The sequence below is a fragment of the Pseudomonas sp. TE3644 genome (assembly GCF_056278815.1).
In genome coordinates this window covers 5,343,642-5,397,967 of sequence record NZ_JBWBQF010000001.1, presented here as the reverse complement: position 1 = coordinate 5,397,967, position 54,326 = coordinate 5,343,642, and the positions used below count along the sequence as shown (strand labels likewise).

Genomic DNA, 54,326 nt, shown 5'->3' with positions numbered 1-54,326 from the left:
CTGGGCATGCCCAGCACCGCCAACGCCGGTGGCGTGCATAACCTGTTCGTCACCCATGGCGACCAGGACCAGGCCGCGCTGATCAAACAGATGGGCCGCGGCTTGCTTGTGACCGAGCTGATGGGCCATGGGTTGAACATGGTGACGGGCGATTATTCGCGCGGCGCGGCGGGTTTCTGGGTCGAGAATGGCGAGATCCAGTTCCCGGTGCAGGAAGTGACCATTGCCGGCAACATGAAGGACATGTTCCGCCAGATCGTGGCCGTTGGCAGCGATTTGGAGTTGCGCAGCAATGTGCGTACGGGGTCTGTGCTGATTGAGCGTATGACTGTAGCCGGCAGCTGATCTCCTGTAGCCGCTGCCGCCAGGCTGCGCTGGCCCTGTGCCTCACTGTAAATCCCCAGTGAACACGATGGCCAGCGCAGCCTGACGGCAGCGGCTACATCGGCATCCACAAAAAAGGCGTGTCGCCCCCCAGGCGACACGCCTTTTTTGTTATCCCTTGTTTTGATTCTCAATATCAATTAATAATAAATATCATTATCGCTATGAGGCCGCGTCGATGAAGTCCGCCGTTCAAGAGCAGTCCTACCTGGAAAACTGGCGCTGGTTAAGCCGGCAAATCCGCTGCGCATTGACGCCGAACGACCCGCGCATCATCGAAGACTACATGGCCGAAGGCCGTTTCCTGATCAGTTGTGGCGCTACCTCGGCCTGGACGGTGGCGCGTACCTGTTTCCGCCTGCTGCTGGACACCGCCACCGACCCGGCGCTGCCGTGGCACTGGCGCTGCCTGTGCCTGGACCAGGCCTACCGCCCCCTGCGCGACATGCGCCTGGCGGCGCGCAACGCCGAACACCTGCAACTGTGGCATCAGCACGGGCGGCAACTGGCCGTGTGCACGCTGCTGCCATCGATTTCCTTTTCCGATCTGCTGCAAGGACATTCCGATGAGTAATACCCGAATCGAGCGTGACAGCATGGGCGAACTGCAGGTGCCGGAGGCGGCCCTGTACGGTGCCCAGACCCAGCGCGCGGTGAACAACTTCCCGATCAGCCAGCAACGCATGCCGGCGCAATTCATCCGCGCCCTGGTGCTGGCCAAGGCCGCTGCGGCCAAGGCCAACGTCGAGCTTGAGCAGATCAGCGCAGCCCAGGGCGAGGCCATCGTCAAGGCCTGCCAGGAGCTGCTGGCTGGCGACTTCATGCAGCACTTCCCGGTGGATATCTTCCAGACCGGTTCGGGCACCAGCTCCAACATGAACGCCAACGAAGTGATCGCTACCTTGGCTACCCGTGGCCTGGGCGCAGCGGTCAACCCCAACGATCACGTGAACTGCGGGCAGAGCAGCAACGACATCATCCCCACCACCATCCACGTCAGCGCCGCCTTGGCCCTGCACGAGCAACTGCTGCCGGCGCTGGAGCACCTGGTGCAGGTGATCGAGCGCAAGGCCGAGCAGGTGCATGCCTACGTCAAGACCGGCCGTACCCACCTGATGGACGCCATGCCGGTGCGCATGAGCCAGGTGCTCAACGGCTGGTCGGCGCAGATCCGCGCCAACATTGCCCACCTGCGTGGCCTGCTGCCAAGCCTGCAATCCCTGGCCCAGGGCGGTACAGCGGTGGGCACTGGTATCAATGCTCACCCGCAATTCGCGGGGCGCTTCAGCCACCAACTCAGCCTGCTGACCGGCGTGGAGTTCACCCAGGGCCAGAACCTGTTTGCCCTGATCGGCTCCCAGGACACCGCCGTGGCCGTGTCCGGCCAGCTGAAAGGCGCCGCCGTGTCGCTGATGAAAATCGCCAACGACCTGCGCTGGATGAATTCCGGCCCACTGGCCGGCCTCGGCGAGATTGAGCTGGAAGGCCTGCAACCGGGCTCCTCGATCATGCCCGGCAAGGTCAACCCGGTCATCCCGGAAGCCACCGCCATGGTCGCCGCCCAGGTCATCGGCAACGACACCACCATCGCCATCGCTGGCCAGTCGGGCAACTTCGAGCTCAACGTGATGCTGCCCATCGTGGCGCAGAACCTGCTGTCGAGCATCGGGCTGATGGCCAACGCCAGCCGCCTGCTGGCGGACAAGGCCATTGCGACCTTCAAGGTCAACGAAGCCAAGCTCAAGGAAGCGCTGTCGCGCAACCCGATCCTGGTCACGGCGCTGAACCCGATCATCGGCTACCAGAAGGCCGCCGAAATCGCCAAGACCGCCTACAAGGAAGGCCGCCCGATCATCGACGTGGCGCTGGAGCACACGGACCTGTCGCGTAGCCAGCTGGAAACCCTGCTGGACCCGGAAAAGCTCACCGCTGGCGGCATCTGAGCCGCTTTCATCGTTTCGGAGACACACCATGCAGCACTGGAAACGCACCATTGAAATGGCCAACGCCTGCTTTGCCCGCGGTGAACTGGTGGATGCGCGGGAGCTGTACCTGCAAGCCCTCGCGCTGGCCCAGGTGCTGTTCGAACGCTGGTCGGATGTCGACGAAGCGGTGGCAGCGTGCGTGATTTCCCACCACAACCTGGCTGACCTGCACCTGCGCCTGTCGCAACCGGAGGAAAGCGCCGAGTACCTGTGCGCCATCCACCAGCGCCTGTTGCAGGCCGCCCAGGACGCGCGCCTTACGCCCGCGCTGCGCGAAGCCGCGCTGCGCCACAGCAGCAAGACCTACGCCGAGCTGCTGGCCTTCATCAGCGAGCACGGCGAATACCCGCGTACCAGCCGGCTGTTGTTTGGCCAGGAGCCACGGGGCCATGCGGCCCCCCATTACGGAGTTCACTGACAATGCCTTATACCTTGCCTGCACTGCCTTACGCCTACGATGCCCTGGAACCGCACCTGGATGCGCCCACCATGGAGATCCACCACACTAAGCACCACCAGACCTACATCAACAACCTCAACGCGGCCGTCGAGGGGACCGAGTACGCCGAATGGCCGATCGAGAAGCTGGTGGGCGCGGTCAAGCAACTGCCCGAGAAACTGCACGCGGCCGTGATCAACCAGGGTGGCGGCCACGCCAACCACTCACTGTTCTGGGAAGTCATGGCGCCCAATGCCGGCGGTCAGCCGCAGGGTAGCGTGGCCGAGGCCATCGACAAGCAGCTGGGCGGCTTCGACGCCTTCAAGGACGCCTTCACCAAGGCCGCACTGACGCGCTTCGGCAGCGGCTGGGCCTGGCTGAGCGTAACCCCGCAAAAGACCCTGGTAGTGGAAAGCAGCGGCAACCAGGACAGCCCGCTGATGCATGGCAACACGCCAATCCTGGGCCTGGACGTGTGGGAACACGCCTACTACCTCAAGTACCAGAACCGTCGTCCCGAATACATCAATGCCTTCTACAACGTGGTCAACTGGGCTGAAGTAGAGCGACGCTACCGGGCAGCCGTGGCCTGATGAATCGGCGGTTGTTCTTCACCCGGCTGCGCCTGATCCTGGGCACGGCCCTGCTGTTGGCGGGCGCGGCGATCATCGTCGCCGAAGCCATGGCCCGCTTCGCTCCCCTCTAGAGGCGCCCCGCCATCTGTAGCCGCTGCCGCCAAGCGGCGGCTACGGCTGTAACGAAATCTCACCTTTGAATCCTCGTCCCTGTATCGCTTGGAGTGCGATTATTCCCTTGTGGTTATATTCCATCGGAGGAATAATAAGATATGGATTGGGATGTCGAGTACACCGATACATTCGGTGACTGGTGGCGGGCGCTCAATAGCGGTGAACAGGAATCTGTACTCGCAAGCGTCAAGTTGCTTAAGTCGCTGGGACCGGCGCTTGGGTTTCCCCATAGCAGCAACATTCAGGGATCACGCCGTGGAAACCTTCGCGAACTTCGCGTTCAGCACAAGGGACAACCCCTTCGGGTGCTCTATGCGTTCGATCCACGACGCACCGCGCTATTGCTGTTAGGTGGGAACAAGAAGGGAAATGAGCGGTGGTATCGGACATCTGTCCCTCTGGCAGAACGCCTTTACGACGAGCACCTTGAAAATCTTCGAGAGGAGGGTTTGAACGATGGCTAAGCAATTTTCCGAGCTGGAAGCGGCAATGTCGACGCAATCGCGAGCGAATGCGGAAGCACTTTTCCAGCAGCATCTGCGAGAAATGCCGCTGCATGAGCTTCGCCAGGCAAAGGCAATGAGCCAGGCAGCACTAGCGCAGACCTTGCAGGTCAATCAGGCGGCCATTTCCAAGATGGAGCGTCGTACCGACATGTATATCAGCACCTTGCGCAACTACATTCGAGCAATGGGAGGCGAGTTGGACATCATCGCGACATTTCCCGAAGGCCAGGTAAAAATCGAGAACTTCGCCAACTGACAGCATGTAGCCGCTGCCGCCAGGCTGCGCTGGCCCTTGAATGCGCTGGAGATTGTCAGTGAGGCCCAGGGCCAGCGCAGCCTGCGGCAGCGGCTCCATGCATCCAACAAAAAGCCCGGCACTTTGGCCGGGCTTTTTGTTGGGTGGGGCAGGGCGGTCATTCGCCTTCGTCGAACTTGTTGTTGATCAGCTCGACGATCGCCGCCATGGCTTCGTCCTGTTGCGCGCCCTCGGTTTGCAGGTGCACTTGGGTGCCCTTGCCGGCCGCCAGCATCATGACGGCCATGATGCTCTTGCCGTCGATCAGGCTTTGCGAGTTGCGACCAATGCGCACCTGGCAGTCGGGGAATTTGCCGGCAACGCCGACGAACTTGGCCGCGGCACGGGCGTGCAGGCCAAGCTTGTTGATGATTTCGATTTCACGAGCAGGCATCGCGATGGGGATCCTTTCAACTGAGGTCGCGGTGGCGAACCTGGACATTCTTGAGCGTCTGCTGCAGCGCCTGGCCCAGCCGTTCGGTCAGGTAGACCGAACGATGGTGCCCGCCGGTGCAGCCGATGGCAATGGTGACGTAGGCACGGTTGCTGGCGGCGAAGCGCGGCAGCCATTTCTGCAGGTAGGTGGCGATGTCCTGGTACATCTCCTCGACGTCCGGCTGGGCAGCCAGGTAATCGATGACGGGCTGTTCGAGCCCCGAATGGTCGCGAAGTTCAGGCTTCCAGTAGGGGTTGGGCAGGCAGCGCACGTCGAACACCAGGTCGGCGTCCACCGGCATGCCACGCTTGAAGCCAAAGGACTCCACCAGGAACGCGGTGCCAGGCTCCGGCTTGTTCAGCAGCCGCAGCTTGAGCGAGTCGCGCAGCTGGTACAGATTCAGATGAGTGGTATTGATCTTCAGGTCAGCCAAGTCGGCGATCGGGCTGAGCAGGTTGGTCTCCACCCGAATGGCCTCGGCCAGCGAGCGGTTGGCCGTGCTCAGCGGGTGGCGGCGACGGGTCTCCGAGAAGCGCTTGAGCAGGGTTTCCTCGTCCGCGTCCAGGTACAGCACATCGCATTGGATGTGCTTGTCGCGGGCTTGCTGCAGCAACTGCGGGAACTGCGACAGGTCACTGGGCAGGTTGCGGGCGTCGATCGACACGGCCACCAGCGGCTGCGCCAGTTCGGTACGGATCAAGGCCCGTTCGGCCAGCTCCGGCAGCAGCCCGGCGGGCAGGTTGTCGATGCAATAGAAACCGTTGTCTTCCAGCACGTCCAGCGCAGTGCTTTTGCCTGAGCCGGAGCGGCCGCTGACGATGATCAGGCGCATGGTCAATGACCTTTCTGTTCGTCCAGAACCACTTGATAGAGGGCTTCGCTGCTGGACGCAGAACGCAGGCGCTCACGCACGTCGGCGCGGTCGAGCATGCCGGCGATCTGGCTCAGCAGGGCCAGGTGTTCGTTGGTGGCTTCCTGGGGTACCAGGAGCACGAAGACCAGGTCAACCGGAGCGCCATCGATGGCGTCGTAGTCGATCTTGTTCTCCAGGTGCAGCAGGGCGCTGATCGGCGTGGCGCAGCCGGCCAGGCGGCAATGGGGGATGGCAATACCGTTGCCAAAGCCCGTCGAGCCCAGTTTTTCGCGGGCGATCAGGCTGTCGAACACCACCTGCATCTCAAGGCCCGGAACCTCCCGGGCGATCAGGTTGGCGATGTGTTCGAGTACTTTTTTCTTGCTGCCGCCCGGCACGTTCACGAGGGAACGGCCGGGGGTCAGGATGTGTTCAAGTCGGATCATGGGTGGGGAGTGTCAGCGGGCAGTCGCGCCTTGCAGCAGACTCTGCTGTTTTTCCTTATGCTTTTTGAGTTGGCGATCAAGCTTGTCGGTCAGCAGGTCGATGGCCGCGTACATGTCGTCATGTTCCGCGTTGGCCACTACCTCACCGCCGGGTACGCGCAGGGTGGCCTCGATTTTCTGTTTCAGCTTCTCGACCTCCATGATGACCTGCACGTTGGTTATCTTGTCGAAATGGCGCTCCAATCGGTCGAGTTTCTCACCGATGTAAGTGCGCATGGCGTCGGTCACAACCAGTTGATGTCCACTGATGTTGACTTGCATACCGCTTTCTCCTTATTGCCAGTGCATAAAGAGACAGGTTGGATAACCTGCCACTGGAACGCTGTGGCACATCCGGTACGCCCACTGGCAGCGCCTTGACGCTGCCAGGAGGATCACATCAGCCGCTTGCGTTCGCTCGAAGGGGCGATCCCGAGGGATTCGCGGTACTTGGCGACAGTGCGGCGGGCGACCTGGATGCCTTGTGCCTCCAGTAAACCAGCGATCTTGCTGTCACTCAATGGCTTTTTCTGATTTTCGGCCGCAACCAGTTTCTTGATGATCGCGCGGATCGCCGTGGACGAGCATTCACCGCCCTCGGAGGTGCTGACGTGGCTGGAAAAAAAGTATTTCAGCTCGTAGATGCCGCGAGGGGTGTGCATGTATTTCTGGGTGGTTACCCGCGAAATGGTCGACTCGTGCATGCCCACCGCTTCGGCGATGTCGTGCAGCACCAGCGGCTTCATGGCTTCGTCGCCGTAGTCGAGGAAACCACGCTGGTGCTCGACGATCTGGCTGGCGACTTTCATCAGGGTTTCGTTGCGGCTTTGCAGGCTCTTGATGAACCAGCGGGCTTCCTGCAACTGGTTGCGCATGAAGGTGTTGTCGGCGCTGGTATCGGCACGGCGAACGAAGCCTGCGTACTGCGGGTTGACGCGCAGGCGCGGCACCGCTTCCTGGTTCAGCTCCACCAGCCAGCGGTCGCTGTCCTTGCGCACGATCACGTCGGGCACCACGTACTCGGCCTCGCTGGACTCGATCTGCGAGCCGGGGCGCGGGTTGAGGCTTTGCACCAGTTCGATGATCTGGCGCAGCTCGTCTTCCTTGAGCTTCATGCGGCGCATCAGCTGGCTGTAGTCACGGCTGCCCAGCAGGTCGATGTAGTCGGCCACCAGGCGCTGCGCTTCGGCCAGCCAAGGGGTCTTGGCGTGCATCTGGCGCAGTTGCAGCAGCAGGCACTCGCTGAGGTCGCGGGCACCGATGCCGGCTGGCTCGAATTGCTGGATGCGGTGCAGCACGGCTTCGACTTCGTCGAGCTCGATGTCCAGTTCCGGGTCGAACGAGTCGCAGATTTCCTGCAGGGTCTCGTCCAGGTATCCCTGGTTGTTGATGCAATCGATCAGGGTGACCGCGATCAGGCGATCGGTATCGGACATGGGCGCCAGGTTGAGTTGCCACAGCAGATGGCTTTGCAGGCTCTCGCCGGCCGACGTGCGGGTGGTGAAGTCCCATTCGTCGTCATCGTTGCTGGGCAGGCTGCTGGCGCTGGTCTGGTAGATGTCTTCCCACGCGGTGTCCACGGGAAGCTCGTTGGGAATGCGTTCGCTCCATTCACCGTCCTCGAGGTTGTCGACGGTGGGTGCCGAGGTTTCCTGGTAACTCGGTTCCTGGATTTCCGGCGTGACCTGCTGTTCGGCCTTGTCGGCCATGGGGTCACTGTTGTCGAAGTCGTCGCCTTCTTCCTGGCGCTCGAGCATCGGGTTGGATTCCAGGGCCTCTTGAATCTCCTGTTGGAGGTCCAGTGTGGAGAGCTGGAGGAGGCGGATGGCCTGTTGCAACTGCGGTGTCATCGTCAGTTGCTGGCCCATTCTTAGGACGAGCGATGGTTTCATGGCAGGGGCTTAACACCTTATTCGCCGGCGCAGAGCGCCATCCACTACAGGGCGCCGAGGCTTTCGGCTTTTGTCGTAAGCAAATTATATGCCTGAAACCGAAGTGTTTGCCTAGAGCGATGCCGCAATAAAACCCCCAATGGGGTTAAAAAAGTTGCGGCACGCCCAGGCAACCAGCCAACACCTCGCCTGTTACAGGCGGAACTCGTGACCGAGGTAAACCTCTTTCACCAGTTGGTTTGCCAGGATGGTTTCAGCGTCGCCTTCGGCGATCAGCTGGCCATCGTTGACGATGTAAGCGGTTTCGCAGATGTCCAGCGTCTCGCGAACGTTGTGGTCGGTGATCAATACGCCGATGCCCTTGTTCTTGAGGTGGTGGATGATCTGCTTGATGTCACCGACCGAGATCGGGTCGACACCGGCGAACGGTTCGTCCAGCAGGATGAACTTGGGCGCGGTGGCCAGCGCACGGGCGATTTCCACCCGGCGGCGTTCGCCACCGGACAGGCTCATGCCCAGGTTGTCGCGGATGTGGGTGATGTGGAATTCCTGCAGCAGGCTTTCCAGCTCCTTCACGCGGCCGGCCTTGTCCAGTTCCTTGCGGGTTTCCAGGATGGCCATGATGTTGTCCGACACCGACAGCTTGCGGAAGATCGAGGCTTCCTGCGGCAGGTAGCCGATGCCCGACAGCGCGCGGCCGTGCATGGGCTGGTGGCTGACGTCCAGGTCGTCGATCAGCACGCGGCCCTGATCGGCGCGCACCAGGCCCACGATCATGTAGAAACAGGTGGTCTTGCCGGCGCCGTTAGGCCCCAGCAAGCCGACGATCTGCCCACTTTCGATGGAGATGCTGACATCCCGCACAACCTGCCGGCCCTTGTAGGCCTTGGCCAGGTGCTGGGCTTTGAGAATAGCCATTACTTGCCCTGCTGCTGGTCGGTTTTGCTTTTGGGCTGGATGACCATGTCGATCCGTGGCCGTGGCGTGACCTTGGCGCCCGTGGCGCGGCCGGCGTTGACCACCTGCTTGACGGTGTCGTAGACGATCTTCTCGCCTTCGGACGTGTTGCCGTCATTCACCACCTTGGCCTGGTCGATCAGGATGATGCGGTTCTGCGCCGAGAAGTACTGGATGGTCTTGCCGTAACCCTGCACGATCGGCTTGTCGATGGCCGGTTTCTGCTCGTAGTACGCCAGGTTGCCCACCGACGTGAACACGTCGACGTCGCCTTGCGCGTTGCGGGTGATGGTCACGGTGTTGCCGGTGATCTTCATGGTGCCCTGGGTAATGATGACATTGCCCTTGTAGGTGGCCACGCCCTGCTTGTCATCCAGTTGAGCGTCGTCGGACTGGATGTGGATAGGCTGATCACGGTCGGTCGGCAGTGCCCAGGCGCTCGCGCTTCCCAGTGCCGTGCCCAGGGTGAGCAATAAAGGAAGGGTATTAACGAGCCTCATACAATCCTCTTACGTTGGACAGCAAGTTGATCTTGCTGTCTTTCAAATATGCTTTCATGCCCTTGCCCGTAGAGACGCCACCGGCGCCGTCGATTCTAACGTCTCGGTCTGTCTGCGCATATTGCTGTTGGGGGAATACCGTCATGCGCGTGCTGGTGATCAGCGTAGGCCGGTTTTTCTGGTCGGTGCGGGCAATGCGGACGTTGTCGATCAATTCGACCTGGGTGCCGTCCGGGTTGACCTCGCCGTGGTCGCTGGTGACGTGCCAGGGGTAGACCGTGCCGCGGTACAGGTTCATGTCCGGGTTGGTCACCTTGGTGATCTGGCTGGCCTGCATGTGCTCGACCTTGTCCGCCGTCATGCGGTATTGCACGCCGCCGTCAGGCAGGTACTGCACACTGTGGGCATTGATGGCGTAATAGTCGATGGCACTATCGTCGATAGCCGCAGCCGGCTTCTCGAGGAAGGTGTCAGGGTTGATGTTCCAGTAGCCGACCGAGACGAAGATCGCCACGACGACACAGAACAGCAAGAGATTGCGCAGTTTTTTGCTCGGCATGGGAAACTCTATAAATAGGCGGCCAGGGCCGCTTCCAGGTTGCCTTGGGCGCGCAGGATCAGTTCGCAGAACTCGCGGGCAGCGCCTTCGCCACCACGCGCCTGGGTCACGCCGTCGGCATGTTCGCGCACGAAAGGCACGGCGTTGGCCACGGCCATGCCCAGGCCGACGCGGCGGATGGGCGCCAGGTCCGGCAGGTCGTCGCCCAGGTAGGCTACCTGTTCATAGCTTAGGCCCAGTTGTGCCAGAAGGTCGTCCAAGGCCACCAATTTGTCTTCGCGGCCCTGGTAAAGGTGGGCAATGCCCAGGCTTTTGGCCCGGCGCTCGACGATCGGGTTTTTGCGCCCGGTAATGATTGCCGTGGCCACGCCCGAGTTGATCAGCATCTTGATGCCTTGACCATCCAGGGTGCTGAAGGTCTTGATCTCGCTGCCGTCTTCACAGAAGTACAGGCGGCCGTCAGTCAGCACACCGTCCACGTCGAAGACGGCCAGTTTCACGGCCTGGCCGCGTTGCAGCAGGTCCTGGGTCATTACATTACTCCCGCACGCAACAGGTCGTGCATGTTCAGGGCGCCCACGGGGCGATCCTGCTTGTCGACCACCACCAGCGCGCTGATCTTGTGGTCTTCCATGATTTTCAGGGCCTCGGCGGCCAGCATCTCGGCGCGGGCAGTCTTGCCGTGGGGCGTCATCACTTCTTCGATGCGTGCGCTGTGCACGTCGATGGTGCGGTCCAGCGTGCGGCGCAGGTCGCCGTCGGTGAAGATCCCGGCCAGTGTGCCGTCGTCTTCTTCCACCACGGTCATGCCCAGGCCCTTGCGGGTCATTTCCATCAGGGCTTCCTTGAGCAGCGTGCCACGCTTGACCCGCGGCAACTCGTCGCCCGAATGCATCACGTTTTCGACCTTGAGCAGCAGCCGGCGGCCCAGCGCGCCACCGGGGTGCGAGAAGGCGAAGTCTTCGGCGGTGAAACCGCGGGCCTCCAGCAGGGCGATGGCCAGGGCGTCGCCCATCACCAGCGCAGCCGTGGTGGAGGAGGTGGGCGCCAGGTTCAACGGGCAGGCTTCCTGGGCAACGCTGGCGTCGAGGTTGACCTCGGCGGCCTTGGCCAGGGGCGAATCCGGGTTGCCGGTGAGGCTGATCATCTGGATGCCCAGGCGCTTGATCAGCGGCAGCAGGGTGACGATCTCGGCGGTGGAACCGGAGTTCGACAAGGCCAGGATGATGTCGTCACGGGTGATCATGCCCATGTCGCCGTGGCTGGCCTCGGCCGGGTGCACGAAAAAGGCCGTGGTGCCGGTGCTGGCCAGGGTGGCGGCGATCTTGTTGCCGATGTGCCCTGACTTGCCCATGCCCACCACGACGACGCGGCCCTTGCTGGCCAGGATCATCTCGCAGGCGCGGACGAAATCGGCGTTGATATGGGCCAGCACGCCCTCAACCGCCTCGAGTTCCAGGCGGATGGTGCGGTGTGCAGATTGGATCAGGTCGCTGGATTGGCTCATGTCGAAAACGTATTGCCTGATGAAAAGGCGGCGATTATAGCTGTATTGGTGGAAACCCTCACCTTCGATCGTCATCCTTTAAATGTCTTGTTGCCGAACCGTCCATGCAACAGCCTTGGGGCGCGTGTGTCAGGGGTGATATAGTTCGCCGCCAGTTGGCCCGCCAGAAGCGCGCGTGTCTTCGTGACGGGGGGAAGCGTCCGAGGATGGGCTGCATCGCAAGGAGTTTAGATGAGTGCCGATAATGACTACGCGGTCGAGCTGAAGGGCGTCTCCTTCAAGCGCGGTTCGCGGAGTATTTTCAACAATGTCGATATCCGCATTCCACGCGGCAAGGTCACCGGTATCATGGGGCCTTCCGGGTGCGGCAAGACCACGCTGCTGCGCCTGATGGGTGCACAGTTGCGCCCCAGCGGCGGCGAAGTCTGGGTCAATGGCCAGAACCTGCCGACCCTGTCGCGTAGTGATCTGTTCGACGCCCGCAAGCACATGGGCGTGCTGTTCCAGAGCGGCGCCCTGTTCACCGACCTCGACGTGTTCGAGAACGTCGCGTTCCCGCTGCGCGTGCACACCGACCTGCCCGAAGAGATGATTCGCGACATCGTGCTGCTCAAACTGCAGGCCGTGGGCCTGCGCGGTGCGGTGGAGCTGATGCCCGACGAGCTGTCCGGTGGCATGAAACGTCGCGTGGCATTGGCGCGGGCCATCGCCATGGACCCGCAGATCCTGATGTACGACGAACCTTTCGTCGGCCAGGACCCCATCGCCATGGGCGTGCTGGTGCGGCTCATCCGCCTGCTCAATGACGCGCTGGGCATTACCAGCATCGTGGTGTCCCATGACCTCGCCGAAACCGCCAGCATCGCCGACTACATCTATGTGGTGGGTGATGGCCAGGTGCTGGGGCAGGGCACGCCACAGGAGCTGATGGCAGCCGATAACCCGCGCATCCGTCAATTCATGAAAGGCGACCCCGATGGGCCGGTACCTTTCCATTTTCCGGCGCCGGACTACCGCGCCGATCTTCTGGGGACGCGCTGATGCGCAAGAAATCACTACTGGAACGCATTCGCCTGTTTGGCCGCGCGGCCATCGACATGGTGGCGGTGCTGGGGCGCTCCGGGCTGTTCCTGATGCATGCACTGGTCGGCCGCCGCGGTGTGGGCGGCGGTTTTCAACTGCTGGTCAAGCAACTGTATTCGGTCGGCGTGATGTCGCTGCTGATCATCGTCGTGTCCGGCATGTTCATTGGCATGGTGCTGGCCCTGCAGGGTTTCAGCATCCTCACCAAGTACGGCTCGGAGCAGGCGGTGGGGCAGATGGTTGCCCTGACGTTGCTGCGCGAACTGGGGCCGGTGGTTACCGCGCTGCTGTTCGCCGGCCGTGCGGGTTCGGCGCTGACGGCCGAAATCGGCAACATGAAATCCACCGAGCAACTGTCCAGCCTGGAAATGATCGGCGTCGACCCGCTGAAGTACATCGCGGCGCCGCGCCTGTGGGCAGGTTTCATCTCCTTGCCTATCCTGGCCATCATCTTCAGTGTCGTGGGTATCTGGGGCGGCTCCTGGGTGGCCATCGACTGGCTGGGCGTGTATGACGGCTCGTTCTGGGCCAACATGCAGAACAGTGTCAACTTCACCGACGACGTCATCAACGGCGTGATCAAAAGCATCGTGTTCGCTTTTGTCGTGACGTGGATCGCCGTATTCCAGGGCTACGACTGCGAGCCCACTTCAGAGGGCATCAGCCGCGCCACCACCAAGACCGTGGTGTACGCCTCGCTGGCCATCCTGGGCCTGGACTTTATTCTGACCGCTTTGATGTTTGGAGATTTCTGATGCAAAACCGCACCCTGGAAGTCGGTGTCGGCATGTTTCTGCTGGCCGGGATACTGGCGTTGATTCTGCTGGCTCTTCGCGTCAGTGGTCTGTCGACCAGTTCCGCCAATGACACCTACAAGCTTTACGCCTACTTCGATAACATCGCCGGCCTGACCGTGCGCGCCAAGGTCACCATGGCCGGTGTCACCGTTGGCAAGGTCACCGCCATCGACCTGGATCGTGACAATTTCACCGGTCGCGTCACCATGCAGATCGACAAGAACGTGAATAACCTGCCGACCGACTCCACGGCTTCTATTCTCACTGCGGGCCTGCTGGGCGAGAAGTACATCGGCCTGAGCGTGGGGGGTGAAGACACCCTGCTCAAGGATGGCGGAACCATTCACGACACCCAGTCGTCCCTTGTACTGGAAGATCTGATCGGCAAATTCCTGCTCAATACCGTTAGCAAAGACGCCAAATGAGGAGTTACTCCATGATGTCCATCCTGCGACGTGGCCTGCTGGTACTGCTGGCCTGTGTGCCGCTGCTGGCCAATGCTGCCGACCAAAGCGCCCATGACCTGGTGGATCGCACCACCAAGGAACTGCTGGCCGACCTGGCTGCCCACAAGGATCAGTACAAGGCCGATCCCAGCAAGTTCTATGACGCGCTGAACAACATCATCGGCCCTGTGGTGGATGCCGACGGCATCTCCAAGAGCATCATGACCGTCAAGTACTCGCGTGGCGCCACCCCGGACCAGCTGAAACGTTTTGAAGAAAACTTCAAGCGCGGGCTGATGCAGTTCTATGGCAATGCCTTGCTGGAGTACAACAACCAGGGCATCACCGTGGGCCCGGCCAAGGGTGACGAAGGCGACCGCACCAGTGTCGACATGACCGTCAAGGGCAACAACGGCGCTGTCTACCCAGTGCAGTACACCCTGGTCAAGCTCAATGGCGAATGGAAAGTGCGTAACGTCATCGTCAACGGCATCAACATCGGCAAGCTGTTCCGTGACCAGTTCGCCGACGCCATGCAGCGCAATGGCAACAACCTGGACACCACCATCAACAACTGGGCCGGTGAAGTGGCCAAGGCCAAGGCCGAGAACGGCACGGGTGCCGCCAAGGAAGCTCAATGAGCCAGGCCGCCATCAGCCAGGGCGCTGGCGGCGAACTGCTGCTTAGCGGTGTGCTGGACTACAGCACCGGCAGCGCCCTGCGCAAGCAGGGCCAGGCACTGGTCAAGGCCAGTACCGGCGCGGCATTGGTGCTCGATTGCGCAGGCGTGGTCAAGTCCAGCAGCGTGGGCCTGTCCCTGCTGCTGTGCCTGCAGCGTGATGCCATCGCGGCGGGCAAGAGCCTGACCTTCCGGGCCTTGCCGCGTGACATGCAGCAAATTGCCGAAGTGTGCCAATTGACCGCTATTTTGTCCGCAGCGTGAACATTCAGGCACAATGAACCAGCCCCTCCGTCAGAGTCCTCGCATCCGGGGTTCGCAGGCGAGGGGCTTTTTTTGTATGATGGCCGACCCGCGCGCACAGGGCGCCGATCGAGGTTGAGCATGCAGGCCGTAGAAGTTAAAAGCTTCCTTGAAGCACAGCTGGCAAATGTCCAGGTCGAAGTTGAAGGCGAAGGCTGCAACTTCCAATTGAACGTGATCAGTGACGAACTGGCCGCATTGAGCCCAGTGAAACGTCAGCAGCAGATCTATGCTCATCTCAATCCCTGGATCGTCGATGGCAGCATCCATGCGGTCACAATGAAATTTTTCAGCAGCGCAGCCTGGGCTGAGCGCACCTGAGCCTAAAGGCGTCGAGATTCTAATGGACAAACTGATTATTACTGGCGGCGTTCGTCTTGATGGCGAAATCCGCATTTCCGGGGCAAAGAACTCTGCCCTGCCGATTCTCGCTGCAACGCTGCTGGCCGATGGCCCGGTTACCGTGGCCAACCTGCCGCACCTGCACGACATCACCACGATGATCGAGCTGTTCGGTCGCATGGGCATCGAGCCGGTGATCGACGAGAAGCTGTCGGTCGAGATCGACCCACGCACCATCAAGACCCTGGTCGCGCCGTACGAGCTGGTGAAAACCATGCGCGCCTCGATCCTGGTGCTGGGCCCGATGGTTGCCCGTTTCGGTGAGGCCGAAGTGGCCCTGCCTGGCGGTTGCGCCATTGGTTCGCGTCCGGTGGACCTGCACATCCGTGGCCTGGAAGCCATGGGCGCGGTCATCGACGTGGAAGGCGGCTACATCAAGGCCAAGGCGCCGGAAGGCGGTCTGCGTGGCGCCAACTTCTTCTTCGATACCGTCAGCGTGACCGGTACCGAGAACATCATGATGGCCGCAGCGCTGGCCAACGGCCGCAGCGTGCTGCAGAACGCCGCGCGCGAGCCTGAAGTGGTCGACCTGGCCAACTTCCTGATCGCCATGGGTGCCAAGATTCACGGCGCCGGTACCGACACCATCACCATCGATGGCGTCAAGCGCCTGGACTCGGCCACCTACAAGGTGATGCCGGACCGTATCGAGACCGGCACCTACCTGGTGGCCGCTGCTGCCACCGGTGGCCGCGTCAAGGTCAAGGACACCGACCCTACCATTCTCGAAGCGGTACTTGAGAAGCTGAAGGAGTCGGGCGCCGAAATCACCGTGGGCGAGGACTGGATCGAGCTGAACATGCACGGCAAGCGTCCGAAGGCCGTCAACGTGCGCACCGCGCCGTACCCGGCGTTCCCGACCGACATGCAGGCGCAGTTCATCTCCCTGAACGCCATTGCCGAAGGCACCGGCGCGGTCATCGAGACCATCTTCGAAAACCGCTTCATGCACGTGTACGAAATGCACCGCATGGGCGCGCACATTCAGGTGGAAGGCAACACCGCCATCGTCACCGGTACCGAAAAGCTCAAGGGCGCGCCAGTGATGGCCACCGACCTGCGTGCTTCGGCCAGCCTGGTGATTTCGGCGCTGGTCGCCGAAGGTGACACCCTGATCGACCGCATCTACCACATTGACCGTGGTTACGAGTGCATCGAGGAAAAACTGCAGATGCTGGGCGCGAAAATCCGTCGCGTGCCGGGCTAACCTGCTTCGGGCGCACGGATGCGCCCCATGAATCTGTCCAGCCGGGCCTTCGGGGCCTGGCAGTGGCCCGGCGCCGATTGCGACCGGGCACAATCCTGATTAAGGAAAGACGTTTTCCATGTTGACCATCGCGCTGTCCAAGGGCCGCATTCTCGATGACACCCTGCCACTGCTGGCAGAGGCGGGCATCGTGCCCACCGAGAATCCGGATAAAAGCCGCAAGCTGATCATCCCCACGACCCAGGACGATGTGCGCCTGCTGATCGTGCGTGCCACCGACGTGCCGACGTATGTCGAGCATGGCGCGGCCGACCTCGGCGTGGCCGGCAAGGACGTGCTGATGGAATACACAGGCCAAGGCCTGTACGAGCCGCTGGACCTGCAGATTGCCAAGTGCAAGCTGATGACCGCCGGTGCCATTGGTGCCGTCGAGCCCAAGGGCCGCCTGCGCGTGGCCACCAAGTTCGTCAACGTAGCCAAACGCTACTACGCCGAACAGGGCCGTCAGGTCGACATCATCAAGCTGTACGGCTCCATGGAGCTGGCCCCGCTGATCGGCCTGGCCGACAAGATCATCGACGTTGTCGACACCGGCAACACCCTGCGCGCCAACGGCCTGGAACCCCAGGAACTGATCGCCACCATCAGCTCCCGCCTGGTGGTGAACAAGGCGTCCATGAAGATGCAGCACGCCCGCATCCAGGCGCTGATCGACACCCTGCGCAAAGCGGTAGAGTCGCGACACCACGACTGACCCACACGCGCGGCCTTGAGCCGCGCCCATCTATCCGTGTCATAGCCAGAATTCTCAGGTGCCCACGCGGATGGCTTGGTAGTCTAGCGGCGCCTGAGATTTGCTATTTTCAGCATTCGCCAACTATTGAGGCCCGCTATGACCACGTCCACTGCAATCCGCCGACTCGACGCCACTGATCCGGACTTCGCGCGCCATCTGGATCATCTGCTGAGCTGGGAAAGCGTGTCCGACGACTCGGTCAACCAGCGCGTGCTCGATATCATCAAGGCCGTGCGCGAGCGCGGTGATGCTGCCCTGGTGGAATTCACCCAGCGTTTCGACGGCCTGGAAGTGGCTTCCATGGCTGACCTGATCCTGAACCGTGAACGCCTGGAATTGGCCCTGACGCGCATCACCGCCGAACAGCGCCAGGCCCTGGAAACCGCCGCTGCCCGTGTGCGCAGCTACCACGAGAAGCAGAAGCAGGACTCCTGGAGCTACACCGAAGCCGACGGCACGGTACTGGGCCAGAAGGTTACCCCGCTGGACCGCGCCGGCCTGTACGTGCCAGGCGGCAAGGCGTCGTACCCGTCTTCCGTGCTGATGAACGCCATCCCTGCCAAAGTGGCCGGCGTGACCGAAGTGGTCATGGTGGTGCCCACCCCGCGTGGCGAGGTCAATGAACTGGTACTGGCCGCGGCCTGCATCGCCGGTGTCGACCGCGTGTTCACCATCGGTGGCGCCCAGGCTGTTGCTGCGCTGGCCTATGGCACCGAAAGCGTCCCGCAGGTGGACAAGGTAGTCGGCCCGGGCAACATCTACGTGGCCACCGCCAAGCGCCACGTGTTTGGCCAGGTGGGTATCGACATGATCGCCGGCCCGTCGGAAATCCTCGTGGTGTGCGACGGCCAGACCGATCCGGACTGGATCGCCATGGACCTGTTCTCCCAGGCCGAGCACGACGAAGACGCCCAGTCGATCCTGGTCAGCCCGGACGCCGAGTTCCTCGATAAAGTCGCCGCCAGCATCGACAAGCTGCTGCCCACCATGGACCGCGCCGAAATCATCAAGACCTCGATCAACGGCCGTGGCGCGCTGATCAAGGTGGCCGACATGGACCAGGCCATCGAAGTGGCCAACCGCATCGCCCCCGAACACCTGGAGCTGTCGGTGGCCGACCCGCAAGCCTGGCTGCCGAAAATCCGCCATGCCGGTGCGATCTTCATGGGCCGCCACACCAGCGAAGCGCTGGGCGACTACTGCGCCGGCCCCAACCACGTGCTGCCTACCTCGGGCACCGCGCGGTTCTCTTCGCCGCTGGGCGTGTACGACTTCCAGAAGCGCTCTTCGATCATCTTCTGCTCGCAGCAAGGTGCCTCCGAGCTGGGCAAGACCGCTTCCATCCTGGCCCGCGGCGAGTCGCTGAGCGCCCACGCCCGCAGCGCCGAATACCGCATTCTCGCCGACGACAAGCAGGGGAACTGAAACATGAGCAAATTCTGGAGCCCCTTCGTCAAGCAACTGGTGCCTTACGTACCGGGCGAGCAACCCAAGGTGGCCAACCTTGTGAAGCTCAACACCAACGAAAATCCCTACGGCCCGTCGCCTAAGGCCATCGAAGCCATGCGCGCCGAGCTGGGTGACAGCCTGCGCCTGTACCCGGACCCCAACAGCGACCTGCTCAAGCAAGCGGTGTGCGAGTTCTACGGTGTGCAGGCCAACCAGGTGTTCCTGGGCAACGGCTCGGACGAAGTGCTGGCGCACATCTTCCACGGCCTGTTCCAGCACGACGCACCGCTGCTGTTCCCGGACATCAGCTACAGCTTCTACCCGGTGTATTGCGGCCTGTACGGCATCGACTTCGAACAGGTAGCGCTGGACGAGCAGTTCCAGATCCGCGTCGAAGACTACGCCCGTCCCAACGGCGGCATCATCTTCCCCAACCCCAACGCCCCTACCGGCTGCCTGCTGGCGCTGGACGCGGTCGAGCAACTGGTGAAGAACAGCCCGGATTCGGTGGTGGTGGTCGATGAGGCCTACATCGACTTCGGCGGCGAGACGGCCATTGGCCTGGTCAACCGCTACCCCAACCTGCTGGTGACCCAGACCCTGTCCAAGTCGCGCTCGCTGGCAGGCCTGCGGGTTGGCCTGGCCGTGGGCCACCCCGACCTGATCGAGGCGCTGGAGCGGGTCAAGAACAGCTTCAACTCCTACCCCCTGGATCGCCTGGCCATCGTCGGTGGCGCGGCGTCGTTCAAGGATCGCGAGTACTTCGAACACACCTGCAAACTGGTGATCGACAGCCGGGAGAAGCTGGTGGCCGAGTTGGAACAGCGCGGTTTTGAAGTGCTGCCGTCGGCGGCCAACTTCATCTTCGCCCGCCACCCGCAGCAGGATGCGGCCGCCATTGCTGCCAAAGTGCGTGAGAAGGGCGTCATCGTGCGTCACTTCAAACAACAGCGGATTGCCCAGTTCCTGCGCATCAGCATCGGTACGCCCGAGCAGAACCAGGCGCTGCTGGACGCGCTGTAAACCCTGTTACTGCACTTCTTCGGTGGCACTCGGCGCCGGCGGCGGCCGCAGTCCCACTTCAGCCGTCAGCTTCATTTCCTTGCCATTGCGCATGATCTGGATGCTGATCTTGTCGTTGGGCTTGGTGCGCGCCACCTGGTTCATCGACTTGCGCCCATCACCCGCAGGCTGACCGTCGATGCTGAGGATCACGTCACCCAGTTGCAGGCCGGCTTTCTGCGCAGGGCCGTCACGGAAGATGCCGGCGACGACGATGCCCGGACGATCCTTCAGGCCAAACGAGTCCGCCAGTTCCTGGGTCAGCGGCTGCACTTCAATACCCAGCCAGCCACGAATCACCTGGCCATGCTCGATGATCGACTTCATCACCTCCAGCGCCAGCTTGACCGGAATGGCGAAACCGATGCCTTGAGAGCCACCGGACTTGGAGAAGATCGCGGTGTTGATGCCGGTCAGGTTGCCGTTGGCGTCCACCAGAGCGCCACCGGAGTTGCCGGGGTTGATCGCGGCATCGGTCTGGATGAAGTCTTCATAGGTGTTCAGGCCCAGCTGGTTGCGGCCAGTGGCGCTGATGATGCCCATGGTCACGGTCTGGCCGACGCCGAAGGGGTTGCCGATGGCCAGGGCGACGTCGCCGATGCGGATGTTGTCGGAGCGGCCGATGGTGATCGACGGCAGGTTTTGCAGGTCGATCTTCAGCACTGCAAGGTCAGTCTCCGGGTCGCTGCCGATCACCCGCGCCAGGGTCTCGCGGCCATCCTTGAGGGCCACCACGATCTGGTCGGCACCGGATACCACGTGGTTGTTGGTCAGCAGGTAGCCTTCCGGGCTCATGATCACGCCCGAACCCAGGCTCGACTCCATGCGCTTCTGCTTGGGCAGGTTGTCGCCGAAGAAACGGCGGAACTGCGGGTCTTCGAACAATGGGTGGTTGTTTTTGTTCACCACTTTGGTGGTGTACAGGTTGGCCACCGCCGGTGCGGCGAGTACCACGGCGTCGGCATAGGTGACCGGGCCCTGCACCACGCTGGACGAGGTCTGGGCCACCTGTTGCAGGTTGACGTCCTGGCTGGGCAGGCCTACCAATTGCGGAAAACGCTGGATGATCAGCAATGCGATGAGTAAACCAGTCAGCAGCGGCCAGCCAAAATAACGCAGTGCCTTGAACATTGAACGGATCCTGGGAGTTTTCACGGAGCGTGAGCCAAACCCGGTCGGGTGGCTCATAATGGGCGCCATTATACGAGTGCTTTAGCCGCTCTGAACTGCTATTTAGGAGTCTTTTATGGCTGTTGCCCTGAGCACCCTGGTCGAAGAAGCCGACCGCTACCTCAACAGCGCGAAAATCCAGGATTATTGCCCCAATGGCCTGCAGGTTGAGGGGCGTCCGCAGGTGATGCGCATCGTCAGCGGCGTCACTGCCAGTCAGGCGTTGCTGGACGCGGCGGTGGAAGCTCAGGCTGATTTGATCCTGGTGCATCACGGCTATTTCTGGAAGGGCGAGAACCCGTGCGTGGTCGGCATGAAGCAGCGCCGGCTGAAAACGCTGCTCAAACATGACATCAGCCTGTTGGCCTACCATCTGCCGCTTGATCTGCACCCGGAAGTGGGCAACAACGTGCAGTTGGCGCGCCAGCTGGATATCACCGTGGAAGGCCCGCTGGACCCGGCAAACCCGCGGGTGGTGGGGCTGTTGGGTTCCCTGGCCGAGCCGATGACCGCCCGCGACTTCGCCCGTCGCGTGCAGGATGTGATGGGTCGCGAACCGCTGGTGATCGAAGGCAGCGAGATGATTCGCCGGGTGGGTTGGTGCACCGGAGGCGGGCAGGGCTACATCGACCAGGCCATCGCAGCCGGTGTTGACCTGTATATCAGTGGCGAAGCCAGCGAGCAGACGTTCCACAGCGCGCGGGAAAACGATGTGAGCTTCATCGCCGCCGGCCACCACGCCACTGAGCGCTATGGCGTGCAAGCCCTGGGCGACTACCTGGCCCGACGCTTCGCGCTGGAGCACATCTTCATCGACATCCCCAACCCGATCTGATGTAGCCGCTGCCGCCAGGCTGCGCTGGCCTTTTTGTTCGCCGAAGATTTTCAGTGAGGCGCAAGGCGAGCGCAGCCTGGCGGCAGCGGCTACACACCCAAACTCCCGGGCATATTCTTATACTGCTTCGTTCTAACCACCCAATTAGATAGAAGTGGTCGCTGTGCTAGAGTGGGCGGCTCGAACACGGCCCGCAGGCCGTCCATAACGAATGTAATCCCCGTGAGTAGCCATGGTCGACAAACTGACGCATTTGAAACAGTTGGAGGCGGAGAGCATCCACATCATCCGTGAGGTGGCCGCCGAGTTCGATAACCCGGTGATGCTCTATTCCATCGGCAAAGACTCCGCCGTGATGCTGCACTTGGCACGCAAGGCGTTCTTCCCCGGCAAACTGCCGTTCCCCGTGATGCACGTGGACACCCAGTGGAAGTTCCAGGAGATGTACAAGTTCCGCGACCGCATGGTTGAAGAACTGGGCCTGGACCTGCTGGTGCACGTGAACCCCGAAGGCGTGGCGCAGGGTATCAACCCCTTCACCCACGGCAGCTCCAAGCACACCGACATCATGAAAACCCAGGGCCTGAAACAGGCACTGGACAAGTACGGCTTCGACGCCGCCTTCGGTGGCGCGCGCCGCGACGAAGAGAAGTCGCGTGCCAAGGAACGTGTTTACTCGTTCCGTGACAGCAAGCACCGTTGGGACCCGAAAAACCAGCGCCCGGAGCTGTGGAACGTCTACAACGGCAAGGTCAACAAAGGCGAATCCATTCGCGTGTTCCCCCTGTCGAACTGGACCGAGCTGGACATCTGGCAGTACATCTACCTGGAAGGCATCCCGATCGTCCCGCTGTACTTCGCCGCCGAGCGTGAAGTCATCGAGAAGAACGGCACGCTGATCATGATCGACGACGATCGCATCCTCGAGCACCTCAGCGAGGAAGAAAAAGCGCAGATCGTCAAAAAGAAAGTGCGTTTCCGTACCCTTGGCTGCTACCCGTTGACGGGCGCGGTGGAGTCGGAGGCCGAAAGCCTGACCGACATCATTCAGGAAATGCTCCTGACGCGAACTTCCGAGCGCCAGGGCCGGGTCATCGACCACGATGGTGCCGGCTCGATGGAAGACAAAAAACGTCAAGGCTATTTCTAAGTTAGGGTCAGACCATGTCGCACCAATCCGATTTGATCAGCGAAGACATTCTCGCTTACCTGGGCCAGCACGAACGCAAAGAGCTGCTGCGCTTTTTGACCTGCGGTAACGTCGACGACGGCAAGAGCACCCTGATCGGGCGCCTGCTGCACGACTCCAAGATGATTTACGAAGATCACCTGGAAGCCATTACCCGCGACTCGAAGAAAGTCGGCACCACCGGTGAAGACATCGACCTGGCGCTGCTGGTGGACGGCCTGCAGGCCGAGCGCGAGCAAGGCATCACCATCGACGTGGCGTACCGCTACTTCTCGACCGCCAAGCGCAAGTTCATCATTGCCGACACCCCGGGCCACGAGCAGTACACCCGCAACATGGCCACCGGTGCGTCCACCTGTGACCTGGCGATCATCCTGGTGGACGCCCGCTACGGCGTGCAGACCCAGACCCGTCGCCACAGCTACATCGCCTCCCTGCTGGGTATCAAGCACATCGTGGTGGCCATCAACAAGATGGACCTCAAGGGCTTCGACGAAGGCGTGTTCGAGGAAATCAAGGCCGATTACCTGAAGTTCGCCGAAGGTATTGCCCTGAAACCGAGCAGCCTGCACTTCGTGCCGATGTCGGCCCTCAAGGGCGACAACGTGGTCAACCGCAGCGAGCGTTCGCCGTGGTACACCGGCCAGTCGCTGATGGAAATCCTCGAAACCGTGGAAGTGGCCGGCGACCGCAACCTGACCGACCTGCGCTTCCCGGTGCAGTACGTCAACCGTCCCAACCTGAACTTCCGTGGCTTCGCCGGTACCCTGGCCAGCGGCATCGTGCACAAGGGCGACGAAGTCGTGGTGCTGCCGTCGGGCAAGAGCAGCCGGGTCAAATCCATCGTCACCTTCGAAGGTGAGCTGGAGCAGGCGGGCCCAGGTCAGGCCGTGACCCTGACCATGGAAGACGAGATCGACATCTCCCGTGGCGACCTGCTGGTGCATGCCGACAACGTGCCGACGGTCACCGACAGCTTCGACGCGATGCTGGTGTGGATGGCTGAAGAGCCGATGCTGCCGGGCAAGAAGTACGACATCAAGCGCGCCACCAGCTACGTGCCGGGCTCCATTGCCAGCATCGTCCACAAGGTCGACGTCAACACCCTGGCCGAAGGCCCGGGCAGCGCGCTGGCCCTGAACGAGATCGGCCGGGTGAAAGTGGCGCTGGACACCTCCATCGCCCTGGACGGTTACGACAGCAACCGCACCACCGGCGCGTTCATCGTGATCGACCGCCTGACCAACGGCACCGTCGGCGCCGGCATGATCATCGCCCCGCCGGTAGTACCGCACGGTTCGGCTGGTCATCACGGCAAGCAGGCCCACGTTGCCACCGAGGAGCGTGCCCTGCGCTTCGGCCAGCAGCCGGCCACCGTGCTGTTCAGCGGCCTGTCGGGCGCTGGCAAGAGCACCCTGGCCTACGCCGTGGAGCGCAAGCTGTTCGACATGGGCCGCGCGGTGTACGTGCTGGATGGCCAGAACCTGCGTCATGACCTGAACAAGGGCTTGCCGCAGGACCGCGCCGGGCGTACCGAGAACTGGCGCCGTGCCGCTCACGTGGCGCGTCAGTTCAACGAAGCTGGCCTGCTGACCCTGGCCGCCTTCGTGGCGCCGGATGCCGAAGGCCGTGAACAGGCCAAGGCCTTGATCGGTGCCGACCGTCTGGTGACCGTCTACGTGCAGGCATCGCCGCAGGTATGCCGCGAGCGTGATCCACAGGGCCTGTATGCGGCCGACGGCGACAACATCCCGGGTGAATCCTTCCCGTACGATGTGCCGTTGAACGCTGACCTGGTGGTGGACACCCAAAGCGTTTCGGTGGAAGAGGGCGTCAAGCAAGTGCTGGACCTGCTGCGTTCGCGCGGCGCGATCTAAGCGCTTAGCCCTGAAAAAGCCCGCCCCTCGCAAGAGCGGCGGGCTTTTGCTTGCCTACCTCCTCCACAGGATGGGGGGCATTCAGGCGCCCTTGCCCACCATCAAATAGAAAATCGCGATAAACGCCAGAAACGCCGGCCACCCCAGGCCAAACCACCACGCCATGTAGCGCCGTGCGTTCAACGGCATCGCCGTGCCCTGGGCCAACGCCTGATCGGCCAGCCGATGCACGCGAATCTGCAGCCACACCACCGGCAACCAGCACACTCCCGCAAACACATACAGGCCCATGCTCCACAGCAGCCATGGGCTCATCAGCGGCCAACCGGCCAGGTGCATCAGGCCCAGCCCGCTCAGTGGCTGGAACACCGCCGCCGTGGCAGTAAACGCCCAGTCAGCGAACACCAAATGGCGAAAGGTGGCGGCAATCACCGCAACGTTGGCGCTGCGCCATGCCCGCAGGGCGTAATAGGCAGACCCAAGGCCTGTGCCGAACAGCACGGTCGAGGACAGAATGTGCAAGGTTTTGAGGATCAGGTACAGGCTCACGGGCGGGCCTCCTGGCCGTACAGCCACAGGGTGGCGATGATCAGCACCAGGTTCTTGGAGACCCCGCCGTACGGGTCGAGCCAGTAGTGGGGCAACACCAGGGTGATGAACAGCGTATACGCGACCATCAGCACCAGTTGCGCCATCAGCACCCTGCGGCGCCAGCGCTTGAACAGCAGGCCCAGTCCCAGCACCGCGTCGCAACCTGCGCCACCGATCACTGCCAGCGACGCCAGCCAGCCGCTGGCACCGGCTTCGGCCATTATTCGCACGCCCCAGTCATAGCCGGGGCCCACGCAGGTAAAGGCGGTCCACAGCCAGGTAAACAACAGGGCGGCCAGCAAGGCGGGTCGCAGCCAGGGGGTAGGGATGTCCATCTCGATACCGCGTTCCGTGAGGGGAGGGCGAACATTCTGCCATTCACTGCCGCCAAGGTGCGCCAGATTCATCGAACCCGTTTAGAATGTCGCGTCAGGCGCCACCTTTTCTGCCCTGCACAGCGAAAAACAGCCTGACAGCACTCCCGCCTATCTCTGGATACGAAATTACCTGCATGATGGAAAATCTGCTTCTGGTCGCGCTCTATTTAGCGGCGATGGCCATTTTTTGCGTGGGTTCAAGCCGCCTGCCACTCCTCACCGAAGAGGCACAACACCGCGTTTCGTCACTGGACGGGCTGCGCGGCGTGCTGGCCACCGCGGTGCTGGCGCACCACTTCACGGTCAGCTACTACTGGCATGTCACCTCGGTATGGCAGATGACGGACAGCCGGCTGATCAACAACATGGGCGCAGTGCCGGTATCGCTGTTCTTCATGATCACCGGCTATCTGTTCGGCGGTAAGGTGTATCGCGGGGCGCCGCAGTGGAAGGCCATCGCGGCTTCGCGTATCCGTCGGATCTTCCCCATGTACCTGACCAGTGTCGCGCTTGTCGTGGCCATCGCGTTCTACACGCAGGGCGGTCACCTGGGTTCGCTGGCCGACTTCGGCAAGTCGCTTGGCCAATGGCTGGTCTTCATCGGCGTGCCATTCAACGACATCGACGATACCCGCCGCATCAACGCCGGCGTGCAATGGACGTTGCTGTACGAAGCGGTGTTCTACCTGGCCCTGCCACTGCTGTATTGCCTGCTGCGTCGCCGTTTGGCCATTGCGGCGGTACTGGTCTCGGTGCTGGCACTGGCAGCATTGTGGCCCCTGTATGGGCACCATTTCAGCAACAGCTACATCAAACTGTTCGTGGCCGGTATCGTCGTGGCCGTGCTGGAAGACTGGCTCAAGGCCAAGGCCATCGACTATGGCGGCTGGAAGTGCACCCTGGTGGCCTTGGCCGTGCTGGTGCTGTGCATGACACTGAAGCCGTACTCCAAGGCGCAGATGATCATCCTGGCCATCCCGTTTGCCCTGTTCGTGCTGGGTAACAGCCTGAACGGCCTGCTGGAGCACCGCGGCCTGAAGATCCTCGGCGAGGCCAGTTTCAGCATCTACCTGTTGCACGGCATCGTGATCTACCTGCTGTTCAGCGTGTTCGGCATCTACGACTTCCAGGCAGCCGACTTCCGCCATTACGTGTGGTACCTGCCGTTGGTGCTGTGGCTGGTGGCGAGCGTGAGTGTGGCGACCTACTGGGGCATCGAGCGCCCGTTCATCCGCCAGCGCCCACGCCCCACGGCACAGGCGCCTGCCTGACCTGTAGCCGCTGCCGCCAGGCGGCGCTCGCCCCATTACCCAGTGCAGATCTTCGGTGAGGCACAGGGCCAGCGCAGCCTGGCGGTAGCGGCTACGAGATAAAAAAACGGAGCCCGAAGGCTCCGTTTTTTCATGCAACGCAGTTTACTTGCGCTTCAACCCATACTGCTCATCCAGCATACCCGGCGAGTTCGGCGCCTTGGGCGCGTAGTCGCGTGGCGGCTCGGAGTCGCGGGGTGGGGTGAGGCGTTCGCGCGGGCCGGCGCTTTCGGCGTGCAGGGCTGCCAGCAGGCGTTGGCGGGTCAGCTCGTCCAGGGCCAGCTGGTTGGCGCCCTCGGCGAGATGTTCCTGCACTTCCTGGTAGCTCTGGGTCATTTTCTTGACCAGCGAGGCCGTTGTGTTGAAGTGAGTGACCACGTCATTCTGGTAGCTGTCGAAGCGTTCCTGAATCTCGTCCAGCTGGCGCTGAGTGCTGCTGGGGGCGGCATTGGGCACGAGGCGGGCGACGACCAGGCCAATCACGACACCCACGACGAGGGCGATAGTCGGCAACAACCAAACTAAGAGCGAGTGTTCCACGAGTCCTTCCTCTATAAACGGCTTTGCTTTACGTTAACGGCTCTAACCTGCGCTGTATACCGCGAGCAATCGCAAATATTTCAGACAGAATCCTTCGACTAGACGAGTCGACCCCTTTCGAGGTCACGGAGTACCCCCTTGCTGATCCGCGAAACCCCCGTTTTCATTGATGGCCCGCAAGGCCAGCTCGAAGCGCTGTACCTGGATAGCGCCGACGCGCGCGGCATTGCGCTGATCTGCCACCCCAACCCGGTGCAGGGCGGCACCATGCTCAACAAGGTGATCTCGACCTTGCAGCGCACGGCCCGGGATGCCGGTTTTGTTACGTTGCGTTTCAATTATCGTGGCGTCGGCCAGAGCGCCGGCAGCCATGACATGGGCAGCGGCGAAATCGATGACGCCCAGGCTGCGGCCGCCTGGCTGCGTGCCCAGCACCCGGAACTGCCATTGACGCTGCTGGGCTTCTCGTTCGGCGGCTTCGTCGCCGCTGCCCTGGGCGGCCGGCTGGAAGCGGCAGGCCAAAGCGTGCAGCGCCTGTTCATGGTGGCCCCTGCGGTAATGCGCCTGACGCCGGAGCATAGCCTGCCTTTGGGCGGTACGCTGACCGTGATCCAGCCCGAAACCGACGAAGTGGTGGACCCGGCCCTGGTGTACGCCTGGTCCGAGCAGCTGCAACGCCCCCATGAGCTGCTGAAAGTGGCAGAATGCGGACACTTTTTTCATGGCAAGCTGACCGACCTGAAAGATCTGGTCCTGCCACGCCTTTCGAACTGATTGCAGACTGACAAGAATCCGACCATGACCACTCGTATCCTGACCGGTATCACCACCACTGGCACCCCGCACCTGGGCAACTATGCCGGCGCCATTCGCCCGGCCATCGTCGCCAGCCGCCAGAGCGACGCCGACTCGTTCTATTTCCTGGCCGACTACCACGCGCTGATCAAGTGCGATGACCCGCTGCGCATCCAGCGCTCGCGCCTGGAAATCGCCGCGACCTGGCTGGCTGCCGGCCTGGACGTGGACCGTGTGACCTTCTACCGTCAGTCCGATATCCCCGAAATCCCCGAGCTGACCTGGCTGCTGACCTGCGTGGCCGGCAAGGGCCTGCTCAACCGTGCGCACGCCTACAAGGCCTCGGTGGACAAGAACGTCGAAAATGGCGAAGACCCGGACGCCGGCATCACCATGGGCCTGTTCAGCTACCCGGTGCTGATGGCCGCCGACATTCTGATGTTCAACGCCCACCAGGTGCCGGTGGGGCGTGACCAGATCCAGCACGTGGAAATGGCCCGCGACATCGGCCAGCGCTTCAACCACCTGTTCGGCCAGGGCCGCGAGTTCTTCGTGATGCCCGAGGCGCTGATCGAGGAAAGCGTGGCCACCTTGCCGGGCCTGGACGGGCGCAAGATGTCCAAGAGCTACGACAACACCATCCCGCTGTTCACTAGCGCCAAGGAGATGAAGGACGCGATATCGCGCATCGTCACCGACTCCCGTGCCCCGGGTGAGGCGAAGGACCCGGACAACTCGCACCTGTTCACCTTGTTCCAGGCCTTCGCTACCCCGGCGCAACAGGCCGAGTTCCGCGAAGAGCTGCTGCAGGGCCTGGGCTGGGGCGAAGCCAAGAACCGCCTGTTCAACCTGCTGGACGCCGAACTGGGCGAAGCCCGCGAGAAGTACCACCAGTTCATCGCCCGCCCGGCCGACCTGGAAGACATCCTGCTGGCTGGCGCTGCCAAGGCCCGCAAGGTGGCCACGCCGTTCCTCGGCGAGCTACGCGAAGCCGTGGGCCTGCGTTCATTCCGCGAGCAGGCGCACGTCGCCACCGCCACCGCCACCAAGAAGAAGGCCGCCAAGACCGCCCGTTTCGTCAGCTTCCGCGACGAAGACGGCAGCTTCCGCTTCCGCCTGCTGGCCGCCGATGGCGAGCAACTGCTGCTGTCGCGCAGCTTTGCCGATGGCAAGGCCGCCGGCCAGGTCAGCAAGCAACTGCAGAGTGGCGCGGCGCTGGACGTTCGCAGCGATGGCAACGGCTTTACCCTGTGGCTGGACGACGCTTGCGTCGGCGACAGCCCCGAGTTCGCCGATACCGCCAGCCGTGACGTCGCCGTAGAGGCTCTGCGCCTGGCCTTGCAGCCTCAACAGGACTAATGCGACCAACTGTCGCAAGTCTAATTGCCATAACCCAGGGTCGTCGTTACAGTGACGGCCCGTTTTTGTTGCCCTGCTAACGAATATGACGCCTCTAGAACGATATCAAGCTGACCTCAAACGCCCCGAGTTCTTCCATGATGCTGCGCAGGAAACTGCGGTTCGCCACCTGCAGCGTCTGTACGACGATCTGATTGCGGCGCATGACAGCAAGCCAGGCCTGTTCGGCAAGCTGTTCGGCAAGAAGGAGCAGCCGCTGGTCAAGGGCCTGTACTTCTGGGGCGGCGTAGGGCGGGGCAAGACCTACCTGGTGGACACCTTCTTCGAAGCGCTGCCCTTCAAGGAAAAGGTGCGTACTCACTTCCACCGCTTCATGAAGCGCGTGCACGAAGAGATGCGCACCCTCAAGGGCGAGAAAAACCCGCTGACGGTGATCGCCAAACGCTTTTCCGATGAAGCACGGGTTATCTGCTTCGATGAATTCTTCGTTTCCGACATCACCGACGCCATGATCCTGGGCACGCTGATGGAAGAGCTGTTCAAGAACGGCGTGACGCTGGTGGCCACCTCCAACATCGTCCCCGACGGCTTGTACAAGGATGGTCTGCAACGCGCGCGCTTCCTGCCAGCCATTGCGCTGATCAAGCAGAACACCGAGATCGTCAACGTCGACAGTGGCGTGGACTACCGCCTGCGTCACCTGGAGCAGGCCGAGCTGTTTCACTACCCGCTGGACGAAGCCGCTCACGAAAGCCTGCGCAAGAGCTTCAAGGCCCTGACGCCCGAGTGCACGGCGGCGGTGGAAAACGACAAGCTGATCATCGAGAACCGCGAAATCCTCGCCCTCAAGACCTGTGACGACGTGGCCTGGTTCGACTTCCGCGAACTGTGCGACGGCCCGCGTAGCCAGAACGACTACATCGAACTGGGCAAGATCTTCCATGCCGTATTGCTCAGCGGCGTGGAGCAGATGGGCGTGGCGACCGATGACATCGCGCGACGCTTCATCAACATGGTCGACGAGTTCTACGACCGCAACGTCAAGCTGATCATCTCGGCCGAGGTTGAACTCAAGGACCTGTACACCGGTGGGCGCCTGAACTTTGAGTTCCAGCGTACCTTGAGCCGTCTGCTGGAAATGCAGTCGCACGAATTCCTGTCGCGCGCGCACAAGCCCTGACCCTGTAGCCGCTGCCGCCAGGCTGCGCTGGCCCTGCTGTTCACTGGAGATTTTCAGTGGGGTAGAGGGCCAGCGCAGCCTGGCGGCAGCGGCTACATGCCTTACGCCTCCTGCAGGAACTGCTGGCGATACTGGTTTGGCGACAGCGCCGTATGCTGGCGGAACAAGCGCGCAAAGAAGCTCGCGTCGTCGTACCCCACCTCATAGCTGATGGTCTTGATGCTCTTGCGCGAGCCCGACAGCAATCCCTTCGCGGTTTCGATGCGCAGCCTCTGCAGGTAATGCAGCGGCTTGTCGCCAGTTGCGTTCTGGAACCTGCGCATGAAGTTGCGAATGCTCATGCCATGCTCGCGGGCCACGTCCTCAAAGCGAAACTTGTCGGCGAAGTGCTCTTCCAGCCACTGCTGAATCTGCAGGATGTTCAGGTCCTGGTGCAGTTTCTGCCCGCCGAAGCCCATGCGCCCCGGGGTGTAGTTACGCTGTACCTCATAGAGGATGTCCCGGGACACGGCTTGCGCCACGCTGGCGCCGCAGAAGCGTTCGATCAGGTAAATGTACAGGTCGCAGGCCGAGGTGGTGCCGGCGGCGCAGTACAGGTTGTCGGCGTCAGTGAGGTGCTTGTCCTGGTTGAGCACTACTTGCGGGAAGCGCTCGGCGAACTGGCCGAAGAAGCGCCAGTACGTGGTAGCCTCCTTGCCGTCCAGCAGGCCCGCTTCGGCCAGCCAGAACACACCGCTGGCCTCGCCGCACAACACCGCGCCACGGGCGTGCTGGGCGCGTAGCCAGGGCATCACCTGCGGGTAACGCAGGCACAGGGCGTCAAAGTCGTCCCAGAAGGCCGGCAGCACGATAATGTCGGCGTCTTCCAGGGTGCCGTCCACCGGCACCTGCACGCCACTGAAGGTCAGCACGGGCTGGCCGTCGGGGCTGATCAGGCGGGTTTCGAAAAGCGACGTCAGGCCCTGGCCCAGTTGCTTGCCGTAGCGCAGGCTGGCCAGGTGGAAGAAATCCTTGGCGTGCATCAGCGTCGAGGCAAAGACCTTGTCGATGGCCAGAATGCTCACGCGCCGTAATGACGGGGTATTCGGGGTAAACATCATGTTCATTATTCTTATAAGGGATAGTGGTCAATAAGCGGCTGGATCGTCTTATTTTTTGGCGTTTGTGTCCAGTGCCGCTACACAGCATGCGGCCTAGGCTGTGCTATCTAACATGGATCGCACAGGCAGAGGTGTAGGATGATTCCTAGGACAGTGTTCAGCTCAGACCATGAACTTTTCCGCGACAGCGTCAGAAAATTCCTAGAAAAAGAGGCCGCGCCCTTCCATGCCCAATGGGAAAAGCAGGGTCACGTCGACCGGCGTCTATGGAACAAGGCGGGGGAGGCGGGCCTGCTGTGCTCGCACATGCCCGAGGAGTACGGCGGCTACGGTGCAGATTTTCTGTACAGCGCCGTGGTGATCGAAGAGATCAGCCGCCTGGGCCTCAGCGGCCTGGGTTTCTCCCTGCATTCGGACATCGTCGCGCCCTACCTGCTGCACTACGGCAGCGAAACCCTCAAGCGCAATTACCTGCCACGCCTGGCCACCGGCGAGCTGGTATCGGCCATCGCCATGACCGAGCCGGGCGCAGGCTCCGACCTGCAAGGCATCAAGACCACGGCGGTGCTGGACGGTGACGAGTACGTGCTCAATGGCTCGAAAACCTTCATCACCAACGGCTTCCTCGCGGACCTGGTGATCGTGGTCGCCAAGACCGACCCCAAGGCCGGCGCGAAAGGCACCAGCCTGTTCGTGGTGGAGGCGGGAACCCCGGGCTTCGACAAGGGCAAGCGCTTGGAGAAGGTAGGCATGAAGGCTCAGGACACTTCTGAGCTGTTCTTCCAGAACGTGCGCATCCCCAAGGACAACCTGCTGGGGCAGGCGGGGCAGGGCTTCGCCTACCTGATGCAGGAGCTGCCTCAGGAGCGCCTGACGGTGGCCATTGGTGCGGTGGCCTCGGCCGAGGCGGCGCTGCAATGGACGCTGGACTACACCCGCGACCGCAAGGCGTTTGGCAAGGCCATCAGCGACTTCCAGAACACCCGGTTCAAACTGGCGGAAATCGCCACTGAAGTGCAGATCGGGCGGGTGTTCATCGATCGCTGCCTTGAATTGCACCTCAAGGGCGAGCTGGACGTGCCTACGGCGGCGATGACCAAGTACTGGGGCTCGGACCTGCAGTGCAAGGTGCTCGACGAGTGCGTGCAGTTGCACGGCGGCTACGGCTTCATGTGGGAATACCCGATTGCCCGGGCGTGGGCGGATGCGCGGGTACAGCGCATTTATGCCGGGACCAATGAAATCATGAAAGAGATCATTGCCCGCTCGGTGATTTGATGTGATCGGGCTGCACAAGAGCTCTGTGGGAGCGGGCTCTGCCCGCGAACAAACCGACGCGGTGCTGGCTGGATTGCGCGGTGTACGCTTCGCGGGCAGAGCCCGCTCCCACAGGGTGATGGATTACGGCGCCGGGTTGGGCTGATCCTTGTGGATCGCCTCGATGCCTTCCAGCACCTCATCGCTCAGCTTCAGATCGAAACTGGCAATGTTGGCGTCCAGTTGCTCCAGCGACGTGGCACCGATGATGTTGCTGGTCACGAACGGCTGCTGGGTGACGAACGCCAGCGCCATCTGCGCCGGGTCCAGGCCGTGCTCGCGGGCCAGGGCCACGTAGCGGCTGCAGGCCGCCACGCTTTGCGGGTTGGAGTAGCGGCTGAAGCGGCTGAACAGGGTCAGGCGGGCACCGGCCGGCTTGGCGCCGTTCTCGAACTTGCCCGACAGCATGCCGAAGGCCATCGGCGAATAGGCCAGCAGGCCGCATTGCTCGCGAATGGCGATTTCCGCGAGGCCCACTTCAAAGCTGCGGTTGAGCAGGTTGTAGGGGTTCTGGATCGACACCGCGCGCGGCCAGCCACGGCTTTCGGCCAGCTGCAGGAATTTCATGGTGCCCCACGGCGTTTCGTTGGACAGGCCGACGTGGCGGATCTTGCCGGCCTTTACCTGCTCGTCCAGCGCTTCCAGGGTGTCTTCCAGCGGGGTGATCAGCTCGTCCTGGGTGTGCTGGTAGCCCAGCTTGCCGAAGAAGTTGGTGCTGCGCTCGGGCCAGTGCAACTGGTACACGTCGATCCAGTCGGTCTTCAGTCGCGAAAGGCTGGCGTCCAGGGCCTGCACGATATGCTCGCGATTGTGGCGCAGCTGGCCGTCGCGAATGTGGGCGATGCCGTTGCCGGGGCCGGCAATCTTGCTGGCCAGTACCCAGTCGGCGCGATCACCGCGGCTGGCGAAGTAATTGCCGATGACGCGTTCGGTGCTGGCGTAGGTTTCCGGACGAGGGGGTACGGGGTACATTTCCGCCGTGTCGATGAAGTTGATGCCGGCCGCCTTGGCCCGTTCGATCTGCGCGAAGCCCTCTGCCTCGGTGTTCTGCTCGCCCCAGGTCATGGTGCCCAGGCACAGGGCGCTGACGTTGATGTCGGTGCGGCCCAATCGGCGAAAATCCATCTGCTGCTCCTCAAGGCAAAGGAATCATAAAAGCAGGTTGATATTTTTTTCGCAATCTGGATAATTCGGCCCCTCTCTCAGCAGTGGAAGTGATGCGCCGCTCGCCGAAGAATCTTGCCGTATATTGGACGCGCTGACCCGAGCCCCCGATAGCGTCTGTATCCGGCTGCCTTTGACTTGTCAAAGTACGCACTATTCAGTAAGATCTGCCGTCTCTTTTTGCTGGACGGCCTTCGAGGCTATAAAGAATGAAAACTTTTACTGCTAAACCGGAAACAGTAAAACGCGACTGGTTCGTCGTTGATGCTGCTGGTCAGACCCTGGGTCGTCTGGCTACTGAGATCGCGAGCCGCCTGCGTGGCAAGCACAAACCAGAATACACCCCTCACGTTGACACCGGCGACTACATCGTCGTCATCAACGCCGAGCAGGTTCGTGTCACTGGCGCAAAAACCTCTGACAAAATGTACTACTCCCACTCCGGTTTCCCGGGCGGCATCAAGTCGATCAGCTTCGAAAAACTGATCGCCAAGGCCCCTGAGCGCGTGATCGAGACCGCGGTTAAAGGCATGCTGCCTAAGAACCCGCTGGGTCGCGACATGTACCGTAAGCTGAAAGTCTATGCGGGCGCTGCTCACCCTCATACTGCTCAGCAGCCCCAAGAACTGAAGATTTAACGGAATAGTTCATTATGTCGGCGACTCAAAATTACGGCACTGGCCGTCGCAAGACCGCTACCGCACGCGTTTTCCTGCGTCCGGGCACCGGTAACATCTCCATCAACAACCGTTCTCTGGACGTGTTCTTCGGCCGTGAAACTGCCCGCATGGTAGTTCGTCAGCCGCTGGAACTGACCGAGACCACCGAGAAGTTCGACATCTACGTCACCGTTATCGGTGGTGGTGTCAGCGGTCAAGCCGGTGCAATCCGTCACGGTATCACCCGTGCTCTGATGCAGTACGACGAGACCCTGCGTAGCGCCCTGCGTAAAGCTGGCTACGTTACTCGTGACGCTCGTGAAGTTGAACGTAAGAAAGTCGGTCTGCGTAAAGCGCGTAAGCGTCCGCAGTACTCGAAGCGTTAATTCAAGCTTCGCGACTCCGTTCAAAAAAAAGCCCGGTTCCTTTGGAACCGGGCTTTTTTTATGTCGACTAGACTACGGTGGGCGCGTAGCCGCTGCCGCCAGGCGGCGCAGGCCCGAATGTTCGCTGCCATTTGTGTTGTTGCAAATGGCCAGCGCAGCCTGCGGCAGCGGCTACGATGAATGACGTGGGGTGCGAAGTTTTCATGCAGCGCTTTGCTGCATCTGCGTACCCCGCGCAAGACAAGGCGTGCAGCCGTTTGCCGCGGGTATTTCCCTTGTCTAGGTATGGGCTTTTCACTACCATTCGTCACATTTTCAGGTACTGACCCTACCTGTGCGGATGGAACCAACAATGTAGATGCCCGTTGCAACAGGGCACAAAAAGCCGATGGGAGAGGACTCAATGAGCAATGACGGCGTGAATGCAGGCCGGCGTCGCTTCCTCGTAGCGGCCACATCCGTGGTCGGCGCGGCAGGAGCGGTAGGGGCTGCGGTCCCGTTCGTGGGGTCGTGGTTCCCCAGCGCCAAGGCCAAGGCGGCGGGCGCTCCAGTCAAGTTCAACATCAGCAAGGTCGAACCGGGTCAGCAAGTGATCGCCGAATGGCGCGGTCAGCCGGTATTCGTGGTGCGCCGCACCGACGAGATCCTGGCCAACCTGGGCAAGATCGAAGACCGCCTCTCCGACCCCGAGTCCAAGAACTCCACCCAGCCTGCCTACGTCGACCCCAAGCTGCGCTCCATCAAGCCACAGGTGCTGATCCTGATCGGTATCTGCACGCACCTGGGCTGTTCTCCCACGTTTCGCCCCGAGGTGGCCCCGGCCGACCTGGGCAAGGACTGGGTGGGTGGCTACTTCTGCCCCTGCCACGGTTCCCACTACGACCTCGCCGGCCGTGTGTACAAATCCCAGCCTGCGCCGCTCAACCTGGCGGTGCCGCCGCACTCGTACGAGTCGGACGATGTGATTGTCATCGGCGTTGATCAGGAGAAAGCGTGATGAGCAAGTTCATGGCCTGGGTGGATGCCCGTTTCCCCGCGACAAAAATGTGGGAAGAACACCTCACCAAGTACTACGCCCCGAAGAACTTCAACTTCTTCTACTTCTTCGGCTCGCTGGCGCTGCTGGTGCTGGTCAATCAGATCGTCACCGGCGTGTGGCTGACCATGAGTTTCACGCCGTCGGCCGAAGAGGCGTTTGCTTCGGTCGAGTACATCATGCGCGACGTGTCATTTGGCTGGATTCTGCGTTACCTGCACTCCACCGGCGCCTCGGCGTTCTTCATCGTCGTCTACCTGCACATGTTCCGCGGCCTGCTGTACGGCTCCTACAAGAAGCCGCGGGAGCTGGTGTGGATCTTCGGCATGCTGATCTACCTGGCGCTGATGGCCGAGGCGTTCATGGGCTACCTGCTGCCCTGGGGGCAAATGTCGTACTGGGGGGCGCAGGTGATCATTTCCCTGTTCGGCGCCATTCCGGTGATCGGCAATGACCTGACCCAGTGGATTCGCGGCGACTACCTGATTTCCGGCATTACCCTGAACCGCTTCTTTGCCTTGCATGTGATTGCCTTGCCGATCGTCATTCTCGGCCTGGTGGTGCTGCATATCCTGGCGCTGCACGAAGTGGGCTCGAACAACCCCGACGGCATCGAGATCAAGAAGCTCAAGGACGAAAACGGCATCCCCCTGGACGGCATTGCCTTCCACCCGTACTACACGGTCAAGGATATCGTCGGCGTGGTGGTGTTCCTGTTCGTGTTCTGCTCCATCGTGTTCTTCTTCCCGGAGATGGGCGGTTACTTCCTGGAAAAGCCCAACTTCGAGCAGGCCAACGCCTTCAAGACCCCGGAGCACATCGCCCCGGTGTGGTACTTCACGCCGTTCTACGCGATTTTGCGGGCGGTGCCCGACAAGCTGCTGGGGGTGATGGCCATGGGCGCGGCCATCGCCGTGCTGTTCGTGCTGCCGTGGCTGGACCGCAGCCCGGTCAAGTCCATGCGCTACAAGGGTTGGATCAGTCGCATCGCGCTGACGCTGTTCTGCCTGTCCTTCGTTACCCTGGGCTACCTGGGCGTGCTGCCGCCCACGCCTGAGCGAACGCTGGTGTCGCAGGTGTGCACGGTGCTGTATTTCGCCTACTTCATCCTGATGCCGTTCTACACGCGGCTCGAGAAGACCAAGCCAGTACCGGAAAGGGTGACAGGCTGATGAAAAGAATAATTGCGGTTTTCATGCTTGCGCTACTGCCCATGATGACCTGGGCCGCCGAGGGTGGCCCGGAACTGGAAAAGGTGGACATCGACCTGGCCGACAAGCCCGCGCTGCAGGATGGCGCGCGTACCTTCGTCAACTACTGCATGGGTTGCCACAGCGCCAAGTTCCAGCGCTACGAGCGCGTGGCCGATGACCTGGGCATCCCCCATGACCTGATGCTGGAAAAGCTGGTGTTCACCGGCGCCAAGATCGGCGACCACATGACCATCGGCATGCAGCCAGCCGACGCCAAGGCGTGGTTCGGCGCCGCGCCGCCCGACCTGACTCTGGTGGCGCGGGTGCGTGGCACCGACTGGCTGTACGGCTATCTGCGCTCCTTCTACGAGGACCCTGCGCGGCCTTGGGGCGTGAATAACGTGGTCTTCCCCAACGTGGGCATGCCCAACGTGCTGGGCGGCCTGCAGGGGCGTCAGGTGATTGGTTGCAAGCAGGTGCAGGTGGTCACCGAGGGCAAGAAGCAGTACGACCCGCTGACCGGCTCGCCGCTGACCCACGAGGCTTGCGATCAGCTGACGCTGGTGCCCAAGACCGGTACCCTGACGCCCGAGCAGTTCGATGAAAAAATCCACAACCTGGTGACCTTCCTGGCCTATTCGGCCAACCCCAACAAGCTCGCCAGCGAGCGCATTGGCACCTATGTGTTGCTGTATCTGGCGGTTCTGTTCATCTTTGCCTACCTGCTCAAACGTGAATACTGGAAAGACGTTCATTGAATATGCGGTAAGATTTGCTGTTAAATGCGCGCGCCCCTCGGCAACCCTGCGTAGTGAGCCTGGAAGCTTTTCCGCTCACATTCGCTAACGGAGTGCTTCAGGGGCGCGCTCGTTTTTGTGTTATTCATGTTTTTTATACGCGAGGAGGACCGCCATGGGCGTGACCAACCGGTTGGCCTGCTACTCCGACCCCGCTGACCACTATTCTCATCGGGTGCGCATCGTGCTCGCCGAGAAGGGTGTTAGCGCTGAGATCATCAGCGTGCCGGCAGGTTCGCAGCCAGCCAAACTGATCGAAGTGAACCCGTACGGCAGCCTGCCGACGCTGGTCGATCGGGATCTGGCGCTGTACGAATCCACTGTCGTGATGGAATATCTGGATGAGCGTTACCCGCATCCGCCACTGCTGCCGGTGTACCCGGTGGCCCGGGCCAACAGCCGCCTGCTGATCCATCGGATTCAGCGCGACTGGTGCGGGCTGGTGGACCTGATTCTTGACGCGCGGACCAAGGAACCGGCTCGTGTGCAGGCCCGCAAGGAGTTGCGCGAGAGCCTGACCGGCGTTTCGCCGTTGTTTGCCGACAAGCCTTTCTTCCTCAGTGATGAGCAAAGTCTTGTCGATTGCTGTCTACTGCCCATACTCTGGCGTTTGCCAGTTCTGGGTATCGAATTGCCGCGGCCTGCAAAGCCGCTGCTGGACTATATGGACCGTCAGTTTGCCCGCGAAGCCTTCCAGGCCAGCCTTTCGGCAGCTGAACGTGAAATGCGCCAGGTTTGAAGGAGCCTTTGATGAACTCCAGTCGTCCGTATCTCGTGCGTGCACTCTACGAGTGGATCGTGGACAACGATTGCACACCCCACATGCTGGTCAATTCCGAATTCCGTTCGGTGCAAGTGCCCAAGGGCTTTGCCAGTGATGGCCAGATCGTCCTCAACGTGTCGCCCAGCGCCGTGCGCCATCTGCACATGGACAACGACGCTGTCAGCTTCGAAGGTCGCTTCGGCGGCGTCGCGCACACCCTGTACGTGCCTATCGGTGCCATCCTGGGCGTTTACGCCCGCGAGAATGGCCAGGGCATGGTCTTCGACCTGGAGCCGCCTGTGCTCGAGGAAGACGAGGTTGTGCTTGATGGGCATGACGACGACCTGCCGCCCGATGGTGGCCGGCCGCAGCGCCCTGCAGGGCGGCCAAGCCTGAAAGTGGTCAAGTAATAAAAAAGGCGATCCATCCGGATCGCCTTTTTTATTGCCTCTTGTAATTGGATGGACTCGCCCAAGCCGAGGCGTCAATGCGCCACGGTGGCAGTCTAAACAGCCAACGACAGCGAGGGCGAGTCCATGAAAAAGCATACTTCGATTGATCAATCCTTGTCTTCCGCCAATTTGTCGGCTTGCACGACCGTGGCAGTCGACCTAGCCAAACATGTCTTTCAGGTTGCCGGAGAGGATGCCCTCGGCCACGTGCACTATGAGCAACGCCTCAAGTCGCGCGAAGCGTTCTACGAATTCCTTCAACAACTGGCACCTCACGTCATAGTCTTGATGGAGACGGGGCCAGGTGCGCAAGCCTGGGCGCGTCAGCTGCAGGAACAGGGCGTCGAGGCTCGGATTTTGCCGGCCAAGCTGGTGACAGCACACCGCACAGGACCTAAAAACGATCGTAACGATGCGTTGGCGATTTTGCGGGCCGGTCGTGACGAGAAAATCTGCGCAGTACCAATCAAGAGCGTTGCGGCGCTTGCTATGCAGGCATTGCATCGTGCCCGCCAGGGCTATGTGCGCCGCCGCACCGCATTGAGTAATCAGATGCGCGGCCTGCTGCTTGAGCACGGCGTGGTCCTGGCTCAAGGTGATGTCGCCATCAGCCAGAGAATTCCACGAGTATTGGAGGATGCCACTCAACCAGTGCCAGCCATGTTGCGCGAGTTGATCGATGAACTGCTGGCGGAATGGCGCTTTTTGGGCGAGCGCATTGCGGTGTTGACGGGCCGTCTGGAAGCAGCGGCAAATGCCGACAGCACGGCCAAGCGGCTGATGAGCGTGCGCGGTATCGGTCCGGTGACCGCCACGGCGTTGGTAGCCAAGGAAACCCAGCCCGAACGGTTCCCCAATGCACGCAAGTTCGCGGCCTACTTTGGCCTGGTTCCCGACCAACACAGCAGCGGGAATAAAGTTCGCCTGGGCGGTATGAGCAAGCGAGGCGATTCATATCTGCGCAGCCTGATGATCCAGGGCGCACACGCGGTGCTGCAACAACTGCGATCCGATTCGGAGCAACCCGACGACCGCCGATTACTGCGCTGGATGAGCCGCCTGGGCCGCAAACAGGCTGCGGTCCGGCTGGCCAATCGCAACCTGCGTATCGTCTGGAGGCTTCTACAGAATGACCAGACTTATCGTCGACAGCATGGCAGCGGCCAGCCAGCGATGATGAGCCACTGATCCACCGAGTTCTGCCACCGAGGTAACTACTGTCCAACCCTGTGCTGAAAAACATTGACCCCAGATAGGATCGGCGTGGATTGATGCCTAAGCGGCTAGCGGCCTTCGAGGCCTGACTGTAATCGGCATACCACGAGCTCTTCCAATGTCGGCCAGAAGCCCAAAGCGGCTTCCTTGAATAGGCCTAATACATAGATGCAACGGGCGGCAGTTTTTCAAAAGCGGGTAGACAGGAGGGGCGAGTCCATACATAGCCGCTGCCGCCAGGCTGCGCTGGCCCGTGTGAACCCTGAAGATCCTCAGTGAGGCACAGGGCCAGCGCAGCTTGGCGGCAGCGGCTACAAGCGGTCAGCCAGGCTACAGGTCAGTCGATGTATTCGAACAGCTTCACGATCTTCTGCACGCCACCCACGCCCTGCACCAGCGATGCGGCCTGGGCTGCTTCCTTCTGGGTCACCAGGCCCAGCATGTAGACGATGCCGTTCTCGGTGATCACCTTGATGCGCGAGCCAGGAATCGTGGCGTCGGCCAGCATCTGGGTCTTGATCTTGGTGGTCAGCCAGGCGTCGTTGTTGCGCGCCAGGATCGAGGAGGGCGCCATCACCTGCAGTTCGTTATGCACGCGCTTGACGCGCTGCACGCTGCTGGCAGCCTGTTCGGCCATGGCCTTGAGGTCTGCGCGCGGGGTCTGGCCGGCCAGCAGGACGATGCCGTTGAAGCTGCTGACGATGATGTGCGAGTTCTGGTCCAGGTCCGGGCTGGCCTTGGCCACGTTCACCGACACCTTTGTTTCGATCAGCGAGTCATCGATCTTGCTGCCGAAAGTGCGGGTGCCGCGATCGTCTTCAATCGGCTTGTCGCGGGTAGCGGTCAGGAACGAGCTGCAGCCGGTCAGGCTCAGGCACAGGGTCAGGGCCATCAGGCCAAGGCGATTAGGGGTCATTCTTCACTCCCGAACAATTGGCTGTCGATCAAGTCGCAAAGGCAGTGGATCGCCAGCAGGTGAACTTCCTGAATGCGTGCGGTGACAGTAGCCGGTACGCGAATCTCGACGTCTTCAGGCAGCAGCAGCGACGCCATGCCGCCACCATCGCGACCGGTCAGAGCTACGACAACCATTTCGCGATCATGTGCGGCCTGGATCGCCTGAATGATGTTGGCCGAGTTGCCGCTGGTGGAAATCGCCAGCAGTACATCGCCAGGCTGACCCAGTGCGCGGATCTGCTTGGAGAAGACTTCGTTGTAGCTGTAGTCGTTGGCGATCGAGGTAATGGTTGAGCTGTCGGTGGTCAGGGCGATGGCGGGCAGGCTCGGGCGCTCGCGCTCGAAGCGGTTGAGCAGTTCCGAGGAAAAATGCTGCGCATCGCCCGCCGAGCCGCCGTTGCCGCACGACAGCATCTTGCCCTCGTTGAGCAGGGCGTTGACCATGACCTGGCTGGCTTGCTCGATGTGCGGTGCAAGGACTTCCATCGCCTGTTGCTTGGTATCGATACTGGCCTGGAAAAGCTGGCGAATTCGGGATTGCATGTCCATCAGTGTGACCTTAATTAGGGCGGCTGGTCGGGCGCTGTTCAGCGTCCCGGCACATGAATGTGCAGCCCGCAAAGCAAAGAGCGAAAATCGTTGAAATAAGGGGTTGTCCGGCAGCGCCAACGACCGCTTGTTCAGCTGTCAAAGGCATTGCGTAGCCAGTTCAGGCGCATGTCCTTGCTGGCGCTGCCTTCCAGGGCAATGACATCGAAGCGGCAGGGATGACTGGCCCAGCGCGCTTGCTGATGCAGAAACTGTTGGGCGGCGTTGACCACCCTGGCCTGCTTGCGCGCATCGATGCTTTCGAGCGCGCCGCCCCATTGTGCGTGCAGACGGTAACGAACTTCGACGAATACTACTGTATCGCCATCAAGCATGACCAGATCAAGCTCGCCGCCTTTACACAGCCAGTTCTGCGCAAGCACCTGCAAGCCTTGCTGTTGCAAGTGTGCAAGTGCCTGCGCTTCGGCCTGCAGGCCGGCCTGGCGCGACGAGCCCGCAGGCATTACTGGGCAGTGTCCGGCAGGCGCTGTACCTGGCCACCAGTGAACTGCGCCCATGGCAACTGGCGCTCGATGCGCTGGCTGGCGTTGACGCTCAGGTTGCCCGACAGGCCCTGCATGCGGTTGTCCGGCAGCGCCTTCAACTGACCAAGGCGCGGCGCCAGGCCAAACGCATCCACGCCCATGGCGTACAGACGGCCCAGGCTGCCACCGGCTTGCGGCCACTGGCGAACCACTTGCTGGCGCAGCGGGTTGCTGTTGTCGAGCAGCCATGGGGTTTCGCAGAAGCGCACTCCGTTCATGTCGTTGTACTGCGCCTGATCACCGCTGGCACTGTAGACGTTGGACGTCGCATACACCGGCACGTCACCGGCGTATTGGAAATTCAGCGTCGGCTTGATTTGCTGGGCCAGTTGCGGGGTGGAGGCCAGGAAGATGAAATCCACGTCCTGGCGGCGCGAACCGTTGCTGCCGTTGGCGCCTTGGCGGGCCTGCATCAGGTCGCCGATCTGCTGGGCCAGGGCCACGGGCTGGTCGACGCGCTGGGAGCCCAGCAGTTGCCCGCCGTTGGCTTCGAAGTCCTGGCGGAAGGCCGCCAGTACACGGTCGCCCCACTCACCACGTGGCACCAGGGCCACGGCGCGGTGCAGGCCGTCGGCACGGGCGCGGCGCGACACTTCGCGGGCTTCGTCTTCGGCGGCCAGGCCGAACTGGAACAGTTGTGGCGGGTTGGCCTGGGTACCGTCGCTGTAGTTCAGCGCCAGGGTAGTGATGGGCAGTTGCGGGCGACCGGCCAGTTGCTTGACCAGGGGTTTCTCCAGCGGGCCGACCACCAGTTGCGCGCCGGCGGCCTGGGCCTGGCGGTAGAAGTCGTCCATGGAGGTGACGCGCGAGCTGTCGAACACTTCGACCACTGGCGGCTTCTGACCGGACTGCTGGGCCTGATAGTAGGCGGCCATGAAACCGTCACGCAGGGCCTTGCCTACCGAGGCCAGCTGGCCTTGTTGCGGCAGCAGCAACGCGATCTTGGTCAGCGGCTGGCTGGTCAGCTCCTTGAGCTTCACCAGGGCTGCCGGCAACTGCTTGGCGGCGGGGTGGTCGGGGTGGGTGCTGCGCCAGTTGTCGATCGCGGCTTTCTGCTGGTCCAGGGTGCCGGCGCTTTTAACCGCCAGCGCCAGGCTCTGCCAGCCGGCCAGGTCATCCGTGCCAGCGGGTTGCAGCTGGTCGATGGGCAGGCTGTTGACCAGGGTCCAGATGGCCTCGCTGTTGGCTGCGGCGGCATCGCCGGTCAGCAATGGCGCGATGAACACGCGTTCCTGAGCGGCAGGCAGGATCTGGCCGTCGGCTTCCAGGGCACGGGCGCGCACGGTGTGGGCGCGTACCTGGGTGTCCACCGATGCTTCATTCAGGCGCTGCAGGCTGGGGTGGTTGAGGGCGCTCAGCGCTTGCTTGGGCTGGTTGCGCGTCATGGCCAGTTCGGCTGCCAGGGTGCTGGCGATGATCTGCTGGCCAACATTGAGCTGCTCGACCTGCACCTGCGCCAGGATCTGCCCGGCACGGTCGTTGGCGTGCTGGCGGTAGGCGAGGTCGGCGGCGCTCAGGCGCAGTGCCGAGGCATCGGCCGGCGTCCTGGCGGACGCGGCCTGGCCCAGCAGTTGCTCGATGCTGGCGTCAGGGGTGCGCGGCAGTTCGCCCAGGCTGCTGGAGGGCGAGCTGGCGCAGGCGGCCAACAGTGCGGCAAGGCATAGGGCTGAGAGCAGCCTCAGGCAAGCTGTCATGTATATCTTCCTGATACTCGATCGGTTAGGCCGGCAATTGTACCCAAGCATGGGCCCCGGTGCGATGTCACAGGTGTGAAAGGCGTACCAAAGGTCATTCAGGGTTTTACCGAGGGCTTTTTGGCCGTTGGGCGGAAGCACGCGTTACAATGCCGCTTTTGCCAACGACAGGTGTGTGCTGTGACTGCTGCAGGTGCTTCGAATTCCGCGATGGGAACACTTTATGTGGTGGCCACGCCCATCGGTAACCTGGACGACATGAGCGCGCGCGCCTTGAAGATCCTGGGCGACGTGGCGCTGATCGCGGCCGAGGACACCCGTCACTCCATCCGTCTGCTGCAACACTTCGGTATCAATACGCCGCTGGCGGCGTGCCACGAGCACAACGAGCGCGATGAAGGCGGTCGTTTTCTCGACAAGTTGCTGGCGGGCGAGAGTGTGGCGTTGATCTCCGATGCCGGTACACCGTTGATCTCCGACCCGGGCTATCACCTGGTGCGTCAGGTGCGTGCTGCGGGTATTCCGGTGGTGCCAGTACCGGGCGCTTGTGCGCTGATTGCGGCGTTGTCGGCGGCGGGCCTGCCGTCTGACCGTTTCATTTTCGAAGGTTTCCTGCCGGCCAAGACCGTGGGCCGCCGCTCGCGGCTGGAGCAAGTGCGTGAAGAGCCGCGTACGTTGATTTTCTACGAGGCGCCGCATCGGATTCTGGAATGCCTGCAGGACATGGAGTTTGTGTTTGGCCCCGATCGCCCGGCATTGCTGGCGCGTGAGCTCACCAAGACCTTCGAGACCCTGAAGGGCTTGCCGCTGTCTGAATTGCGGGCTTTTGTGGAGAACGACAGCAACCAGCAGCGCGGCGAGTGCGTGGTGCTGGTGGCAGGCTGGACGCCGCCGGAGAGTGATGAGGTGGTGAGCGCCGAGGTGATGCGCGTGCTGGACCTGCTGCTCAAGGAGATGCCGTTGAAACGTGCGGCGGCGTTGGCGGCGGAGATTACCGGGGCGCGGAAGAATGTGTTGTATCAGGTGGCGTTGGAGCGGCAGAAGGGGGGGTGAGGGGTGGCATGGCGGGGGTGTAGGGTGAAGGCCGCCATGTGCATGGCGAGGTTTTGAGGTATGGCCATCAGGTGCCAGCCTGGGGACCTTCAAGCCTCATGACATCGAGCGCCGCCCGCGCGGCGCTTCCCGGGCAGAGCCCGGTCCTACATTTGTTTCGGGCCAGTTATGCCAGTGGCATCGCCTGGTCCGCTTTGCTTTTTCCCTGCAGATTTGTGCTGGTGCCACCAAGGCGGGCTAGGTGACCTCCCAGACGTAACTGGCCCGAAACAAACTGTAGGACCGGGCTCTGCCCGGGAAGCGCCGTGCGGACGGCGCTCGATCTCAAGAGCGCCGAAACTCTAAAGCCAGCCACGATAAAGCTTGTCCTAACCCCCTCAGACCATTAACCTTGTCGCCGGAGAGTCGATTGGACAGTCGCTGCCTGCTTTTGTTCCGCAAAAGCGGGGGGAGGAAAGTCCGGGCTCCATAGGGCAGAGTGCCAGGTAACACCTGGGAGGCGCGAGCCTACGGAAAGTGCCACAGAAAATAACCGCCTAAGCACTTCGGTGCCGGTAAGGGTGAAAAGGTGCGGTAAGAGCGCACCGCACGTCTGGTAACAGTGCGTGGCTAGGCAAACCCCACTCGGAGCAAGACCAAATAGGGTTCCATATGGCGCGGCCCGCGTTGGAACCGGGTAGGTTGCTAAAGGTGTCCAGTGATGGCCATCGTAGAGGAATGACTGTCCTCGACAGAACCCGGCTTACAGATCGACTCTCCACCTCTTTTCCCTTCTGCATCAATTCAATAGCAGAAGCGGCCCTGGTAATACCGAAAAAATCTTACTCTTGATAAATCACTTTAAGTTTGAGCCGTAGACCCTTGAGTTAACTTGGCTTTATACCCCTTCGCTTCCCTCGAATTCGCCTATCTCCTTCCGTTTATCTCCTAAATCGCCGATCTGTAAGGGTTTTCCTTACGGGCGTGCCTTGACGGTGGTACAGGGGCATTCCTATAGTGTGCGCAAGTGGCGGAAAGTGGCACAAAGTGGGTTTTTAGGCACGAAAAACTAAAATTCTTGGGGAAGCGCCTCTGTGTTTCGCGGAGCTAATGCCGTCAGTCTCGATACAAAGGGCCGTCTCGCCATGCCGAGCCGGTACCGTGACGAGCTGGTTTCGCGCTCCAATGGCCAGTTGATCGTGACCATCGACGCTGTCGACCGCTGCCTTTGTGTCTATCCGCTGGACGAATGGGAATTAATTGAAACAACGCTGCGCGCACTGCCGTCGCTCCGGGAAGAGAACCGCCGTCTGCAAAGGTTGCTGATTGGCAATGCGGTTGACCAGGAGCTCGACGGCAGTGGGCGTTTTCTGGTTCCGCCGCGCCTGCGCGAGTACGCCAGGCTGGACAAGAAAGTGATGCTGGTAGGCCAGCTCAACAAGTTTCAACTGTGGGACGAGGATGCCTGGAACGCGCTTGCTGATGCGGACCTGGCAGCTATTCAACAACCGGGCGCCATGCCTGAAGAACTGCGTGATTTGATTCTGTGACTATAGATAGCGGCTTTAACCACATCACCGTATTGCTTGACGAAGCCGTCGAGGCTCTCGCCATACAGGGCGATGGCTGCTACGTGGACGGTACCTTCGGGCGGGGTGGTCACAGCCGGTTGATCCTCAAGCACCTGGGGGCCGACGGACGATTGTTGGGGTTCGACAAGGACCCACAAGCGATTGCCACGGGGCAAGCGCTGGCGGCCGAAGACGGCCGCTTTGTCATTGTGCAGCGCAGTTTTGCGGAAATGGGTAGCGAAATTGCTAGCCAAGGCCTGGCCGGCAAGGTCAACGGCGTATTGCTGGACCTGGGCGTGTCTTCGCCACAGCTGGACGACCCCGAGCGCGGCTTCAGCTTCATGAACGACGGCCCGCTGGACATGCGCATGGACCCGAGCCGTGGCGTCAGCGCTGCCGAGTTCATCGCCAACGCACCGGCCGAAGAAATTGCTCGCGTGTTCAAGGAATACGGTGAAGAACGTTTCGCCAAGCGCATGGCCAATGCCGTGGTCGCCCGTCGCGAAATCACCCCGTTCCTGCGTACCGCCGACCTGGCCGAAGTGCTGAAAGTGGCCAACCCTGCGTGGGAAAAGGGCAAGAACCCGGCTACCCGTGCTTTCCAGGGCCTGCGTATCCACGTCAACAACGAACTGGCCGACCTTGAAGCGGGCCTTGAGGCTGCGCTGGAGTCGCTGGAAGTGGGCGGCCGCCTGGTGGTGATCAGCTTCCACTCGCTGGAAGACCGCATCGTCAAACTGTTCATGCGCAAGCTGGCCAAGGGCGAAGCCGACAACCTGCCGCGCAACCTGCCGGTGCGCTTCCAGGCGTTCGAACCGAAAATCAAGGTGCACGGCAAGGCTCAGTTCGCCTCCGAGGCTGAGCTCAAGGCCAACCCGCGCTCGCGCAGCGCGGTCATGCGCGTGGCGGAGAAGCTGCGGTGAGCAAGCTCTACGCCAAGCCTTTGCCAGGCGGCAGCTTCCTGATGCTGCTGCTGTTCATCGGCGTGCTGGTTTCGGCCATCGCCGTGTCCTATAGCGCGCACCTGAACCGTCAGTTGCTCAACAGCCTGTACAACGAGCTGAGCGAGCGCGACAAGGCGCAGGCCGAGTGGGGCCGCCTGATTCTGGAACAAAGCACCTGGACGGCCCACAGCCGCATCGAGGCGCTGGCCAGTGGCCAATTGAAAATGCGTATTCCCGACGCCGCTGAAATCAAGATGGTGGCGCCATGATGAAGCTCGATGGGGCCCTGTACCCGTGGCGGTTCCGGGTGGTCGTGGCGTTGCTGGGCATCATGGTCGGCGCGATCGTGTGGCGTATTGTCGACCTGCAGGTCATCGACCATGACTTCCTCAAGGGCCAGGGCGATGCGCGCAGCGTGCGTCATATCCCTATCCCTGCGCACCGCGGCCTGATCACCGACCGCAACGGCGAGCCGCTGGCGGTGAGTACCCCGGTCACCACCTTGTGGGCCAACCCCAAGGAAATGCAGGCCGACAAGAACAAGTGGCCGGCACTGGCCGCCGCCTTGGGCCAAGACCCCAAGGAACTGTCTGCACGCCTGGACGCCCAGGCCACCAAGGAATTCATCTACCTGGTGCGCGGCCTCACGCCGGAGCAGGGCCAGACCGTGCTCGATCTCAAGGTTCCTGGTGTCTACGGCATCGAGGAATTTCGTCGTTTCTACCCGGCCGGTGACGTGACCGCCCACATGGTCGGCTTCACCGACCTGGACGACCACGGCCGCGAAGGCGTGGAGCTGGCCTATGAAGACTGGCTGGCCGGCGTACCTGGCAAGCGCCAAGTGATCAAGGACCGCCGCGGTCGTCTGATCAAGGACGTGCAGGTCACCAAGAACGCCAAGGCGGGCAAGACCCTGACCCTTTCGATCGACCTGCGCCTGCAATACCTGGCCAGCCGCGAACTGCGCAACGCCATCGTCGAGAACGAGGCGAAGGCGGGCAGCATGGTGATCATGGACGTGAAGACCGGCGAAGTGCTGGCCATGGTCAACCAGCCCACCTACAACCCCAACAACCGCAAGACCATGTTCCCGGCGTCCATGCGTAACCGGGCGATCACCGACGTGTTCGAGCCGGGCTCGACCATGAAGCCGATCTCCATGAGTGCGGCCCTGGAAACAGGGCGCTGGAAGCCGACCGACAAGGTCGAGGTATACCCAGGCAGCCTGCAGATCGGTCGCTACACCATTAAAGACGTGACCAAGACCGAGGGCCCGATCCTCGACCTGACCGGCATCCTGATCAACTCCAGTAACGTGGGCATGAGCAAGGTGGCCTTCGACGTCGGCGGCGAGAACATCTTCCGCGCCATGTCGGCCGTGGGCCTTGGCCAGTACACCGGCCTGGGCTTCCCGGGCGAGCGCGTGGGCAACCTGCCCAACCACCGCGACTGGAAAAAGGCCGAGACCGCCACCCTGTCCTACGGCTACGGCCTGTCGGTAACCGCGCTGCAACTGGTGCACGCCTATTCGGCCATCGCCAACGACGGCGAGATTGTGCCGCTGAGCATCCTCAAGGTCGACGGCAAGCCCCAGGCCACCCGGGTGATGCCCGAGCAGGTCGCCAAGACCCTGCAAGGCATGATGAAGGAAGTGATCGAGGACTCGCGCGGCGTGTACCGTGCGCGGGTGCCGGGCTACCACGTGGCCGGCAAGTCGGGTACGGCGCGTAAGGCCACCATCGGTTCGCGCGGCTACACCGAAAACGCCTACCGCTCGCTGTTCGCCGGTTTCGGCCCGCTCAGCGATCCGCGCTATGCCATCGTGGTGGTCATCGACGAACCGAGCAAGGCCGGCTACTTCGGTGGTCTGGTATCGGCACCGGTATTCAGCAAGGTCATGTCCGGCACGCTGCGGCTGATGAACGTGACCCCGGACAACCTGCCAAGTACTCCGCAGGAACAAGCCCAGGCCCAGCCTGCGGCCAGCAAGGGAGGGCGTGGCTGATGACGATGCCACTGAGCAAGATTTTCGCCCAGGCCAACCGCGATCCGTTGATCCGCGAACTGGCGCTGGATAGCCGTGCCGTGCGCCCGGGTGACCTGTTCCTGGCCGTGCCGGGGGCCAAGGTCGATGGTCGTGCGCACATCGCCGACGCCCTGGGCCGTGGCGCTGCCGCCGTGGCCTACGAAGTGGAAGGCGCCACCGTGCTGCCGATCACCGACGTGCCGCTGATTCCGGTCAAGGGCCTGATCCGTCAGCTGTCGGACATTGCCGGGCGCTTCTACGGCGACCCTAGCCGCCTGCTCAACCTGGTGGGCGTGACGGGCACCAACGGCAAGACCAGCGTCACCCAATTGGTGGCGCAAGCCCTGGACCTGCTGGGTCAGCGCTGCGGCCTGATCGGCACCCTGGGCACCGGCTTTTATGAAGCGCTGCAAAGCGGCCGCCTGACCACGCCAGACCCGATTGCCGTGCAATCGACCCTGCTGGACCTGAAAAAGGCCGGCGCCAAGGCCGTGGCCATGGAAGTCTCGTCCCACGCCCTGGACCAGGGTCGCGTGGCTGCCCTGGCGTTCGACGTGGCGGTGCTGACCAACCTCAGCCGCGACCACCTGGACTACCACGGCAGCATGCAGGCCTACGCCGCCGCCAAGGCCAAACTGTTCAACTGGACCGGCCTGCGCTGCCGCGTGCTGAACCTGGATGACGCCTTCGGCAGCACCCTGGCCGAAGAAATTCACGAGTCACGGCTGATCACCTACAGCCTGCTCGACCCGTCGGCCACCCTGTTCTGCCGCGAAGCCCAGTTCGACGACCACGGCGTGCGCGCCACGCTGGTCACCGCGCAGGGCGAGCACGTGCTGCGCAGCCGCCTGCTGGGCCGCTTCAACCTCAGCAACGTACTGGCTGCCGTCGGCACCTTGTTGGCCCTGGAATATCCGCTGGACGACATCCTCAAGGTGATGCCGCAGCTGGAAGGCCCGTTGGGCCGCATGCAGCGCCTGGGTGGTGGCAAGCAGCCGCTGGTGGTGGTCGATTACGCCCACACCCCGGACGCCCTGGACAAAGTACTGCAGGCCCTGCGCCCGCATGCCAAGGGCGAACTGCTGTGCCTGTTCGGCTGCGGCGGCGACCGTGACCGCGGCAAGCGCCCGCTGATGGCCGAAGTGGCCGAGCGTCTGGCCGACCGCGTGCTGGTGACCGACGACAACCCTCGCAGCGAAGACCCCATGCAGATTTTTGCCGACATCCGCCCCGGTTTCAGCGCTGCGGCGCGGGTGGAATTTGTCTCGGGCCGTGGCCCGGCCATTGCCCAGCTGATCGCCCAGGCGAGCGCCGATGACGTGATCGTGCTGGCCGGCAAAGGGCATGAGGATTATCAGGAAATCAACGGCCAGCGCCTGGCCTTCTCCGACCTGGAAGAGGCTGCCACGGCTCTGGCCACCTGGGAGGTGGACCATGCTTAAGCCCATGTCCCTGGCAGAACTGCTCAAGCCACTGGTTGCGCGTTTGCAGGGCCAGGATGTGCCATTCAACGGTGTCAGCATCGACAGCCGCGCCATTGCGGCGGGCCAGTTGTTCGTGGCGCTGACCGGGCCGAACTTTGACGGCCACAATTACCTGGCCGACGTGGCCGCCAAGGGCGCCGTGGCTGCCCTGGTGGAGCGCGAAGTGCCAGGTGTCGACCTACCGCAACTGGTGGTAGCCGACTGTCGCGTGGCCTTGGGCCAACTGGGCGCGCTGAACCGTGCCCGTTTCAGCCGCCCCGTCGCAGCCATCACTGGCTCCAGCGGCAAGACCACGGTCAAGGAACTGCTGGCCGGTATCCTGCGCACCCAAGGCGAAGTCCTGGCCACCCGTGGCAACCTGAACAATGACCTGGGCGCACCGCTGACCCTGCTCGAACTGGCGCCGCAGCACACCGCTGCCGTCATCGAGCTGGGCGCGTCGCGCCTGGGCGAAATTGCCTACACCGTGGGCCTGACCAAGCCCCACGTGGCGATTCTCAACAACGCCGGCACCGCCCACGTGGGTGAGTTCGGTGGCCCGGAGAAAATCGTCGAGGCCAAGGGCGAGATCATCGATGGCCTGGCCGCCGATGGTACTGCCGTGCTCAACCTGGACGACAAGGCCTACGGTATCTGGCATGCCCGTGCCGGCCAGCGCCGCGTGCTCAGCTTCGCCCTGACCAACACCGCTGCCGACTTCCACGCCAGCGACATTCAGGCGGACGCGCGCGGCTGCCCAAGCTTCAACCTGCACGGCCTGCAAGGCACCGCGCGGGTCCAGCTGAACCTGCTGGGCACCCACAACGTGCAGAACGCACTGGCTGCCGCAGCCGCTGCGCATGCCTTCGGCCTGGCCATCGGCGACATCGCCCGGGGCCTTGAAAGCGTGCAGCCGGTCAAGGGCCGCACCGTGGCGCAGATCGCGCCAAACGGCGTGCGTGTAATTGACGATACATATAACGCAAACCCCACCTCAATGTGCGCCGCCATTGATATACTCGCCGGCTTTTCCGGACGCACCGTCCTGGTGCTCGGGGACATCGGCGAATTGGGGCAATGGGCGGAAGAAGGGCATCGGCAGGTGGGCGAGTACGCCCGTGGCAAGGTCGACGTCCTGTACGCCGTTGGGCCGAACATGCTTCACGCAGTGAACGCATTCGGTGCCAATGCTCGCCATTTCGGTACACAACTTGACCTGATCGCAGCGCTTGGCGCCGAGCAGGGCAAAAACACCACTATTTTGATCAAGGGTTCGCGCAGCGCAGCGATGGAAAACATCGTGGCGGCCTTGTGCGGTTCCAGCGGGGAGAAACATTAAATGCTGCTGCTGCTGGCGGAGTATCTGCAACAGTTCTACAAAGGCTTCGCGGTCTTCCAGTACCTGACCCTGCGCGGGATTCTGGGTGTGCTGACCGCGCTGTCGCTGGCCCTGTTCCTGGGCCCCTGGATGATTCGTACCCTGCAGATTCGTCAGATCGGCCAGGCCGTGCGTAACGACGGCCCTGAATCGCACCTGAAAAAATCCGGCACCCCGACCATGGGCGGCGCCCTGATCCTCTCGGCCATCGGCGTCAGCACCCTGCTGTGGGCTGACCTGACCAACCGCTACGTGTGGACCGTACTGCTGGTGACCCTGCTGTTCGGCGGCATCGGCTGGGTGGACGACTACCGCAAGGTGATCGAGAAGAACTCGCGCGGCCTGCCAAGCCGCTGGAAGTATTTCTGGCAGTCGGTGTTCGGCCTGGGTGCGGCGGTGTTCCTGTACATGACTGCGCCAAGCGCGGTGGAAACCACCCTGATCATCCCGATGTTCAAGGACGCCAGCATCTACCTGGGCGTGGGCTTCATCGTCCTCACCTATTTCGTGATTGTGGGCTCCAGCAACGCGGTGAACCTCACCGACGGCCTGGACGGCCTGGCGATCATGCCGACGGTGATGGTGGGCGGCGCCCTGGGCATCTTCTGCTACCTGTCGGGCAACGTGAAATTCGCTGACTACCTGCTTATCCCCTACGTGCCGGGCGCCGGCGAGCTGATCGTGTTCTGCGGTGCGCTGATTGGTGCCGGCCTGGGCTTCCTGTGGTTCAACACCTACCCCGCGCAAGTGTTCATGGGTGACGTCGGTGCGCTGGCCCTGGGCGCGGCCCTGGGCACCATCGCGGTCATCGTGCGCCAGGAAATCGTGCTGTTCATCATGGGCGGCGTGTTCGTGATGGAAACCTTGTCAGTGGTCATTCAGGTGGCCTCTTTCAAACTGACCGGTCGCCGCGTGTTCCGCATGGCGCCGATCCACCACCACTTTGAATTGAAAGGCTGGCCCGAGCCACGCGTGATCGTCCGTTTCTGGATCATCACCGTGATCCTGGTGCTGGTCGGCCTTGCCACGTTGAAACTGAGGTAGAACGAAGT

The 54,326-nt window shown here is 62.0% G+C and carries 61 protein-coding genes, 1 other RNA gene and 1 pseudogene (2 of these 63 cut by a window edge); 43 read left to right on the top strand and 20 right to left on the bottom strand.

Going from position 1 to position 54,326, the window contains the following annotated elements:
* The 7 genes from pmbA to ACZ9GA_RS23855 form a co-directional block, all read left to right on the top strand.
* Positions 1-345 carry the 3' end of a metalloprotease PmbA gene (gene pmbA / locus ACZ9GA_RS23885; protein ID WP_027976809.1) on the top strand. It extends 1,002 nt beyond the left edge of the window, so only the last 345 of its 1,347 coding nucleotides appear in the window; its start codon lies off the left edge, out of view; its stop codon occupies positions 343-345.
* 217 nt (positions 346-562) lie between these two features.
* Positions 563-958 (top strand): FagA protein, encoded by a 396-nt coding sequence (locus ACZ9GA_RS23880; RefSeq protein WP_457360356.1) that lies wholly within the window; start codon positions 563-565, stop codon positions 956-958.
* The gene (locus tag ACZ9GA_RS23875) at positions 951-2,327 is read left to right on the top strand and encodes a class II fumarate hydratase (protein ID WP_457360358.1); all 1,377 of its coding nucleotides are present in this window, start codon (positions 951-953) and stop codon (positions 2,325-2,327) included. Before ACZ9GA_RS23880 ends, ACZ9GA_RS23875 begins: the two co-directional genes overlap by 8 nt.
* Before the next feature lie 28 nt (positions 2,328-2,355).
* Complete coding sequence (locus ACZ9GA_RS23870; RefSeq protein WP_457360360.1) at positions 2,356-2,787, top strand: hypothetical protein; 432 nt, start codon at positions 2,356-2,358, stop codon at positions 2,785-2,787.
* A 2-nt stretch (positions 2,788-2,789) separates the two neighbouring features.
* Complete coding sequence (locus ACZ9GA_RS23865; RefSeq protein ID WP_457360362.1) at positions 2,790-3,401, top strand: superoxide dismutase; 612 nt, start codon at positions 2,790-2,792, stop codon at positions 3,399-3,401.
* A 254-nt stretch (positions 3,402-3,655) separates the two neighbouring features.
* A complete protein-coding gene (locus tag ACZ9GA_RS23860; protein WP_457360364.1) occupies positions 3,656-4,021 on the top strand; it encodes a type II toxin-antitoxin system RelE/ParE family toxin in 366 nt (121 codons plus the stop codon).
* Positions 4,014-4,319 (top strand): helix-turn-helix domain-containing protein, encoded by a 306-nt coding sequence (locus tag ACZ9GA_RS23855; protein ID WP_457360366.1) that lies wholly within the window; start codon positions 4,014-4,016, stop codon positions 4,317-4,319. The genes ACZ9GA_RS23860 and ACZ9GA_RS23855 overlap by 8 nt, the downstream gene beginning before the upstream one ends.
* Positions 4,320-4,476: 157 nt before the next feature.
* Here the strand turns inward: ACZ9GA_RS23855 and ACZ9GA_RS23850 are convergent, their stop codons facing one another.
* From ACZ9GA_RS23850 to ACZ9GA_RS23805, 10 genes are all read right to left on the bottom strand, one after another.
* Positions 4,477-4,752: an HPr family phosphocarrier protein gene (locus ACZ9GA_RS23850; protein ID WP_457360368.1), complete on the bottom strand. Its 276-nt coding sequence runs from the start codon at positions 4,750-4,752 to the stop codon at positions 4,477-4,479.
* A gap of 16 nt (positions 4,753-4,768) precedes the next feature.
* Positions 4,769-5,626 (bottom strand): RNase adapter RapZ, encoded by an 858-nt coding sequence (gene rapZ / locus ACZ9GA_RS23845; RefSeq protein ID WP_027976814.1) that lies wholly within the window; start codon positions 5,624-5,626, stop codon positions 4,769-4,771.
* 2 nt (positions 5,627-5,628) lie between these two features.
* Positions 5,629-6,093: a PTS IIA-like nitrogen regulatory protein PtsN gene (ptsN, locus tag ACZ9GA_RS23840; protein ID WP_457360370.1), complete on the bottom strand. Its 465-nt coding sequence runs from the start codon at positions 6,091-6,093 to the stop codon at positions 5,629-5,631.
* A gap of 12 nt (positions 6,094-6,105) precedes the next feature.
* Complete coding sequence (gene hpf / locus ACZ9GA_RS23835; protein ID WP_008365312.1) at positions 6,106-6,414, bottom strand: ribosome hibernation-promoting factor, HPF/YfiA family; 309 nt, start codon at positions 6,412-6,414, stop codon at positions 6,106-6,108.
* 113 nt (positions 6,415-6,527) lie between these two features.
* Positions 6,528-8,024, bottom strand: coding sequence for an RNA polymerase factor sigma-54 (locus ACZ9GA_RS23830; RefSeq protein WP_457360372.1), 1,497 nt, complete (start codon positions 8,022-8,024; stop codon positions 6,528-6,530).
* Positions 8,025-8,216: 192 nt separating this feature from the next.
* Complete coding sequence (lptB, locus tag ACZ9GA_RS23825) at positions 8,217-8,942, bottom strand: LPS export ABC transporter ATP-binding protein (protein ID WP_027976817.1); 726 nt, start codon at positions 8,940-8,942, stop codon at positions 8,217-8,219.
* Positions 8,942-9,481: a lipopolysaccharide transport periplasmic protein LptA gene (gene lptA / locus ACZ9GA_RS23820; protein ID WP_027976818.1), complete on the bottom strand. Its 540-nt coding sequence runs from the start codon at positions 9,479-9,481 to the stop codon at positions 8,942-8,944. The genes lptB and lptA overlap by 1 nt, the downstream gene beginning before the upstream one ends.
* Positions 9,468-10,040 (bottom strand): LPS export ABC transporter periplasmic protein LptC, encoded by a 573-nt coding sequence (gene lptC / locus ACZ9GA_RS23815; protein ID WP_457360375.1) that lies wholly within the window; start codon positions 10,038-10,040, stop codon positions 9,468-9,470. The genes lptA and lptC overlap by 14 nt, the downstream gene beginning before the upstream one ends.
* A gap of 8 nt (positions 10,041-10,048) precedes the next feature.
* Entirely contained in the window at positions 10,049-10,573 is a 525-nt protein-coding gene (locus ACZ9GA_RS23810) for a KdsC family phosphatase (protein ID WP_027976820.1), read from the bottom strand.
* The gene (locus ACZ9GA_RS23805; RefSeq protein ID WP_457360377.1) at positions 10,573-11,547 is read right to left on the bottom strand and encodes a KpsF/GutQ family sugar-phosphate isomerase; all 975 of its coding nucleotides are present in this window, start codon (positions 11,545-11,547) and stop codon (positions 10,573-10,575) included. Before ACZ9GA_RS23805 ends, ACZ9GA_RS23810 begins: the two co-directional genes overlap by 1 nt.
* 231 nt (positions 11,548-11,778) lie before the next feature.
* On the opposite strand from ACZ9GA_RS23805, the gene ACZ9GA_RS23800 reads away from it, so the two are divergent.
* From ACZ9GA_RS23800 to hisC, 10 genes are all read left to right on the top strand, one after another.
* Entirely contained in the window at positions 11,779-12,588 is an 810-nt protein-coding gene (locus tag ACZ9GA_RS23800; protein ID WP_457360379.1) for an ATP-binding cassette domain-containing protein, read from the top strand.
* The gene (gene mlaE / locus ACZ9GA_RS23795) at positions 12,588-13,385 is read left to right on the top strand and encodes a lipid asymmetry maintenance ABC transporter permease subunit MlaE (RefSeq protein WP_027976823.1); all 798 of its coding nucleotides are present in this window, start codon (positions 12,588-12,590) and stop codon (positions 13,383-13,385) included. Before ACZ9GA_RS23800 ends, mlaE begins: the two co-directional genes overlap by 1 nt.
* A complete protein-coding gene (gene mlaD, locus ACZ9GA_RS23790; protein WP_457360381.1) occupies positions 13,385-13,852 on the top strand; it encodes an outer membrane lipid asymmetry maintenance protein MlaD in 468 nt (155 codons plus the stop codon). The genes mlaE and mlaD overlap by 1 nt, the downstream gene beginning before the upstream one ends.
* An 11-nt stretch (positions 13,853-13,863) precedes the next feature.
* Positions 13,864-14,514, top strand: coding sequence for an MlaC/ttg2D family ABC transporter substrate-binding protein (locus ACZ9GA_RS23785; protein WP_027976824.1), 651 nt, complete (start codon positions 13,864-13,866; stop codon positions 14,512-14,514).
* Positions 14,511-14,816: an STAS domain-containing protein gene (locus ACZ9GA_RS23780; protein WP_457360383.1), complete on the top strand. Its 306-nt coding sequence runs from the start codon at positions 14,511-14,513 to the stop codon at positions 14,814-14,816. Before ACZ9GA_RS23785 ends, ACZ9GA_RS23780 begins: the two co-directional genes overlap by 4 nt.
* A gap of 120 nt (positions 14,817-14,936) precedes the next feature.
* The gene (locus ACZ9GA_RS23775) at positions 14,937-15,176 is read left to right on the top strand and encodes a BolA family protein (RefSeq protein ID WP_027976826.1); all 240 of its coding nucleotides are present in this window, start codon (positions 14,937-14,939) and stop codon (positions 15,174-15,176) included.
* 22 nt (positions 15,177-15,198) lie between these two features.
* Positions 15,199-16,464, top strand: coding sequence for a UDP-N-acetylglucosamine 1-carboxyvinyltransferase (gene murA / locus ACZ9GA_RS23770; protein ID WP_027976827.1), 1,266 nt, complete (start codon positions 15,199-15,201; stop codon positions 16,462-16,464).
* 118 nt (positions 16,465-16,582) lie between these two features.
* Positions 16,583-17,218 (top strand): ATP phosphoribosyltransferase, encoded by a 636-nt coding sequence (hisG, locus tag ACZ9GA_RS23765; protein WP_027976828.1) that lies wholly within the window; start codon positions 16,583-16,585, stop codon positions 17,216-17,218.
* Between the two features lie 138 nt (positions 17,219-17,356).
* Positions 17,357-18,685 (top strand): histidinol dehydrogenase, encoded by a 1,329-nt coding sequence (gene hisD, locus ACZ9GA_RS23760; protein WP_457360386.1) that lies wholly within the window; start codon positions 17,357-17,359, stop codon positions 18,683-18,685.
* A 3-nt stretch (positions 18,686-18,688) separates the two neighbouring features.
* Positions 18,689-19,732: a histidinol-phosphate transaminase gene (gene hisC / locus ACZ9GA_RS23755; RefSeq protein ID WP_457360388.1), complete on the top strand. Its 1,044-nt coding sequence runs from the start codon at positions 18,689-18,691 to the stop codon at positions 19,730-19,732.
* A gap of 6 nt (positions 19,733-19,738) precedes the next feature.
* Here the strand turns inward: hisC and algW are convergent, their stop codons facing one another.
* Positions 19,739-20,902, bottom strand: coding sequence for a Do family serine endopeptidase AlgW (gene algW, locus ACZ9GA_RS23750; protein WP_457360390.1), 1,164 nt, complete (start codon positions 20,900-20,902; stop codon positions 19,739-19,741).
* 115 nt (positions 20,903-21,017) lie between these two features.
* On the opposite strand from algW, the gene ACZ9GA_RS23745 reads away from it, so the two are divergent.
* The 3 genes from ACZ9GA_RS23745 to cysN all read left to right on the top strand — a co-directional run bounded on the left by ACZ9GA_RS23745 (position 21,018) and on the right by cysN (position 24,842).
* Positions 21,018-21,776 carry a Nif3-like dinuclear metal center hexameric protein gene (locus tag ACZ9GA_RS23745; protein ID WP_457360392.1) on the top strand — a complete coding sequence of 253 codons (759 nt, stop codon included), beginning with the start codon at positions 21,018-21,020 and terminating at the stop codon, positions 21,774-21,776.
* Between the two features lie 232 nt (positions 21,777-22,008).
* Positions 22,009-22,926, top strand: a complete 918-nt coding sequence (gene cysD, locus ACZ9GA_RS23740) for a sulfate adenylyltransferase subunit CysD (protein ID WP_008365348.1) — start codon at positions 22,009-22,011, stop codon at positions 22,924-22,926.
* 14 nt (positions 22,927-22,940) lie between these two features.
* Entirely contained in the window at positions 22,941-24,842 is a 1,902-nt protein-coding gene (cysN, locus tag ACZ9GA_RS23735; RefSeq protein ID WP_457360394.1) for a sulfate adenylyltransferase subunit CysN, read from the top strand.
* An 81-nt stretch (positions 24,843-24,923) separates the two neighbouring features.
* On the opposite strand, the gene ACZ9GA_RS23730 is transcribed toward cysN, so the two are convergent.
* The gene (locus ACZ9GA_RS23730) at positions 24,924-25,391 is read right to left on the bottom strand and encodes a DUF2269 family protein (protein WP_457360396.1); all 468 of its coding nucleotides are present in this window, start codon (positions 25,389-25,391) and stop codon (positions 24,924-24,926) included.
* Positions 25,388-25,747: pseudogene (locus ACZ9GA_RS23725) on the bottom strand (DoxX-like family protein); the annotation flags it as partial. The gene ACZ9GA_RS23730 and the pseudogene ACZ9GA_RS23725, both read right to left, overlap by 4 nt.
* Positions 25,748-26,001: 254 nt before the next feature.
* Between ACZ9GA_RS23725 and ACZ9GA_RS23720 the strand changes: the two are divergent.
* Positions 26,002-27,081, top strand: coding sequence for an acyltransferase family protein (locus ACZ9GA_RS23720; RefSeq protein ID WP_457360398.1), 1,080 nt, complete (start codon positions 26,002-26,004; stop codon positions 27,079-27,081).
* Between the two features lie 144 nt (positions 27,082-27,225).
* Here the strand turns inward: ACZ9GA_RS23720 and ACZ9GA_RS23715 are convergent, their stop codons facing one another.
* Positions 27,226-27,660 (bottom strand): Z-ring associated ZapG family protein, encoded by a 435-nt coding sequence (locus ACZ9GA_RS23715; protein ID WP_455923523.1) that lies wholly within the window; start codon positions 27,658-27,660, stop codon positions 27,226-27,228.
* Positions 27,661-27,798: 138 nt separating this feature from the next.
* Between ACZ9GA_RS23715 and ACZ9GA_RS23710 the strand changes: the two genes are divergently transcribed.
* The 3 genes from ACZ9GA_RS23710 (at position 27,799) to zapE (ending at position 30,994) form a co-directional block, all read left to right on the top strand.
* Positions 27,799-28,434, top strand: a complete 636-nt coding sequence (locus tag ACZ9GA_RS23710) for an alpha/beta hydrolase (RefSeq protein ID WP_457360400.1) — start codon at positions 27,799-27,801, stop codon at positions 28,432-28,434.
* A 24-nt stretch (positions 28,435-28,458) separates the two neighbouring features.
* Positions 28,459-29,814: a tryptophan--tRNA ligase gene (locus tag ACZ9GA_RS23705; protein ID WP_457360402.1), complete on the top strand. Its 1,356-nt coding sequence runs from the start codon at positions 28,459-28,461 to the stop codon at positions 29,812-29,814.
* 85 nt (positions 29,815-29,899) lie between these two features.
* Positions 29,900-30,994 carry a cell division protein ZapE gene (gene zapE / locus ACZ9GA_RS23700; RefSeq protein WP_457360404.1) on the top strand — a complete coding sequence of 365 codons (1,095 nt, stop codon included), beginning with the start codon at positions 29,900-29,902 and terminating at the stop codon, positions 30,992-30,994.
* A gap of 101 nt (positions 30,995-31,095) precedes the next feature.
* Here zapE and ACZ9GA_RS23695 read toward each other — a convergent pair whose 3' ends face one another.
* Positions 31,096-31,992: a GlxA family transcriptional regulator gene (locus ACZ9GA_RS23695; protein WP_457363661.1), complete on the bottom strand. Its 897-nt coding sequence runs from the start codon at positions 31,990-31,992 to the stop codon at positions 31,096-31,098.
* Between the two features lie 240 nt (positions 31,993-32,232).
* Here ACZ9GA_RS23695 and ACZ9GA_RS23690 point away from each other — a divergent pair, with 240 nt between their 5' ends.
* Positions 32,233-33,372 carry an acyl-CoA dehydrogenase family protein gene (locus ACZ9GA_RS23690; protein WP_027976845.1) on the top strand — a complete coding sequence of 380 codons (1,140 nt, stop codon included), beginning with the start codon at positions 32,233-32,235 and terminating at the stop codon, positions 33,370-33,372.
* Between the two features lie 123 nt (positions 33,373-33,495).
* Here ACZ9GA_RS23690 and ACZ9GA_RS23685 read toward each other — a convergent pair whose 3' ends face one another.
* Positions 33,496-34,536, bottom strand: a complete 1,041-nt coding sequence (locus tag ACZ9GA_RS23685; protein WP_457360406.1) for an NADP(H)-dependent aldo-keto reductase — start codon at positions 34,534-34,536, stop codon at positions 33,496-33,498.
* 248 nt (positions 34,537-34,784) lie between these two features.
* Here ACZ9GA_RS23685 and rplM point away from each other — a divergent pair, with 248 nt between their 5' ends.
* The 8 genes from rplM to ACZ9GA_RS23645 all read left to right on the top strand — a co-directional run bounded on the left by rplM (position 34,785) and on the right by ACZ9GA_RS23645 (position 41,049).
* Positions 34,785-35,213, top strand: a complete 429-nt coding sequence (gene rplM / locus ACZ9GA_RS23680; RefSeq protein WP_027976847.1) for a 50S ribosomal protein L13 — start codon at positions 34,785-34,787, stop codon at positions 35,211-35,213.
* 14 nt (positions 35,214-35,227) lie between these two features.
* Complete coding sequence (gene rpsI / locus ACZ9GA_RS23675; protein ID WP_457360408.1) at positions 35,228-35,620, top strand: 30S ribosomal protein S9; 393 nt, start codon at positions 35,228-35,230, stop codon at positions 35,618-35,620.
* A 403-nt stretch (positions 35,621-36,023) separates the two neighbouring features.
* Entirely contained in the window at positions 36,024-36,617 is a 594-nt protein-coding gene (gene petA, locus ACZ9GA_RS23670) for a ubiquinol-cytochrome c reductase iron-sulfur subunit (protein WP_027976849.1), read from the top strand.
* On the top strand, positions 36,617-37,828 hold the full coding sequence (locus tag ACZ9GA_RS23665; protein ID WP_457360410.1) for a cytochrome b: 1,212 nt from the start codon (positions 36,617-36,619) through the stop codon (positions 37,826-37,828). The genes petA and ACZ9GA_RS23665 overlap by 1 nt, the downstream gene beginning before the upstream one ends.
* On the top strand, positions 37,828-38,607 hold the full coding sequence (locus ACZ9GA_RS23660; RefSeq protein ID WP_457360412.1) for a cytochrome c1: 780 nt from the start codon (positions 37,828-37,830) through the stop codon (positions 38,605-38,607). Before ACZ9GA_RS23665 ends, ACZ9GA_RS23660 begins: the two co-directional genes overlap by 1 nt.
* Before the next feature lie 154 nt (positions 38,608-38,761).
* Positions 38,762-39,385, top strand: a complete 624-nt coding sequence (locus tag ACZ9GA_RS23655) for a glutathione S-transferase N-terminal domain-containing protein (protein WP_027976852.1) — start codon at positions 38,762-38,764, stop codon at positions 39,383-39,385.
* An 11-nt stretch (positions 39,386-39,396) separates the two neighbouring features.
* Positions 39,397-39,819 carry a ClpXP protease specificity-enhancing factor gene (locus tag ACZ9GA_RS23650; RefSeq protein WP_455923516.1) on the top strand — a complete coding sequence of 141 codons (423 nt, stop codon included), beginning with the start codon at positions 39,397-39,399 and terminating at the stop codon, positions 39,817-39,819.
* A 171-nt stretch (positions 39,820-39,990) separates the two neighbouring features.
* Entirely contained in the window at positions 39,991-41,049 is a 1,059-nt protein-coding gene (locus tag ACZ9GA_RS23645; RefSeq protein ID WP_457363662.1) for an IS110 family RNA-guided transposase, read from the top strand.
* Between the two features lie 364 nt (positions 41,050-41,413).
* On the opposite strand, the gene ACZ9GA_RS23640 is transcribed toward ACZ9GA_RS23645, so the two are convergent.
* The 4 genes from ACZ9GA_RS23640 to ACZ9GA_RS23625 all read right to left on the bottom strand — a co-directional run bounded on the left by ACZ9GA_RS23640 (position 41,414) and on the right by ACZ9GA_RS23625 (position 44,860).
* Complete coding sequence (locus tag ACZ9GA_RS23640; RefSeq protein WP_457360414.1) at positions 41,414-41,992, bottom strand: BON domain-containing protein; 579 nt, start codon at positions 41,990-41,992, stop codon at positions 41,414-41,416.
* The gene (locus tag ACZ9GA_RS23635) at positions 41,989-42,582 is read right to left on the bottom strand and encodes a phosphoheptose isomerase (RefSeq protein WP_027976855.1); all 594 of its coding nucleotides are present in this window, start codon (positions 42,580-42,582) and stop codon (positions 41,989-41,991) included. Before ACZ9GA_RS23635 ends, ACZ9GA_RS23640 begins: the two co-directional genes overlap by 4 nt.
* A 131-nt stretch (positions 42,583-42,713) precedes the next feature.
* Positions 42,714-43,085: a YraN family protein gene (locus ACZ9GA_RS23630; protein ID WP_457360416.1), complete on the bottom strand. Its 372-nt coding sequence runs from the start codon at positions 43,083-43,085 to the stop codon at positions 42,714-42,716.
* Positions 43,085-44,860 (bottom strand): penicillin-binding protein activator, encoded by a 1,776-nt coding sequence (locus ACZ9GA_RS23625; RefSeq protein WP_457360418.1) that lies wholly within the window; start codon positions 44,858-44,860, stop codon positions 43,085-43,087. The genes ACZ9GA_RS23630 and ACZ9GA_RS23625 overlap by 1 nt, the downstream gene beginning before the upstream one ends.
* Positions 44,861-45,070: 210 nt before the next feature.
* Between ACZ9GA_RS23625 and rsmI the strand changes: the two genes are divergently transcribed.
* The 10 genes from rsmI to murD form a co-directional block, all read left to right on the top strand.
* A complete protein-coding gene (gene rsmI, locus ACZ9GA_RS23620; protein ID WP_457360420.1) occupies positions 45,071-45,913 on the top strand; it encodes a 16S rRNA (cytidine(1402)-2'-O)-methyltransferase in 843 nt (280 codons plus the stop codon).
* Between the two features lie 401 nt (positions 45,914-46,314).
* Positions 46,315-46,674, top strand: an RNA gene (gene rnpB, locus ACZ9GA_RS23615) — RNase P RNA component class A.
* A gap of 312 nt (positions 46,675-46,986) precedes the next feature.
* A complete protein-coding gene (gene mraZ, locus ACZ9GA_RS23610; protein WP_457360422.1) occupies positions 46,987-47,442 on the top strand; it encodes a division/cell wall cluster transcriptional repressor MraZ in 456 nt (151 codons plus the stop codon).
* Positions 47,439-48,386, top strand: a complete 948-nt coding sequence (gene rsmH, locus ACZ9GA_RS23605) for a 16S rRNA (cytosine(1402)-N(4))-methyltransferase RsmH (protein ID WP_457360424.1) — start codon at positions 47,439-47,441, stop codon at positions 48,384-48,386. The genes mraZ and rsmH overlap by 4 nt, the downstream gene beginning before the upstream one ends.
* Positions 48,383-48,676, top strand: a complete 294-nt coding sequence (gene ftsL, locus ACZ9GA_RS23600) for a cell division protein FtsL (RefSeq protein ID WP_027976861.1) — start codon at positions 48,383-48,385, stop codon at positions 48,674-48,676. The genes rsmH and ftsL overlap by 4 nt, the downstream gene beginning before the upstream one ends.
* Positions 48,676-50,412 (top strand): peptidoglycan D,D-transpeptidase FtsI family protein, encoded by a 1,737-nt coding sequence (locus ACZ9GA_RS23595; RefSeq protein ID WP_457363663.1) that lies wholly within the window; start codon positions 48,676-48,678, stop codon positions 50,410-50,412. Before ftsL ends, ACZ9GA_RS23595 begins: the two co-directional genes overlap by 1 nt.
* Complete coding sequence (locus ACZ9GA_RS23590) at positions 50,412-51,875, top strand: UDP-N-acetylmuramoyl-L-alanyl-D-glutamate--2,6-diaminopimelate ligase (RefSeq protein ID WP_457360426.1); 1,464 nt, start codon at positions 50,412-50,414, stop codon at positions 51,873-51,875. The genes ACZ9GA_RS23595 and ACZ9GA_RS23590 overlap by 1 nt, the downstream gene beginning before the upstream one ends.
* On the top strand, positions 51,868-53,235 hold the full coding sequence (locus ACZ9GA_RS23585) for a UDP-N-acetylmuramoyl-tripeptide--D-alanyl-D-alanine ligase (protein ID WP_457360428.1): 1,368 nt from the start codon (positions 51,868-51,870) through the stop codon (positions 53,233-53,235). The genes ACZ9GA_RS23590 and ACZ9GA_RS23585 overlap by 8 nt, the downstream gene beginning before the upstream one ends.
* A complete protein-coding gene (gene mraY / locus ACZ9GA_RS23580; protein ID WP_457360430.1) occupies positions 53,236-54,318 on the top strand; it encodes a phospho-N-acetylmuramoyl-pentapeptide-transferase in 1,083 nt (360 codons plus the stop codon).
* Between the two features lie 6 nt (positions 54,319-54,324).
* Positions 54,325-54,326, top strand: partial view of a UDP-N-acetylmuramoyl-L-alanine--D-glutamate ligase gene (gene murD / locus ACZ9GA_RS23575; RefSeq protein ID WP_457360432.1) — a 2-nt sliver only. The gene runs 1,345 nt beyond the window's last position; only 2 of the gene's 1,347 nt are visible here; its start codon straddles the right edge of the window (only 2 of its three bases are visible, at positions 54,325-54,326); its stop codon lies beyond the right edge, outside the window.

Bases quoted from the DNA above. Each gene is read 5' to 3' on its own strand.
- lptC (WP_457360375.1), bottom strand. From the start codon at position 10,040: ATGCCGAGCAAAAAACTGCGCAATCTCTTGCTGTTCTGTGTCGTCGTG.
- ACZ9GA_RS23650 (WP_455923516.1), top strand. From the start codon at position 39,397: ATGAACTCCAGTCGTCCGTATCTCGTGCGTGCACTCTACGAGTGGATC.
- ACZ9GA_RS23775 (WP_027976826.1), top strand. From the start codon at position 14,937: ATGCAGGCCGTAGAAGTTAAAAGCTTCCTTGAAGCACAGCTGGCAAAT.
- ACZ9GA_RS23660 (WP_457360412.1), top strand. From the start codon at position 37,828: ATGAAAAGAATAATTGCGGTTTTCATGCTTGCGCTACTGCCCATGATG.
- ACZ9GA_RS23780 (WP_457360383.1), top strand. From the start codon at position 14,511: ATGAGCCAGGCCGCCATCAGCCAGGGCGCTGGCGGCGAACTGCTGCTT.
- rplM (WP_027976847.1), top strand. From the start codon at position 34,785: ATGAAAACTTTTACTGCTAAACCGGAAACAGTAAAACGCGACTGGTTC.
- hisD (WP_457360386.1), top strand. From the start codon at position 17,357: ATGACCACGTCCACTGCAATCCGCCGACTCGACGCCACTGATCCGGAC.
- ACZ9GA_RS23640 (WP_457360414.1), bottom strand. From the start codon at position 41,992: ATGACCCCTAATCGCCTTGGCCTGATGGCCCTGACCCTGTGCCTGAGC.
- ACZ9GA_RS23850 (WP_457360368.1), bottom strand. From the start codon at position 4,752: ATGCCTGCTCGTGAAATCGAAATCATCAACAAGCTTGGCCTGCACGCC.
- ACZ9GA_RS23785 (WP_027976824.1), top strand. From the start codon at position 13,864: ATGATGTCCATCCTGCGACGTGGCCTGCTGGTACTGCTGGCCTGTGTG.
- hpf (WP_008365312.1), bottom strand. From the start codon at position 6,414: ATGCAAGTCAACATCAGTGGACATCAACTGGTTGTGACCGACGCCATG.
- ACZ9GA_RS23805 (WP_457360377.1), bottom strand. From the start codon at position 11,547: ATGAGCCAATCCAGCGACCTGATCCAATCTGCACACCGCACCATCCGC.
- ACZ9GA_RS23685 (WP_457360406.1), bottom strand. From the start codon at position 34,536: ATGGATTTTCGCCGATTGGGCCGCACCGACATCAACGTCAGCGCCCTG.
- ACZ9GA_RS23745 (WP_457360392.1), top strand. From the start codon at position 21,018: ATGGCTGTTGCCCTGAGCACCCTGGTCGAAGAAGCCGACCGCTACCTC.
- ACZ9GA_RS23590 (WP_457360426.1), top strand. From the start codon at position 50,412: ATGACGATGCCACTGAGCAAGATTTTCGCCCAGGCCAACCGCGATCCG.
- hisC (WP_457360388.1), top strand. From the start codon at position 18,689: ATGAGCAAATTCTGGAGCCCCTTCGTCAAGCAACTGGTGCCTTACGTA.
- ACZ9GA_RS23800 (WP_457360379.1), top strand. From the start codon at position 11,779: ATGAGTGCCGATAATGACTACGCGGTCGAGCTGAAGGGCGTCTCCTTC.
- rpsI (WP_457360408.1), top strand. From the start codon at position 35,228: ATGTCGGCGACTCAAAATTACGGCACTGGCCGTCGCAAGACCGCTACC.
- cysN (WP_457360394.1), top strand. From the start codon at position 22,941: ATGTCGCACCAATCCGATTTGATCAGCGAAGACATTCTCGCTTACCTG.
- rsmI (WP_457360420.1), top strand. From the start codon at position 45,071: ATGGGAACACTTTATGTGGTGGCCACGCCCATCGGTAACCTGGACGAC.
- lptB (WP_027976817.1), bottom strand. From the start codon at position 8,942: ATGGCTATTCTCAAAGCCCAGCACCTGGCCAAGGCCTACAAGGGCCGG.
- rapZ (WP_027976814.1), bottom strand. From the start codon at position 5,626: ATGCGCCTGATCATCGTCAGCGGCCGCTCCGGCTCAGGCAAAAGCACT.
- ACZ9GA_RS23865 (WP_457360362.1), top strand. From the start codon at position 2,790: ATGCCTTATACCTTGCCTGCACTGCCTTACGCCTACGATGCCCTGGAA.
- hisG (WP_027976828.1), top strand. From the start codon at position 16,583: ATGTTGACCATCGCGCTGTCCAAGGGCCGCATTCTCGATGACACCCTG.
- cysD (WP_008365348.1), top strand. From the start codon at position 22,009: ATGGTCGACAAACTGACGCATTTGAAACAGTTGGAGGCGGAGAGCATC.
- ACZ9GA_RS23880 (WP_457360356.1), top strand. From the start codon at position 563: ATGAAGTCCGCCGTTCAAGAGCAGTCCTACCTGGAAAACTGGCGCTGG.
- ACZ9GA_RS23585 (WP_457360428.1), top strand. From the start codon at position 51,868: ATGCTTAAGCCCATGTCCCTGGCAGAACTGCTCAAGCCACTGGTTGCG.
- ACZ9GA_RS23810 (WP_027976820.1), bottom strand. From the start codon at position 10,573: ATGACCCAGGACCTGCTGCAACGCGGCCAGGCCGTGAAACTGGCCGTC.
- ACZ9GA_RS23595 (WP_457363663.1), top strand. From the start codon at position 48,676: ATGAAGCTCGATGGGGCCCTGTACCCGTGGCGGTTCCGGGTGGTCGTG.
- ACZ9GA_RS23635 (WP_027976855.1), bottom strand. From the start codon at position 42,582: ATGGACATGCAATCCCGAATTCGCCAGCTTTTCCAGGCCAGTATCGAT.
- ptsN (WP_457360370.1), bottom strand. From the start codon at position 6,093: ATGATCCGACTTGAACACATCCTGACCCCCGGCCGTTCCCTCGTGAAC.
- ACZ9GA_RS23690 (WP_027976845.1), top strand. From the start codon at position 32,233: ATGATTCCTAGGACAGTGTTCAGCTCAGACCATGAACTTTTCCGCGAC.
- algW (WP_457360390.1), bottom strand. From the start codon at position 20,902: ATGTTCAAGGCACTGCGTTATTTTGGCTGGCCGCTGCTGACTGGTTTA.
- mlaD (WP_457360381.1), top strand. From the start codon at position 13,385: ATGCAAAACCGCACCCTGGAAGTCGGTGTCGGCATGTTTCTGCTGGCC.
- ACZ9GA_RS23875 (WP_457360358.1), top strand. From the start codon at position 951: ATGAGTAATACCCGAATCGAGCGTGACAGCATGGGCGAACTGCAGGTG.
- zapE (WP_457360404.1), top strand. From the start codon at position 29,900: ATGACGCCTCTAGAACGATATCAAGCTGACCTCAAACGCCCCGAGTTC.
- ACZ9GA_RS23655 (WP_027976852.1), top strand. From the start codon at position 38,762: ATGGGCGTGACCAACCGGTTGGCCTGCTACTCCGACCCCGCTGACCAC.
- mlaE (WP_027976823.1), top strand. From the start codon at position 12,588: ATGCGCAAGAAATCACTACTGGAACGCATTCGCCTGTTTGGCCGCGCG.
- petA (WP_027976849.1), top strand. From the start codon at position 36,024: ATGAGCAATGACGGCGTGAATGCAGGCCGGCGTCGCTTCCTCGTAGCG.
- lptA (WP_027976818.1), bottom strand. From the start codon at position 9,481: ATGAGGCTCGTTAATACCCTTCCTTTATTGCTCACCCTGGGCACGGCA.
- ACZ9GA_RS23705 (WP_457360402.1), top strand. From the start codon at position 28,459: ATGACCACTCGTATCCTGACCGGTATCACCACCACTGGCACCCCGCAC.
- murA (WP_027976827.1), top strand. From the start codon at position 15,199: ATGGACAAACTGATTATTACTGGCGGCGTTCGTCTTGATGGCGAAATC.
- mraY (WP_457360430.1), top strand. From the start codon at position 53,236: ATGCTGCTGCTGCTGGCGGAGTATCTGCAACAGTTCTACAAAGGCTTC.
- ACZ9GA_RS23870 (WP_457360360.1), top strand. From the start codon at position 2,356: ATGCAGCACTGGAAACGCACCATTGAAATGGCCAACGCCTGCTTTGCC.
- ACZ9GA_RS23860 (WP_457360364.1), top strand. From the start codon at position 3,656: ATGGATTGGGATGTCGAGTACACCGATACATTCGGTGACTGGTGGCGG.
- ACZ9GA_RS23625 (WP_457360418.1), bottom strand. From the start codon at position 44,860: ATGACAGCTTGCCTGAGGCTGCTCTCAGCCCTATGCCTTGCCGCACTG.
- ACZ9GA_RS23665 (WP_457360410.1), top strand. From the start codon at position 36,617: ATGAGCAAGTTCATGGCCTGGGTGGATGCCCGTTTCCCCGCGACAAAA.
- ACZ9GA_RS23630 (WP_457360416.1), bottom strand. From the start codon at position 43,085: ATGCCTGCGGGCTCGTCGCGCCAGGCCGGCCTGCAGGCCGAAGCGCAG.
- ACZ9GA_RS23830 (WP_457360372.1), bottom strand. From the start codon at position 8,024: ATGAAACCATCGCTCGTCCTAAGAATGGGCCAGCAACTGACGATGACA.
- ACZ9GA_RS23855 (WP_457360366.1), top strand. From the start codon at position 4,014: ATGGCTAAGCAATTTTCCGAGCTGGAAGCGGCAATGTCGACGCAATCG.